Annotated in this window: 53 protein-coding genes and 1 riboswitch (1 of these 54 cut by a window edge); of the genes, 39 read left to right on the top strand and 14 right to left on the bottom strand. The window is 62.5% G+C overall.

Translation table 11 applies throughout. From position 1 onward, the window contains the following. Positions 1 to 124: the 5' end (the start) of an RHS repeat domain-containing protein gene (locus C8J47_RS18555; protein ID WP_183129179.1), read on the bottom strand. The gene continues 3,227 nt to the left of window position 1, outside the view; the window shows 124 of its 3,351 coding nt (coding positions 1-124); it begins with the start codon at positions 122 to 124; its stop codon lies beyond the left edge, outside the window. Between the two features lie 1,529 nt (positions 125 to 1,653). Then, positions 1,654 to 1,983: a TrbC/VirB2 family protein gene (locus tag C8J47_RS19845; protein WP_183129178.1), complete on the bottom strand. Its 330-nt coding sequence runs from the start codon at positions 1,981 to 1,983 to the stop codon at positions 1,654 to 1,656. Positions 1,984 to 2,152: 169 nt separating this feature from the next. Here C8J47_RS19845 and C8J47_RS18540 point away from each other — a divergent pair, with 169 nt between their 5' ends. The 14 genes from C8J47_RS18540 (at position 2,153) to C8J47_RS19025 (ending at position 16,650) form a co-directional block, all read left to right on the top strand. Next, positions 2,153 to 2,461 carry a TrbC/VirB2 family protein gene (locus C8J47_RS18540; protein WP_259467664.1) on the top strand — a complete coding sequence of 103 codons (309 nt, stop codon included), beginning with the start codon at positions 2,153 to 2,155 and terminating at the stop codon, positions 2,459 to 2,461. A gap of 9 nt (positions 2,462 to 2,470) precedes the next feature. Beyond that, positions 2,471 to 2,758 carry a type IV secretion system protein VirB3 gene (locus tag C8J47_RS18535; RefSeq protein ID WP_121886931.1) on the top strand — a complete coding sequence of 96 codons (288 nt, stop codon included), beginning with the start codon at positions 2,471 to 2,473 and terminating at the stop codon, positions 2,756 to 2,758. Further along, complete coding sequence (locus C8J47_RS18530) at positions 2,737 to 5,109, top strand: VirB4 family type IV secretion/conjugal transfer ATPase (RefSeq protein ID WP_121886977.1); 2,373 nt, start codon at positions 2,737 to 2,739, stop codon at positions 5,107 to 5,109. The genes C8J47_RS18535 and C8J47_RS18530 overlap by 22 nt, the downstream gene beginning before the upstream one ends. Before the next feature lie 36 nt (positions 5,110 to 5,145). Then, entirely contained in the window at positions 5,146 to 6,312 is a 1,167-nt protein-coding gene (locus C8J47_RS18525) for a type IV secretion system protein (protein WP_183129177.1), read from the top strand. After that, positions 6,309 to 7,088 (top strand): virB8 family protein, encoded by a 780-nt coding sequence (locus C8J47_RS18520; RefSeq protein WP_121886929.1) that lies wholly within the window; start codon positions 6,309 to 6,311, stop codon positions 7,086 to 7,088. Before C8J47_RS18525 ends, C8J47_RS18520 begins: the two co-directional genes overlap by 4 nt. Then, a complete protein-coding gene (locus tag C8J47_RS18515; RefSeq protein ID WP_121886928.1) occupies positions 7,085 to 7,777 on the top strand; it encodes a TrbG/VirB9 family P-type conjugative transfer protein in 693 nt (230 codons plus the stop codon). The genes C8J47_RS18520 and C8J47_RS18515 overlap by 4 nt, the downstream gene beginning before the upstream one ends. Positions 7,778 to 8,779: 1,002 nt before the next feature. Further along, positions 8,780 to 9,331 (top strand): TrbI/VirB10 family protein, encoded by a 552-nt coding sequence (locus C8J47_RS19685; protein WP_259467656.1) that lies wholly within the window; start codon positions 8,780 to 8,782, stop codon positions 9,329 to 9,331. Continuing rightward, a complete protein-coding gene (gene virB11, locus C8J47_RS18505) occupies positions 9,328 to 10,311 on the top strand; it encodes a P-type DNA transfer ATPase VirB11 (protein ID WP_121886927.1) in 984 nt (327 codons plus the stop codon). Before C8J47_RS19685 ends, virB11 begins: the two co-directional genes overlap by 4 nt. Before the next feature lie 420 nt (positions 10,312 to 10,731). After that, positions 10,732 to 12,162, top strand: coding sequence for a DUF4214 domain-containing protein (locus C8J47_RS18500; protein ID WP_183129176.1), 1,431 nt, complete (start codon positions 10,732 to 10,734; stop codon positions 12,160 to 12,162). 1,029 nt (positions 12,163 to 13,191) lie between these two features. Next, a protein-coding gene (locus C8J47_RS18495) for an IS5 family transposase (RefSeq protein ID WP_121886925.1) occupies positions 13,192 to 13,949 on the top strand; the annotation gives its coding sequence in 2 pieces (ribosomal slippage) (positions 13,192 to 13,516 and positions 13,516 to 13,949; 759 coding nt in all). 119 nt (positions 13,950 to 14,068) lie between these two features. Further along, on the top strand, positions 14,069 to 14,914 hold the full coding sequence (locus C8J47_RS18490) for a hypothetical protein (protein WP_147454372.1): 846 nt from the start codon (positions 14,069 to 14,071) through the stop codon (positions 14,912 to 14,914). Beyond that, on the top strand, positions 14,911 to 15,252 hold the full coding sequence (locus C8J47_RS18485) for an AlpA family phage regulatory protein (RefSeq protein WP_310886146.1): 342 nt from the start codon (positions 14,911 to 14,913) through the stop codon (positions 15,250 to 15,252). Before C8J47_RS18490 ends, C8J47_RS18485 begins: the two co-directional genes overlap by 4 nt. A 472-nt stretch (positions 15,253 to 15,724) precedes the next feature. Beyond that, complete coding sequence (locus tag C8J47_RS18475; RefSeq protein ID WP_259467655.1) at positions 15,725 to 16,159, top strand: PaaI family thioesterase; 435 nt, start codon at positions 15,725 to 15,727, stop codon at positions 16,157 to 16,159. A 152-nt stretch (positions 16,160 to 16,311) separates the two neighbouring features. Then, positions 16,312 to 16,650: a hypothetical protein gene (locus C8J47_RS19025; RefSeq protein WP_147454371.1), complete on the top strand. Its 339-nt coding sequence runs from the start codon at positions 16,312 to 16,314 to the stop codon at positions 16,648 to 16,650. Positions 16,651 to 16,818: 168 nt separating this feature from the next. Here C8J47_RS19025 and C8J47_RS18470 read toward each other — a convergent pair whose 3' ends face one another. Further along, positions 16,819 to 18,174 (bottom strand): voltage-gated chloride channel family protein, encoded by a 1,356-nt coding sequence (locus C8J47_RS18470; protein ID WP_121886921.1) that lies wholly within the window; start codon positions 18,172 to 18,174, stop codon positions 16,819 to 16,821. 23 nt (positions 18,175 to 18,197) lie between these two features. After that, positions 18,198 to 18,274: riboswitch (Fluoride riboswitch) on the bottom strand. Between the two features lie 117 nt (positions 18,275 to 18,391). Here C8J47_RS18470 and C8J47_RS18465 point away from each other — a divergent pair. Continuing rightward, positions 18,392 to 18,814: a VOC family protein gene (locus C8J47_RS18465; RefSeq protein WP_121886920.1), complete on the top strand. Its 423-nt coding sequence runs from the start codon at positions 18,392 to 18,394 to the stop codon at positions 18,812 to 18,814. Here C8J47_RS18465 and C8J47_RS18460 read toward each other — a convergent pair. From C8J47_RS18460 to C8J47_RS18445, 4 genes are read right to left on the bottom strand one after another with little or no spacing between them, the layout of a single operon-like run. Further along, positions 18,774 to 19,229, bottom strand: coding sequence for an MgtC/SapB family protein (locus C8J47_RS18460; RefSeq protein ID WP_259467653.1), 456 nt, complete (start codon positions 19,227 to 19,229; stop codon positions 18,774 to 18,776). The genes C8J47_RS18465 and C8J47_RS18460 overlap by 41 nt on opposite strands. Next, positions 19,201 to 20,685: an efflux transporter outer membrane subunit gene (locus tag C8J47_RS18455; RefSeq protein ID WP_121886919.1), complete on the bottom strand. Its 1,485-nt coding sequence runs from the start codon at positions 20,683 to 20,685 to the stop codon at positions 19,201 to 19,203. Before C8J47_RS18455 ends, C8J47_RS18460 begins: the two co-directional genes overlap by 29 nt. After that, positions 20,682 to 23,798 (bottom strand): efflux RND transporter permease subunit, encoded by a 3,117-nt coding sequence (locus C8J47_RS18450; protein WP_121886918.1) that lies wholly within the window; start codon positions 23,796 to 23,798, stop codon positions 20,682 to 20,684. Before C8J47_RS18450 ends, C8J47_RS18455 begins: the two co-directional genes overlap by 4 nt. Continuing rightward, entirely contained in the window at positions 23,791 to 24,939 is a 1,149-nt protein-coding gene (locus tag C8J47_RS18445) for an efflux RND transporter periplasmic adaptor subunit (protein ID WP_183129175.1), read from the bottom strand. The genes C8J47_RS18450 and C8J47_RS18445 overlap by 8 nt, the downstream gene beginning before the upstream one ends. Positions 24,940 to 24,962: 23 nt before the next feature. On the opposite strand from C8J47_RS18445, the gene C8J47_RS19020 reads away from it, so the two are divergent. The 4 genes from C8J47_RS19020 (at position 24,963) to C8J47_RS18430 (ending at position 29,356) form a co-directional block, all read left to right on the top strand. After that, positions 24,963 to 25,229 (top strand): hypothetical protein, encoded by a 267-nt coding sequence (locus C8J47_RS19020; protein ID WP_147454370.1) that lies wholly within the window; start codon positions 24,963 to 24,965, stop codon positions 25,227 to 25,229. A gap of 673 nt (positions 25,230 to 25,902) precedes the next feature. Then, on the top strand, positions 25,903 to 26,955 hold the full coding sequence (locus C8J47_RS18440) for a sensor histidine kinase (protein WP_121886916.1): 1,053 nt from the start codon (positions 25,903 to 25,905) through the stop codon (positions 26,953 to 26,955). Continuing rightward, positions 26,945 to 27,613 (top strand): response regulator transcription factor, encoded by a 669-nt coding sequence (locus C8J47_RS18435; protein ID WP_121886915.1) that lies wholly within the window; start codon positions 26,945 to 26,947, stop codon positions 27,611 to 27,613. Before C8J47_RS18440 ends, C8J47_RS18435 begins: the two co-directional genes overlap by 11 nt. 489 nt (positions 27,614 to 28,102) lie before the next feature. After that, positions 28,103 to 29,356 (top strand): right-handed parallel beta-helix repeat-containing protein, encoded by a 1,254-nt coding sequence (locus C8J47_RS18430; RefSeq protein ID WP_121886914.1) that lies wholly within the window; start codon positions 28,103 to 28,105, stop codon positions 29,354 to 29,356. A gap of 837 nt (positions 29,357 to 30,193) precedes the next feature. Here the strand turns inward: C8J47_RS18430 and C8J47_RS19680 are convergent. After that, a complete protein-coding gene (locus C8J47_RS19680) occupies positions 30,194 to 30,319 on the bottom strand; it encodes a hypothetical protein (RefSeq protein ID WP_259467652.1) in 126 nt (41 codons plus the stop codon). Continuing rightward, positions 30,316 to 30,900, bottom strand: coding sequence for a TetR/AcrR family transcriptional regulator (locus tag C8J47_RS18420; protein ID WP_121886912.1), 585 nt, complete (start codon positions 30,898 to 30,900; stop codon positions 30,316 to 30,318). Before C8J47_RS18420 ends, C8J47_RS19680 begins: the two co-directional genes overlap by 4 nt. Before the next feature lie 106 nt (positions 30,901 to 31,006). Between C8J47_RS18420 and C8J47_RS18415 the strand changes: the two genes are divergently transcribed. Genes C8J47_RS18415 through C8J47_RS18400 form a run of 4 tightly spaced genes read left to right on the top strand, consistent with a single transcriptional unit; the run spans position 31,007 to position 33,957 of the window. Beyond that, complete coding sequence (locus C8J47_RS18415; RefSeq protein WP_121886973.1) at positions 31,007 to 31,786, top strand: SDR family oxidoreductase; 780 nt, start codon at positions 31,007 to 31,009, stop codon at positions 31,784 to 31,786. 35 nt (positions 31,787 to 31,821) lie between these two features. Beyond that, positions 31,822 to 32,043: a hypothetical protein gene (locus C8J47_RS18410; RefSeq protein WP_121886911.1), complete on the top strand. Its 222-nt coding sequence runs from the start codon at positions 31,822 to 31,824 to the stop codon at positions 32,041 to 32,043. Beyond that, positions 32,040 to 33,044, top strand: a complete 1,005-nt coding sequence (locus C8J47_RS18405; RefSeq protein WP_121886910.1) for an NADP-dependent oxidoreductase — start codon at positions 32,040 to 32,042, stop codon at positions 33,042 to 33,044. Before C8J47_RS18410 ends, C8J47_RS18405 begins: the two co-directional genes overlap by 4 nt. Positions 33,045 to 33,102: 58 nt before the next feature. Then, positions 33,103 to 33,957 carry an alpha/beta fold hydrolase gene (locus tag C8J47_RS18400; protein ID WP_121886909.1) on the top strand — a complete coding sequence of 285 codons (855 nt, stop codon included), beginning with the start codon at positions 33,103 to 33,105 and terminating at the stop codon, positions 33,955 to 33,957. A gap of 300 nt (positions 33,958 to 34,257) precedes the next feature. Here C8J47_RS18400 and C8J47_RS18395 read toward each other — a convergent pair whose 3' ends face one another. Beyond that, positions 34,258 to 36,822 carry a PAS domain S-box protein gene (locus C8J47_RS18395; protein ID WP_220683404.1) on the bottom strand — a complete coding sequence of 855 codons (2,565 nt, stop codon included), beginning with the start codon at positions 36,820 to 36,822 and terminating at the stop codon, positions 34,258 to 34,260. A 333-nt stretch (positions 36,823 to 37,155) separates the two neighbouring features. Between C8J47_RS18395 and C8J47_RS18390 the strand changes: the two genes are divergently transcribed. From C8J47_RS18390 to C8J47_RS18370, 5 genes are all read left to right on the top strand, one after another. Then, on the top strand, positions 37,156 to 37,419 hold the full coding sequence (locus C8J47_RS18390; protein ID WP_121886908.1) for a hypothetical protein: 264 nt from the start codon (positions 37,156 to 37,158) through the stop codon (positions 37,417 to 37,419). A gap of 13 nt (positions 37,420 to 37,432) precedes the next feature. Next, positions 37,433 to 37,951 (top strand): methyltransferase domain-containing protein, encoded by a 519-nt coding sequence (locus C8J47_RS18385; RefSeq protein WP_121886971.1) that lies wholly within the window; start codon positions 37,433 to 37,435, stop codon positions 37,949 to 37,951. Next, a complete protein-coding gene (locus tag C8J47_RS18380; protein WP_121886907.1) occupies positions 37,948 to 38,211 on the top strand; it encodes a hypothetical protein in 264 nt (87 codons plus the stop codon). The genes C8J47_RS18385 and C8J47_RS18380 overlap by 4 nt, the downstream gene beginning before the upstream one ends. 70 nt (positions 38,212 to 38,281) lie before the next feature. Beyond that, positions 38,282 to 39,514 (top strand): diaminopimelate decarboxylase, encoded by a 1,233-nt coding sequence (gene lysA, locus C8J47_RS18375; protein WP_121886906.1) that lies wholly within the window; start codon positions 38,282 to 38,284, stop codon positions 39,512 to 39,514. 106 nt (positions 39,515 to 39,620) lie between these two features. Next, positions 39,621 to 40,400 carry a dienelactone hydrolase family protein gene (locus C8J47_RS18370; RefSeq protein ID WP_259467651.1) on the top strand — a complete coding sequence of 260 codons (780 nt, stop codon included), beginning with the start codon at positions 39,621 to 39,623 and terminating at the stop codon, positions 40,398 to 40,400. Positions 40,401 to 40,548: 148 nt separating this feature from the next. On the opposite strand, the gene C8J47_RS18365 is transcribed toward C8J47_RS18370, so the two are convergent. Further along, positions 40,549 to 41,064, bottom strand: a complete 516-nt coding sequence (locus tag C8J47_RS18365) for a MucR family transcriptional regulator (protein ID WP_056052510.1) — start codon at positions 41,062 to 41,064, stop codon at positions 40,549 to 40,551. Positions 41,065 to 41,440: 376 nt separating this feature from the next. Here C8J47_RS18365 and C8J47_RS18360 point away from each other — a divergent pair, with 376 nt between their 5' ends. The 5 genes from C8J47_RS18360 (at position 41,441) to C8J47_RS18340 (ending at position 50,369) form a co-directional block, all read left to right on the top strand. Next, positions 41,441 to 44,284: a pitrilysin family protein gene (locus tag C8J47_RS18360; RefSeq protein ID WP_121886905.1), complete on the top strand. Its 2,844-nt coding sequence runs from the start codon at positions 41,441 to 41,443 to the stop codon at positions 44,282 to 44,284. Between the two features lie 45 nt (positions 44,285 to 44,329). Beyond that, positions 44,330 to 44,629: a hypothetical protein gene (locus tag C8J47_RS18355; RefSeq protein ID WP_060525867.1), complete on the top strand. Its 300-nt coding sequence runs from the start codon at positions 44,330 to 44,332 to the stop codon at positions 44,627 to 44,629. A gap of 90 nt (positions 44,630 to 44,719) precedes the next feature. Further along, the gene (locus tag C8J47_RS18350; RefSeq protein WP_259467650.1) at positions 44,720 to 46,633 is read left to right on the top strand and encodes a CocE/NonD family hydrolase; all 1,914 of its coding nucleotides are present in this window, start codon (positions 44,720 to 44,722) and stop codon (positions 46,631 to 46,633) included. 137 nt (positions 46,634 to 46,770) lie between these two features. Continuing rightward, positions 46,771 to 49,281 (top strand): DegT/DnrJ/EryC1/StrS family aminotransferase, encoded by a 2,511-nt coding sequence (locus C8J47_RS18345; RefSeq protein WP_121886904.1) that lies wholly within the window; start codon positions 46,771 to 46,773, stop codon positions 49,279 to 49,281. Beyond that, positions 49,278 to 50,369, top strand: coding sequence for a glycosyltransferase (locus C8J47_RS18340; RefSeq protein WP_259467649.1), 1,092 nt, complete (start codon positions 49,278 to 49,280; stop codon positions 50,367 to 50,369). The genes C8J47_RS18345 and C8J47_RS18340 overlap by 4 nt, the downstream gene beginning before the upstream one ends. 9 nt (positions 50,370 to 50,378) lie before the next feature. On the opposite strand, the gene C8J47_RS18335 is transcribed toward C8J47_RS18340, so the two are convergent. After that, positions 50,379 to 51,083: a murein L,D-transpeptidase catalytic domain family protein gene (locus C8J47_RS18335; protein ID WP_056052493.1), complete on the bottom strand. Its 705-nt coding sequence runs from the start codon at positions 51,081 to 51,083 to the stop codon at positions 50,379 to 50,381. 200 nt (positions 51,084 to 51,283) lie between these two features. Here C8J47_RS18335 and C8J47_RS18330 point away from each other — a divergent pair, with 200 nt between their 5' ends. Next, on the top strand, positions 51,284 to 51,889 hold the full coding sequence (locus C8J47_RS18330; protein WP_259467648.1) for a L,D-transpeptidase family protein: 606 nt from the start codon (positions 51,284 to 51,286) through the stop codon (positions 51,887 to 51,889). A gap of 83 nt (positions 51,890 to 51,972) precedes the next feature. Here the strand turns inward: C8J47_RS18330 and C8J47_RS18325 are convergent, their stop codons facing one another. Next, positions 51,973 to 52,599: an HAD family phosphatase gene (locus C8J47_RS18325; RefSeq protein WP_121886966.1), complete on the bottom strand. Its 627-nt coding sequence runs from the start codon at positions 52,597 to 52,599 to the stop codon at positions 51,973 to 51,975. Between the two features lie 4 nt (positions 52,600 to 52,603). Then, positions 52,604 to 52,729: a type B 50S ribosomal protein L36 gene (gene ykgO, locus C8J47_RS18320; RefSeq protein WP_003046794.1), complete on the bottom strand. Its 126-nt coding sequence runs from the start codon at positions 52,727 to 52,729 to the stop codon at positions 52,604 to 52,606. A gap of 157 nt (positions 52,730 to 52,886) precedes the next feature. On the opposite strand from ykgO, the gene C8J47_RS18315 reads away from it, so the two are divergent. The 5 genes from C8J47_RS18315 (at position 52,887) to C8J47_RS18295 (ending at position 57,215) form a co-directional block, all read left to right on the top strand. Next, complete coding sequence (locus tag C8J47_RS18315) at positions 52,887 to 53,501, top strand: DUF4136 domain-containing protein (protein WP_060525863.1); 615 nt, start codon at positions 52,887 to 52,889, stop codon at positions 53,499 to 53,501. Then, positions 53,498 to 54,634: a M14-type cytosolic carboxypeptidase gene (locus C8J47_RS18310; RefSeq protein ID WP_121886903.1), complete on the top strand. Its 1,137-nt coding sequence runs from the start codon at positions 53,498 to 53,500 to the stop codon at positions 54,632 to 54,634. The genes C8J47_RS18315 and C8J47_RS18310 overlap by 4 nt, the downstream gene beginning before the upstream one ends. 160 nt (positions 54,635 to 54,794) lie before the next feature. After that, complete coding sequence (gpmA, locus tag C8J47_RS18305) at positions 54,795 to 55,481, top strand: 2,3-diphosphoglycerate-dependent phosphoglycerate mutase (RefSeq protein WP_121886902.1); 687 nt, start codon at positions 54,795 to 54,797, stop codon at positions 55,479 to 55,481. Positions 55,482 to 55,667: 186 nt separating this feature from the next. After that, complete coding sequence (gene purE, locus C8J47_RS18300; RefSeq protein WP_121886901.1) at positions 55,668 to 56,123, top strand: 5-(carboxyamino)imidazole ribonucleotide mutase; 456 nt, start codon at positions 55,668 to 55,670, stop codon at positions 56,121 to 56,123. Between the two features lie 24 nt (positions 56,124 to 56,147). Next, positions 56,148 to 57,215, top strand: coding sequence for a 5-(carboxyamino)imidazole ribonucleotide synthase (locus C8J47_RS18295; protein ID WP_121886900.1), 1,068 nt, complete (start codon positions 56,148 to 56,150; stop codon positions 57,213 to 57,215). Positions 57,216 to 57,475: the final 260 nt, after the last annotated feature.

Here is a 57,475-nt window from a genome sequence, read left to right as displayed (position 1 = left end):
TAGTCGATGCCTGGTTACTAGCCGCTGATAGCGCCTCGTCGTCAACGCTAAACGAGGTAGTCAATAGTGAAGGGCGCTTCGAGGTTGCTTTAAGAACCTTAAATTGTGAAACGGAGTTGTACATGTTTGAAGTCAAAGTGTAACTATATTCCGTTATGCCGGTATCATCTTCATATCTTTTAACAAGTACGGCGGGCCCATTAGAATATAAAGATTGCCGAGTAATTGTCTGGTACCGGCCGGAGGGCGTTAAACGCGTTTCTACGAAATCTTTTCCGCTCGTATTCTTTCTAACAGTGTAGTTACGGCCTGCTGAATCAGACAAAACAAGATTGTTAGGATCAGGCGCCCCTCCTCCCACGATATACCTAGCGTTCGGCAACGTGTATTGCGGACTGGCGCATGTTAGCGCCAATTTGTCACAGTAATCATATGAAAGATTTGACATTTGAAACTCAGGAAGCTGTCCTGTGACATCTTTAAAGTTAATCTGGTAACCTCGATTAGAGGTTATAGATCTAACGATGCTCCCATCGTAGTTATACGATAGGGCTGCTCCGTCTTTTTCAATAATTGAAATAAGTTTTCCGACGGTAGCTGATTGACTTGACGAGCTCGTTGTCTGATCGAGTACGTAATTGCGATCAAATATCCACCGCCGGCCCGATTTGTGGGTCAAAGTCCACGAACTAGCTCCTTCGACGATCGAGTAATCGCCGCATGATGAAGTGCAGGTGCCATCGACATAAGCGTCAAACGCGCTAGCACCTAGCCGAACGTGTACGTTAGGTTGCCAGTTACCGGCACAATATCCACCAGGACCGGAGTTGCAAACCCTATCTCTTCGGAGCGAGCCATTTCTAATGGTTGCATCTCCATCAATGTAGGATGGAAATATCTCTCGTGAAAAAACGGGAGTATCTTTAGCTCCAATGTCAACGGTGCCCATATCAGTAATTATAACGCCGTTACTTAGGTCAACGCCATTGCGGTCCTGGAAACTCACTTTTGGTATATTAACGGAGCTTATTGACTGCGTGAAAGCCGCTTTTGGCCAACAAAAGCATGAAAATCCAATAGCGCTGACAGCAACCAGCCGATAATTGCTCCGCTTTCCGCGCTTGATATCCCGCCTGGCCCCCCCCCAGAATACTTCCATTGCCTTATTTCCCGATCTTATTGTTGAGTTTAATCATTAGGATTTGTCAAAGACTGACAATTAACTATCTGTTAATGAACATGACCGAGAGCCCGTTTATAGGAACAACAATGACAAGCGTCGTCTTCACTGTAGCTCCGCTACCGATGTCGATGCCGCTGCTGTTGGTGGAATTGACGACTGTAACGTTTTTACGGTTGTCTGCGGTATCATAGTCATATGTCGTTGTGACGTTATTGCTAGGTCCACCAGAGCGTACCGAGGTGCGGACTCGGCCCTTCGCATCATAGGTGTATGTAGTTGTTTCTTGAGCGATCACCACAGTAGGCAAAAGCGACAGTCCTAGGCCAACCGTGAAAAGTCGAGATTTACGCATTGTCTTGCTTTCCCGCCCAAAAAAATCGGCACTTTTAGTGTTTCGTTTAGACCGTGCTAAACACAAAGTAACGTGAATGGATCTAACGGATTATCGCTATCGCTGGCCTGCGGCAACATCAACGAACTGGCGTCGCCGCACCGGCGTATGGGTCGTACGTTGCAGGGGGCTTCGTGATGGGTGCTATGTTTGGTGATGGGCTAACGACTTCGGGCGCCGTAACATTTCTTGCTGCACTCATGATGCCGAGTGCAATTCCTGGTGCTCCGAAAATTATAAAGCACCCGATTACTATTCGGAAGGCTGCCTCAAGCGGAACATGCCCTCTGAGCATCAGGAGCCCCGTGATTGCAACGGCGATCACAGCGAGCGACACCGCGAGCGGGCCAACGACGAGCTGATCGATCCAATTCACAGCTTGAACCAGAGCAGGCGATTCAACGCTCATCGACATGCACCTAGCCGCATAGCTAACATCCCTCCAGAGCCGGACTCAAGCTTCCCAGCGCACTTTAAGTCAAGTCCTTCACGGTTCTTCCCGCCGAAATTCTTCCCTTTGTGATCGTTGGGAGTTGTGCAAGGACAAGAAAAGTTGAAGGCCGGTAGGGGGATGTGTGATCCGGAGCGTCCTAAAAATAGTTGGTGCGGCGTCGTCCGTCGCCATTGCTACGCCAGCGTCCGCCGCGATGCCGGGTGATCCGCAGGGGTCGGGCGCTATTATAGGCGCAGTCAATTGGCTTGAAGGCACGTTGCTTGGAACGGTCGCGACAGTTGCCGCGGTTATCGCGGTAGCGGTGGTCGGCTTCATGATGCTGACGGGACGAATTGACTGGCGTCGTGGCGCTGTGGTCATTCTGGGGTGCTTCGTGCTCTTTGGCGCAACAAGCATCGTTGCCGGGATCCGAGCCACAGCGATCGGCGGGTAGGGACGGCAAATGTCATCGGTCCTACGTCGCGACATGGTCTTTGTTGCGCTCACCCGTCCCCAGATGTTCGCCGGCGTCACGTACAGTTATTTCGTAGCGAATGGCATTCTCACTACTGAGTTGTTCCTGGTTTCCAAGTCGATCTGGGTGCTCGCGACAGCGCTGATTGTTCATGTTGCCGGCGTGCTGCTGTGTTTGAGGGAGCCGCGTTTCTTTGACCTGTGGATCACACGCGTTAGTCGTTGTCCCCGTATAAGGAACCACGCCCTGTGGGGCTGCAACTCCTACCGCCCCTGAGTGGCAATCCGCGTGTCGGCGCCCGTGAGAAATCGGCTGGTTCTCACCTTCCTTATGCGCGTCACGTCGACGAGGTCACGCTTGCAACGCGCGATGGGCTGTTGCTGCAGATTCTGCACGTCGACGGCTATCTGTTCGAAACGGCAGATACCGACGACCTGAACTACCGCGCCGAGCTTCGTGATACGCTGTTGCGTTCGGTAGGTTCGTCCCGCTTTGCAATCTGGCACAACGTGCTTCGACGAAAGGTAGAGCCTGATCTCGCACCGCACTTCGATGACGCTTTTTCGAAGAATCTAGACACACGCTGGCGTGCTCGCCTTGCCTCCCGCCAGATGTACGTCAACGATCTATTTCTCACGATCGTGCACCGACCATTGCCTGGGAAAATCGGACTGCTCGACCGGTTTCGCCGGTTGGGGGACCTGGGAGCAGCTGGGCAGGCAGCCGCTTTCGCCTCCGATCGGCGCTCGTTGGACGCTGCCGCAGAAGCAGTTCTGGCGGCACTTGGTAGCTACAGCCCCCGACGTCTGTCCATACGGGAAACGCCCGAGGGAGCCAGATCCGAACCGCTGGAATTTCTTGGATCGTTGTACAACGCCGAGATGCAGCCGATGATGCTGCCACACGGTGATCTCGGCGAGCATCTGCCCGCGCGGCGAGTGAGTTTTGGCCGCAACGCATTTGAATTAGGCGCCGCTGGAGCATTGCAAAAGCGCTTCGGTGCGATTGTTTCGATCAAGGATTATCCCGATCGGACGATGCCTGGCATGTTCGATGAACTGTACCGAATGCCGTTCGAGATGACGGTTAGTCAGTCGTTCGCCTTTGTCGAGCGTGGTGCAGCGCTCGATCGGATGAACCTTGCGCTGCGACGCATGCGGTCGGCGGAGGACGAGGCCTTATCCCTTCGCGACGAGCTCGCCAGCGCTAAGGATGAGGTGGCCGCGGGACGTGCAACCTTCGGAGAACATCACACTACCATCACCATGTACGCCGAGGATCTGGGGTCGCTCGATACCAATGTAGCAGATGTCACAGCTGTGCTGGCGGATCTCGGAATTGTCGCAGTTCGGGAGGATATCGCACTCGAGCCTGCATTCTGGGCACAGTTTCCAGCGAACTTCAAATATATCTCTCGACGCGGGTTGATATCGGCGCAAAACTTTGCGGGGCTTGCCAGTCTTCATAATTTCCCGGCGGGAAAGGCCAATGGCAATCACTGGGGTGAAGCCGTAACCCTATTCGAAACGACCGCCGCGGGCCCATACTTCTTCAATTTTCACCAGAACGACCTCGGCAACTTTACCATCATCGGCCCTTCGGGGTCCGGCAAAACCGTGGTGCTGAATTTCCTACTTGCCCAGGCTCGCAAGTTTCGGCCGCGTATCATCTTCTTTGACAAGGATCGTGGAGCCGAGCTGTTCATTCGTGCGGTTGGGGGCAAATATGACCGGTTGCGGCCGGGTACGCCTTCCGATCTAAACCCCCTCCAGCTGCCAGACACAGCTGCCAACCGACAGTTTCTAATCGATTGGCTGAAGATGCTCGCCGGAAGCGTCGACACGTCAGAAGCCGATACGATCAGGGACGCGCTCGAGACTAATTTTGCGCAGCCTTCCGACCGACGTCGCCTGCGGTACCTGGTTGAGCTGTTCCGTGGTAGCGACCGCCCAAGGGCCGACGACCTCTACGCGCGTATGCGGCCTTGGTTCGGCGATGGTGAACGCGCTTGGCTGTTCGATAATGCGGAGGACCTGACCGATCTGGAGCAGGCAACGATCGGCTTCGACATGACCTCGATCCTTGATGATCCTGCCGCGAGATCTCCTGCGCTATTCTATCTGTTCCACCGCGTCGAAGAGCGCCTCGATGGCAGCCCATCGATCATCGTCGTTGATGAAGGATGGAAGGCGCTGGACGACGATGTTTTTGTGCGCCGCATCAAGGATTGGGAAAAGACAATCCGCAAGCGCAACGGCATTGTTGGGTTTGCTACACAAAGCGCGCAGGATGCGCTTGAGAGCAGGATTGCCAGTGCCATCATCGAGCAGGCTGCGACCCAAATCTTCATGATCAACCCGCGTGCGCGCGAGGAGGATTATGTCGATGGCTTTGGTCTTAGCGCACATGAACTCGAACTTGTGCGAAAGATGCCCGACAGCTCCCACGCTTTCCTGATCCGTCATGGTAACGACTCCGTGGTAGCGCGGATCGACTTGTCTGGCGAAAAGGATCTCCTGACGATCCTGTCAGGTCGGGAGTCGACGGTTAGACTGTTCGACGAGATCGTCGAGACGACTGGGCCTGATCCGCAAGCTTGGCTACCAGTGCTGCTGGAGCGCGCCTGAATGGCCTGCCCGACTATACAAACCGGTAGCCATTTTTTGGCTACGACACTCTACTCCATCGATTGCCAGGCGCGAGCGATCGGCGGATATGGTTATGGCGCGCTAGCAGATCCGGGCTCGTCCGTCGCAACTACGCTGACACTGCTTGTCACGATCTTCATAGCGCTGTTCGGGTTGCGCCTGCTGTTCGGCCCTACTCCGCAGGCGCGCGACGTCGTGGGTCATGTCGTACGGATTGGATTGGTCCTTACGATCGCGACAGCGTGGCCGGCCTGGCGTACGGTAGCATATGATCTCGTACTTGATGGACCGGTCGAAGTTGCGCGCGCAATTGGGGTTCAGTCCGGCTTGCCCGAGTCCGATGCCATGCTGAACCGCCTCCAAGATGCGGATAACGGCATCATCCTTGCGACAATATATGGTTCCGGGCGACTGACCGGCGGTGTGTCCGCAGGCGCCGACATTGGTGATGCAACATCCGGTATCGCGCTTTCTGACAGCATCGCATTTGGAATTAGCCGAACGGCGTTTCTTGCATCGACGATCGGCAGTTTTGCCGTCGTACGGCTTTGCGCCGGCATCCTGCTCGCGCTGGCGCCTTTGATGGCAGGTTTGGCGCTATTCAATTGGACGATTGGCGTATTTACCGGGTGGTTACGCGCATTGGCCTTTTGTGCCCTCGGATCGCTTATGCTGTTGATCTGTCAGGGCGCGATGATGGCGTTGTTGTTCCCCTGGCTAAACGATGTTTTGAAGCTTCGTCAGGATAATGTGCTGGCGGCCTCGGCTCCAACCGAACTCCTCGCTCTAACGATGGGCTTCGCCATCTTGACGACGAGTGCACTCATTCTGGTCGCGAGACTGACGTTTTTCAGCTCAGGTCATCAACTGGTGCGTCAGGTTCTGCAAACTGCGCGGACACCATCGCGCGAAACGGCTCAGCACCGTAGCCGGCTTGAAACACGTAACATGCCTCAACCGTCTCGAGCCGAGCTGGTCGCTAACGCGCTTGAGGTCTCGACGCGTCAAGATCGAAGCGACACGCGGATCGCGCGGTCGATCTCGAACCGATCTACCGACACCTTAACCGTCCGCAGTTCGGAGCACACGAATCGTGCAGCGCCGCCAATTCTGGGGGACAGCTTTCGAAGAAATCATCGACGCACAAGCGTCGCGGCTGGAATGAGGAACACTCTGGGATGACGGATAAGCCCGCGTCCAATCTCAAGACATATTTCCGTGAAGCGGAGACATGGAACCACGACCGCGACAAGCAGCAAGCGATGTGGCTGCGGCGCGCTTGGATGATCACGGCCGTGACCAGCCTAATCGCAATCTTCGAGGCGATCGCGCTCATTACGCTGACGCCCCTGAAAACCGTCGTCCCTTACACGCTGCTGGTCGACCGGCAGACGGGATATGTGCAGGCGTTGAAACCGCTCGACGCCGACATGATCGCGCCGGATGCTGCGCTGACACGCTCGTTTCTGGCGCAATACGTAATCGCGCGGGCGGGCTTCGATATCGACACGTTGAAGGACGATTATCGCAAAGTTGGTTTGTGGTCAGCCGGAGAGGCTCGGAACAGCTACATCGAGACAATGCGGGCAACCAACCCGGCCAGTCCACTGGCCTCCCTGCCACGAGGAGCAAGGATTGAGGTGCAAATCCGGGGGCTTTCGTCGTTGAGCCGTGATACCATGCTGGTACGCTTTACTACTGCGCGAGCAGACGCTGCGGGTCGCGCGCTTGCCCCGCAACTCTGGTCTTGCGTGATCCGCTACCGATTCAACAATGCCGCTATGAGTGCTGCTGACCGGCTGCTCAATCCACTCGGATTCCAGGTAATACGTTATCGTCAGAACGCTGATATCGCGCCCTCACCGCCGGTGGCAGAGGAAAAGACCCTAACGGAAGCCGGTTCACCATTCAGCCCTCCGTCCTTCGATCGCGCTCCTGTACGTAGTCAGCAGAGATGAAGACGTTGGTCGCGCTTTGCCTAGTCTTGTGCTGGCCCGACGACGGCATCGCACAAGTGAGTCCGGTTACCGCGGAGGGCGATCAAAATTCGTGGACACTCAATTACTCTCAAACGCAGATCATGATCTTGCCGGTCGGTCGGAACGGGGCATTGATGGTGACGCTCGCCGACGACGAAATTGTCCAATCAATCAGTTCAGGCGCACCGATGGTATGGCAGGCTACCACCGGCCGCCTGAGCAACACGTTCACTGTTCGCGCCATGGCAGGTGCAAACGAAGCACCCCTGTCGGTTCTCACGAACAAACGGTCGTACAACTTCAGGCTGTCAGCGGTCGCGCCGACCCGCGCGCCTTACAATATTCGCATGACCTACGAAGCCGCGGCGCCGGGCAATGGCAATTCGGTGGAAGAGGTGCCAGCACGCGCGCAGTATCGCATACGGGGGAACCCGGAACTCCGGCCGAGCGCGATAACGGACGACGGTTCAAAAACATATATTGAATGGGGACCCGAACAGGCTCTCCCGGCCGTGTTCGCGCTTGACCGGCTGAAACGCGAAGAGATGGTCAATGGCTACATGCGCGATGACGTCTTTACAATCGACCGAGTTTATGAACGCCTGGTTTTCCGGATTGATCGTGCGACTGCGACCGCCGTCCGAGAAATTAAAAAGCGAAGCAAATGAGCATTTCGATTTTTAATATTAGATGGCTCAAAATGAGTAATTTGCAAATCTGCGATTTAGGAAAAAGTAGTTAGACCATGTCAAGGATTTTTCAGGGTATTACATTGCTATGCTTTGCTTTATTTCCATTTGCACCGGCTTGGTGTTATGACTGGTCTGCTACTGTTAAGGTTACATCGGTCGAATTAACGGGGTTTCCCGCCTACATATTTTTTAAGGTCGACCAAAACATGGGAAGCTGTAATGCTGGTCAATTAATATCTTGGCTTCCCAATCATCATGGCGCGGATGTCGTCGCGCAAAACCTGAACGCTCAGGCGGTATTGTCTGGCTTGATCAGCGCACAATTATCTTCACGTTCGATAACGGTCTACGGAAGTAATTCCGGCTGTGAGATCAACTTTATCTACGTGAACTAAAAATGCTTCCGGCCTACTATTTTCATATAATTGGGGTTGAAGAAACGTGAGTGACAGGATGCGCTCGACTGCTGACAATGATCCCGTCCTTCCCCAAGTGGCCTTACCCGCAAGCAACCGGACTTCCTGGTTGTTCGGGATCGGACTCGCTGCGGCCGGACTGATGCTTTTCAATTCTCTGGAAACGAGACGATCCGCAACAGAGGCTAGTATCGTTCGACCCACGGCAGATACCGGTAATGCGATCGCAGCACCGCCAGCGTTGGACATTCCAATACCTGCAAGCCAACCATCCCCGGAGTTTACTGATCCACTGCGTGCGCAACGACTGTCGCTACCGCAGATTGCTTCACCGGCGCGGACGCTCAAAAATTCTGAAGCGATGCCAGTACCTGGATCACAGCTGACAGGTCCACCTCCGCAGCCCCTTATGTCCGTTACGCGATCTGACTCTGCTATCAGTCCGGCTTGGCAGACACCTGCCGCGAGGCAGTCAGGCACGAGCGCATTCGCCGGTCCGCGGCCCGATGGCGACGGTTTTGGCGATCGAACGGAGGGCAAGGACCGCGTTCAAGCGACGCGCTTGAAGGACCCTGCGACGACGGTGCCCAAGGGGGTGGTAATTCAGGCTGTGCTCGAGACAGCACTAGACTCGTCACGCGCGGGCTTTGCCCGAGCGATCGTATCGCGTGACGTCCACGCGTTCGATGGTAGTCAGGTGTTGATCCCGCGCGGCAGCCAACTGGTTGGTGAATATAAGGCAGATCTTACACTCGGGCAGAAGCGCGTCCTTGTTCAATGGCAGCGCCTCATGCGCCCGGATGGCGTTCTCATGAACTTGGACTCACCAGCTGCAGATCCACTGGGGCGCGCTGGCGTAGGCGGTAAGGTAAACAGCCACTTCTTCGAGCGCTTTGCCGGATCTATCCTGCAGTCGACTCTCAACATCGGGGCGCAACTCGCCAGCCAACGCGTGTCACGCGAAACGTACGTCGTTGCGCTACCTGGAACGACGGGCCAGGGCTTGGTTGCACCTCAAGGCGATAAAATCGCTCCAACGGTTAAGGTGCGACAGGGCAGTAGCGTTTCGGTTTTTGTCGCGCGCGACCTCGACTTTACGGTCAGCGAACAGTGAGCAGCGCAACGACTACGGACCATTATCTGGACAGCTGCCTCGCGCCGCTTGCGCCATATCTGGCACTACCCGAGCTGACCGACATATTTATCAATCGGCCGGGGGAAATCTGGATAGAGACGTTGGGAGAGCCACCCCGCCGTATTGAGACGCCCGATCTTACAGTGCCTGCGCTACAGCGCTTGGCTAAACAGATCGCCGCGGCAAGTTCTCAAGGCGTCAACCGTGAGAACCCACTGCTGGCCGCCAGCCTGCCCAGCGGCGTTCGCGTACAGGTTGTTCTACCCCCAGCGACACGCGGCGAGAGCGCCTTCGCATTCCGCAAGAATGTCGTCGCGGACTTTGGGCTCGACGATTATGCAGATCGAGGCGCATTTCGCGACACGTTGCTTGGCCCGCTTGCCGTTGATATTCGACCTGCAACCGAAGGTTTAAAGAGGCAGCCCGCCCACTTGTACCTCCGTGGCGCGGTACGGGATCGTCGGAATATCCTGATATCTGGCGGCACATCCTCTGGTAAAACGACGTTCCTGAACGCCCTTCTACACGAAATACCACGGGAGGAACGCCTCGTTCTAATCGAAGACACCCCGGAGCTTCGCTTGGTCCATGAGAACGCAGTCGGCCTTCTCACGCCACGCGGGGCATTAGGTGAGGCACGTGTGACCGCTGAGGATCTGCTGATTGCCTCGCTTCGCATGCGCCCCGATCGCATTATTCTGGGCGAGATTCGCGGATCAGAGGCTTTTACGTTTCTTCGAGCTGTAAATACCGGGCACCCTGGTTCCATTGCCACGATACATGCTGACTCCCCCATGGGCTCGATAATGCAACTTGGACTCTTGATCATGCAGGCGGGTATGAAGATGTCCTGGGAAGATATTATTAGTTACGTCAAGGTATCTCTTGATATCGTGGTCCAACTTCGCCGTGGCTCGAGCGGAAGATATGTTCATGAAATAAGTGAGGTCGTTACTTGACGAGTCTGTGTGATATTTCTCGCGGGGATAGTATCATTATAATTATAATAACCGTCGTACCGACGTAGCGATTTCAATTACGCTTGTTAACGACGCATTTGCGACGTCATAAATATTACATAAGACAAGTCGATTGAATAAGGTCAACCTCGGTTGCAAAATGGATGAGGGCGCGGAGGCAGATTTTGTCATAGTGTTTGTATGTCATTTTAAATTTACATTTAATATTATAAATTAGTCATCCATATGAAACCATGTAGGGGTAAGCTGATGATAAGATATGCAAGCGCATCTTTGGCAATAATCGCAACACTCGTATGCTCAACGTCTCAGGCAGCCGCCGCGATACCCGGGCAATATATTTCTAAGCTGTACACGGAAGCTTTGGGTCGCACGCCAGATTCCACCGGATGGAATGGCATGGTCAATTATTTTACCGCGAATGGTTGCACCGTTGCTGCCCTTAAAGCGCAAGGTGCCACCGTGCTTGGATCGCAGGAATTTGCGAGCCAGAACTATTCAAACTCTGCAAAGATATTACTTGCTTATCGAACAATTCTCGACCGTGAGCCCGACCTAGGTGGATTCAACGCGAACGTAAACGCATTGAACAGCGGTTCGACCTTCGATCAGATCGTTAACTCGTTCTATGGAAGTTCGGAGTTTGCATCGCTAACGCGGTATATATGCTCTGGAAACCCGTATTATTTCGAAATACAGTCGCAGAATGCTTATGCGATTCAACCCCCCGGTACTGCAATTATCAATCAAGCGCAGCTGCAAGCGCAGTTAAATGCCGCAGGTTCGGGCAACACCGTGTCGTTGCCGCAGATGGCCGTGATTTACCTTTCCTCCACACTATCGATTCCAAATGGAGTGAGATTGACCACAGCTGGAAACCCTACGCCGGCATCTCACGGGTTCATGGCACGGCTGATACGAGCGCCAAATTTCTCATCGAATGCTGCCGTGGTTCAGCTCCAGCCGGGCGCCGCTTTAACGTCGATTTGGGTTGATGGGCAGCGTGGCGCGGCGCCATATGCGTCCGGTGTCCCGCGACCCTTTGTTCATACCGATATCAACATTCAAACGTTATCGGGGACGGGAACAAACGTTTCGTCAAATTTCATCGCAAATACAGTTGGATGGTCCAGCCTTCAAATTTTCGGATCGGCCGAGGTTCAGAATACGCCTTGTCGCGCAAACGTCATCAACGGAAATACGATTACCGTTTACGGAAGCAGCAACAGCGATAACGCGGGATCGAGCTGGGCTGACGGCATCAGCGATTCTTGCGAAGACTCCACTGTTACAAATAACAACATCGCCGATGCCAGCGATGGAGGAATCGTTCTTTTCCGATCCCAAGTGCCCGGTGCCGGTGCTGTTCAACGATCCCAGGTTACCGACAATGTAATTCTGAATGCGGGTAATTCGGCCTTCGTCGGCATTGCGGTTGATCCTCTATATGTTTCAGGCGGCTGCCCTGCCAGCCCGAGCTTCTCCGGAAGCTACGTCGGCCGCAACAAAATGTGGACGAGTTCGAACGCGACGATCGAGATCGGTCTCGCGGTTGGTACCAGCGAATGGTTTTACAGTGCTGGAGGATGCAAAGGTACGGGCGCCAACGTCTCTGATAATACCACGGCGGGAATACGAAGCCGTTTCAACGTTGGTATTGCAGTCGAGGGCATGTTGAATGCGACGGTGCAATCCAACGATTTTCTGACCGCGCGTGTTAGGAAAGGGCGGTGCCAATCGGCGGATGTTGCTGCCGGCATATCTGCTGGTTTGGCTTCAGGGTCAATTCAGCCCTACTCCGATATCGCATTAACGGATTGCATCAATTAGATCCTATGTTTTTGATTTAAAACAATATTTATAGGGAGTATGGCTATGGGTTATGAAATTACCAAAATAAACGTGGCCTTACTCGCGATAGTTGGATGTGCATCGGCCGCAAATGCGGGATCGGCGATGGCGGGTGGGGTCGTGTCAAACGTCATAATGCAACCAAGTGGACAAATGTTTTTCGATGTTGCCACCTCTCATCTTTCGCGCCCAGCTTGCGCCACCAGCGATCGGTGGGCGATAGATACTTCAAAGGCTGGCGGGCAAGCAGCGGCGGCGGGTGTTCTTACAGCCTTTGCAAACAAGAGACCAATTGGTGTGCAGGGAACCGGTGGCTGCGAGGTGTGGCCGGATACGGAAAGCGTATCCTATTTTATATTCCCAAACTAATTTTCGGGCATTGATATCTTTCTATCAAAAATCTAATGTATAAAGTACAAGGGTATATATTATGACGAATAGTCAGGTTCCGAGGAAACTTAGCTCATTGGTTATTGCTTCCCTCGGCTTGACCTTATTGGCTCCCGCAACGGTATCTGCTCAATCCACTAATATAGAAGCTATTCCCTCCGGTTGGAGGCTCGAGAACTATCCGTCAAATACTGTGGCTAACGGCGTGACGCTGTGGTACACAGGCTCTGCTTGTGTGAACGGGCACCTTCAGCTCCCGCCTAATGCAAGTTCGGACGATGCTAATAGACTTTGGTCTACTATTATTTCTGCCAAGCTTTCCAATAGGCCCGTTGGCGTTCTGTACAGCAAAAATGGTGATACGTGCACCATCTTGTCGTTCTACCTTCCCTAGTAATTGCTTGGAGCTTAGGGTAATCTCCAGCCTGAACTCGTCCATTTTTGCGATAGAGAATGATCTTGTGCGGCCTGTTCTATGCGCTCAATGCCATGAGCCTGCGGCAGCCTACCGCGGCGATGGTCAACCATGTGCGCCTTGCCTATCGTCAAGGAGACTAGGGTCAGGACCCATTGATCTGAGCAGCTCGATCTGATTCAGGCTCCGTGAGGAGACGGAGGATGAGCGACCTGTACTGGCTGACCGACGAGCAGATGGCGCGGCTCGAACCGTATTTTCCCAAGAGCCACGGCAAGCCACGGGTTGATGACCGGCGAATGTTGAGCGGCATCGTTTTCGTCAACCGCAACGGGCTACGATGGTGCGATGCCCCTCGGGAATATGGCCTACACAAGACGCTCTACAACCGGTGGAAGCGATGGGGCGAAAGGGGTGTCTTCCTCCGCATAATGGAAGGACTGGCGGCCGCGAGCGCCACGCCGAAGACGATCATGATCGACGCGACCTATCTGAAGGCGCACCGCACGGCGTCCAGCCTGCGGGTTAAAAAGGGGGCCTTGGGCGCCTCATCGGTCGCACCAAAGGCGGTATGAATACGAAGCTGCACGCCGTCACCGATGCAGAAGGCAGACCGCTCAGCTTCTTCATGACCGCGGGCCAGGTCAGCGACTACACCGGCGCTGCCGCGCTGCTTGATGATCTACCCAAGGCGCAGTGGATGCTGGGCGACCGCGGCTATGACGCAGACTGGTATAGGGACGCCCTTCAGGCAAAGGGCATAACGCCTTGCATTCTGGGGCGAAAATCCCGGATCATCCCCGTCAAATATGACAAGCGCCGCTACCGAAGCCGGAACCGTATCGAGATTGTGTTCGGTCGTCTAAAGGACTGGCGCCGCGTCGCTACCCGCTACGATCGATGCCCGACCGTCTTCTTTTCCGCTATCGCGCTCGCCGCCACCGTCATCTTCTGGCTTTGATCAATGAGTCGTGACCCTAGCTGACGCCATCTGCCTTCCCAATAGCGCAAGGTCCGCTTTCCTTCCTACTCGGCCGTTTCGCTTGCGCCCAGTCTTGGCCATTCGCGACCGCACTGGCTATGCCTTCTAAAAACGGGTGTGCCTTTGCCATGCTTCAGGAAAAGGCGGCGGACGCCCTACTTGCTCGGAATTTTTGTCCGCCGAGGCGAAATGGCAGCGAAATAAAGAGAAAAATCCTTTTTTTTTGGAATTTGTCCTCCAATAGCGTGGTTATGGTGCTTCCTGACAACCACTACGCTCTTCAGATGACGCGTCAGCAACTCAGCGTCGCGATTGGCCTACCGGGTGATACGATCGCCTACTGGCTGAAAGAAGGGCTGATTTTCGCATTAGGTGATCAGAAGCACGGACGCGGCAACCATCGTCGCTTCGGGTACGAGGCTGTCCACATCGCTGCAATTCTTGCTGAACTAAGTCGTTATGGCATGAATACGATGGGACTGCGTAATCTTTCATCGCGACTGTGGGACGCGGTGAATTTAGGTCGCCTCCACCCCGATTTTACACCGCTTGACTTTATGTGCTGTAAGAATCTCCTCATAGGAAAAGAGCTCGCCGCAAGGGGTGAGGATGTTCCGGACATAATGAGCATTGATTCAGCACTAGCGCGTGATGATGATCATGGAGAGAAAGAAGGCACTCCAGGACCGCGCCACGTCAAGATGATGGAATGGTTTAGCATTGATGCTGCCCGGCTTCTGACTGCTTACGCAGATCTTATGAGTCGAGACATATTTTTGCACGATGTGCCAAAGTGGTTTGTGAGTGCAGGCCCGAACGGATCGATCGAGTTCATATTAGAGGACGATCCGTCTGGGGAAGATGTCGAAGGGCGAGCCAGCTATATATGCCTTGATATCAAAGAGATCGTGAACCGGGCTTGGTTTAGCTTAACTGATCAATGAATCGGGCTGACAGGGTGGTCGAAACACGCCTGTCAGCCCTCACCACGGAAAACCCGAGAGGAAACCCAATGGCTAACAGTGCTTCTAGCAGTTTTTATACAGATCTGCAGCCTTCAACATCATTCGCCGGCTTGGACGCTTCGCTGCCTGCGACGGTCATCCTTCGGCTGTGCGCCGTCAAACAGCGCAGGGGGCTGAGTCGCGCTACCATCTACCGCAAAATGCAATCACTAGAGTTTCCCGCTGCGAAACGGCTGAGCGCAAATGGCGTTGGGTGGGTTGATGCCAAAGTGGAGGCTTGGCCGACTGATCGCGCTCCCGACGGAGTACGGCCATGAAGCGGAGCATGGGGGGTACCGTAGGGGGTATCGGCGCTGATGATACGCTAAAATACCACGGCAAATCAGTAGTATGGGTGCATGAATTCGGCGGGCTCCGTCTCCGCCATTTTAGTGGCCCACAGCATCTCAAACCACCTCGGAAGCCTAGGTTCTGCCTCGCTTTTAATAGCGCGGTAGTCTCAAACGATCCCATAGTTTCCCACTCAAGCGCACGCTTGTTGGGAGTATTTTGGGGTACGTTGAAGACGTTCTGCGGGTGTCGGTGCTAACCGAATTACGCTGCCGACAGGCCGAGGCGGCGGAGAAGAGCTACAAGCTGTCGGACGCCCCGGCGCTTCACATGTTCGTGACGACCGCTGGCTTCCGTTCCTGGCGCGGTCCGGCCGACTTATATTAACAAGTGTGATCACGATGAGCCACGCGCCAGGATGACTGAGATTACTCCCGGAAGCGTCCGCGTATGAGCATCTTGACCGATCACGCCGAACTTGATGGCCATGACCAGCTCGCAGCCTTGATGGCAGCCAATGTTCACCCGCCGATCCACGAGACGCTGGATATCGTTCTGGTCGAACTCGAGCGTGGCCGTGTGGTGTTCGAGGGTTCGCCGTCGCGCAAGGTCTACAACCCGATCGGATCGGTGCATGGCGGCTATGCGGCGACGTTGCTCGACAGCGCCTGCGGCGCCGCGGTCCATTCCAGCCGGCCGGCGGGTCAGGGTTTTACGACATTGGAACTCAAGGTGTCGTATCATCGGGCGCTGAGCGAGGCGAGCGGACCCGTGCGTGCCGAGGGCAAGATGATTTCCTTAGGGCGCCGCGCTGCTTTTTCCGAAGCTAGACTGCTGGATGCACAGGGTCGACTATGTGCATCCGCGACATCGACCCTCCTGATTTCCCGATGACAGCTCCCGCTGCGTGAACCAATCGAGCATGGGCCAGTTGTGCCAGCATTCGACTTTAGCCGGCCTGTCTCATTCGAAAGCAGCCGTTCACGTTCGGGCCATCGTTCGATGACAATGATCGGCAACCATCCATTCGAGGCGTTGGAAACAGCATGACCATCAAGCCTATCACGGTCGTCTTCGCCGCAGCTCTGGCACTTTCAATTGCGGCCCCTGCAATGGCCGTGGGCGATCTTCCAGGTAAGCTCAGTCAACGACAGGCGGCAGCGATATACAAAAAAATCCGCCCCCTACTCGTGGCTGAGGGTGCGACCTGTCCGGCCGGTCAAACGGTGGAGACAGGTATCGTGACAGGCGGTTCAAGCCCTTCCGGTGGTTCTCAGACAACAACGATCATGTTCAATCGTGGCGGGAAGGTCGTTATCAGCCGCACGTGGGATTTAAACGTCGGCAAAAAGCTGACGATATCAACGAAGATTGATTGTTCATGAGCATGGAGCCGAGCAGGCGGCGTTGATGTCCCCATCCCGCGATTCGCTAGATAACCCCTCCGCCACAACCACGCTTTTCTGCGGCTTTCGGCTCGGGCCGCATCCCGATTTCGCGATGCTGGACGGTGAAACGATTGGGCATGGACAGACCTTCGATCGGTGCGGGGATCAAGAGCGCGGGCGACGCGCGGCGCGATGCGCCCGCGCCTCGCGCAGGGTCGCGTTCGGGGTAAGGCCGGTCGCCGGCACCTTCGGCACGGCGACGCGCTGCGACAAGTAGATGCCGTTGTGACCCGAGCAGAGGTAGGCGACGAAGCAGGCCACCGCGATCGGTACCGCATAGGCAGCGCCGAACAGCTCGATTCCCATGAAGGTGCAGGCGAGCGGTGTGTTGGCGGCCCCAGCGAAGAGCGCGACGAACCCGATCGCTGCGAACACGTCGGTCGGCACGCCGAACACAGGGGCAAGCGCATTGCCGAGCGCCGCGCCGATGAAGAACAGCGGCGTGACCTCGCCGCCCTTGAAGCCGGCACTGAGCGTGACGACGGTGAACAGCAGTTTGAGCGCCCAGCTCCACGGATGAGTCTCAGGGCCGAAGAAGCTGGCGAGGGTGAGGCCGTCAGGTGTCGCCGCCAGCGTGCCGAGACCGAGATAGTCGCGCGTGCCGAACAGGTGGACGAGCGCGATGACTGCGATCCCGCCAAGGACCGGGCGCAGCGGGCCATAGGGAACGACACGCCTGAGCCACCCACCCAGCGCATGATTGGTTTCCGCGAAGACGAGACCGACCAACCCGAACGCCACCCCGGCGATGCCGGCTTTGGCGACGAGCAGCGCATCGACCGGCATCAGCGTGGCGATCCGGTACACCCCGTGATGAATGCCCCATGCGAGGCACGTCCAGCCGCCGACCAGTGCCGCGACGAGGCACGGCACCAGCGCGCGATATTCGACGCGCCCGATTGCCAGCACCTCCAGCGCGAACACTGCGCCCGCGATCGGCGTGCCGAACACCGCGCCGAACCCGGCCGCGATTCCGCCCATCAGCAGGATGCGGGTGCCGTCCGCATCGAGCTTGAGCGCGCGACCAACGCCGCTGGCGAGACTACCGCCCAACTGGACGGCGGTGCCTTCGCGTCCGGCCGAACCGCCGAACAGATGCGTCACCACCGTGCCAAGGAAGATGAGTGGTGCCATCCGCAACGGCACCCCGCCGCCCGGTTCGTGGATTTGCTCGACGATGAGGTTGTTGCCGCCCTCCACCGAACGACCGGTCAGATGGTACAGCAGCCCTACCACGAAGCCGCCTGCCGGCAGCAGGTAGAGCAGCCAGGGCGATGCGAACCGCAGGCGTGTAACCGCATCGAGGCTCCATAGAAACGCAGCGCAGAGCGTACCAACGAGTGCGGCCATCGGTACCAGAATAAGCGCCCAGTGCATGACCGACACGGCATGGTCGCGACGATCGCGGACAAACGCCGCCACGTTCAGGTCGTTATAGAGATTGCGAAACGTTGCGTGCACGATTCCTCCTTGCTGCCTTGCGGCGCTTGGTAGGAATCATCGGCCCTTGCGAGGGCGGTTCGGCCGAATAGCCTGGCGGAAATCCATCGCCGTTCCGGCGCCTATGTCGTCTGAGGGTAATCTCGTCAACGGCCGGTTTCGGTCAGATTTGCCGTTTCGCCATCCTGGGTGGGAGCGGGCGTTGGCGCGACGTCGGATATTGGAGCAGGTTCACTGGATGCCCCAGCGCATGAACCTGACCGCCCTCCTCGTCGTCGACTATGAGACCGCTCTCGCCTTCTTTGTCGGGAAGCTTGGCTTCGAGTTGCGGGAAGATACCGCGCTGACCGATGACAAACGATGGGTGGTGGTCGCACCGTATGGCGCGGCGAGCGGACTGCTACTGGCGAGGGCCGTCGGCGACCGGCAACGTAGAGCAATCGGCGATCAAAGCGGCGGTCGCGTGTTCCTGTTTCTCGAAACAGACGACTTCACCCGGGACTACCTCGCCTACACGGAGCAGGGTATCCGCTTCGTCGAGGTGCCTCGCCATGAGCCATACGGCACCGTGGCCGTCTTCGAAGACCTCTACGGCAACCGATGGGATCTGATCGAACCTTTCACCCGGCAAGCGATGATCCCCGCGCGCCTACCCAGATGAGCGACAATTGACGTCCAGTTCGGTAACCTGCGCGCTGGTCGGCAGGAGGATCGCACCGAGTTCGACGGACGCTTCGCCATCGTCTCGATCTCGCGCGTCGGATAGTGTTGCAACTCGATCTCGTCGTAGAGAATGTCGCGTGCCATCGCGACCTGCTCGACGGGACATACGACGTGGACGCGGTACAGCGCTTTTCTTGCGCCTGTCCCGCCGTCCGGAGGCCGAGATCGGCGAAGGCCGCCGCCCCTACGGCGACCAGGACGTTGATACGAAGCCCCGCGGTTCGCGGACGCCCTTGCTGCTCCAATCCAATCAGCGTGCCTAGTACGAAGACCGTCGCGAGCGATGCGAAGGTGATCGTCAGGGCGGGACATCCCAGTTGAGCATCACGGGTTCCGTGGGATGACAGATTCACCAGCAGCGGGACGTTGCCAATCGCCCCCCATCGCTTGGAACAGCGCGACGGTATTGCTTAGCCGCCCGGTCTGCGCCTGGATGACGCCCAGCCGGGCCTGAAGATACGTCGCCTGCGCCTGGATCAGGTAGGTGTTGTCGACGTCGCCGAGCGCCGCCCGGCTCTTTGCGATCGTCAGGCTGCCGGCCGCGGAGGTCTCGGCACGCGTCTGCGCCGCCAGAAGATCGCCGTTCGCGCGGATCGCCTCGAGTGTGTCGGCAACGTTCTGGAACGCCGTCAGCACCGCGCTCCTGTATTGCGCGGCGGCCTGATCGCGCAAAGCACGCGCCGCCCGAGCACGTCTCGCCAGCGTGCCGCCATCGAAGATCGGCTGGAGCAGCCCAGCCGTCAGGTTGTAGAAGAAACCGCCGGGTCCGGTCAGCGCGGAGAACGTTTCGCCGGCCAGGCCCGAATCCGCGCTGAGGGTGAGGCTGGGCAGGCGAGCGGCGATCGCGACGCCGTATTGTGCGTTGAGCGCGCGTATATTTGCCTCGGCGAGCCCGATATCGGGGCGCTGCTCGAGCAACTGCGCGGGCAGGCTTACAGGCAACTCGGTTGGCAAGGCGAACGACGCCAGCGTGAAGATGGCCTCTGGCTGATCCCGGGGTGGACGCCCAAGCAGCACGGCAAGCGCATTGCGCTGCTGTGCGAGTTGCCGACGCAGATCGGGCAACAACGCCTCGGTCTGTGCCAGTGCCGCATCCTGGGCGACGACGTCGCCGCGCGGAATGGATCCGAGTTCGAACTGGCGCTGGATCAGCGCGCACAGACGGCGTTGCTGGTCCGCCAGATCGAGCGTTACCGCCAGCTGTCCGCGTAATTGCGCCTCCTGAAGCGCCGCGTTTACGACGTTGGCGGCAAGCGTGAGATAGGTCGCTTCCACCGTGAAGCGTTGCGCGTCGCGTTGCGCCGCAGCGGATTCGATCGTCCGTCGGACGCCCCCGAACAGGTCGGGGGTGTAGCCGACGCTCAACTGCCCGGTGTAGACATTGAAGATCGACGCGCCGGAGCTTTGCGGCGACGCGATCTCGGATGCCACGCGCTGGCGGTTCGCGGTTGCCCCCGCCGTCACGGTCGGCAGCAGCGCACCGCGTTCGGCGCGATAGGACTCCTGCGCCGCTCGCAAGGCCGCTTGGGCTGCCTCGACGTCCGGGTTGGCCGCGAAGGCCTGCGCGACGAGCCGATCGAGGTCCGGCGAACCAAATGCGGTCCACCATTTTGCCTGCGCGCGCGCGCCGATCAGAAAGTGTTGCGCGTCGCCGATCGGGACTGCCGTGGCGGTCGTCTGAACGGGGAGCGGGGCAGACGTATAACGGTCCGTCCGCGGCAGTTCGGGCCGCATGTAGCGCGGGCCGACGGCACAGCCCGAGAGAGTGGCCAGCAGCATGACGGGCAGGGGGAGGGATCGGAGTGTCATAGCGAAGGCTCCAGCACGGGATCGGCGGAAGGACGTGGCGCGGTGGAGGCCTTCGCCTCGACGCGCCGCTCGATCAGGAAATAGAGCGCCGGGATCAGGAACAGCGTCAGGAACGTCGTCAGGACCAGCCCTCCGACCACGACCGTACCGATCCCGCGCTGCACGTCGCTGCCGACGCCGGTGGCGAGCGCAGCCGGCAGCATCCCGACGGTTGCCACGGTCGCGGTGGTCAGCACGGGGCGAAGCCGCTCGGCCGCGCCCTCGATCACCGCGTCGATCAGCGCCAGACCGCGGCTTCGCGCCGCGTTCAGGTTCGACACCATGATGATCCCGTTCTGCACCGCGACGCCGAACAGCGCGATAAAGCCGACCGCCGATGCGACATTCAGCGTCACCCCTGTCAGATGCAGCGCGATCAGTCCTCCCAGTGCCGCAAGCGGCACGAGACCCAGTACGAGCAGCGCGTAGCGGAACACGCCGAACAGCGAATAGAGCAGGATCAGCATCAGCGCCGCGACGATGCCGAAGATGATGCGCAACCGCGCCTCGGCCCGACGCTGGTTCTCGAACTGGCCACCGAAGGTCAGCTCGAACCTGCTGTGATCGTATTTTACCTGCGAGGCGATCTTGGACTGGGCCTCGGCAAGGAAGCTGGTCAGGTCACGATCGCGATAGTCCAGCTTCACGGTGAGATGGCGGCGCGTCAGTTCGCGCGTGATCGTGCTTTCGCCCGCCTGATAGCCGATCGTGGCGACCGAGGAGAGCGGGACATGCGCCCCGCCGGTCGTGGTCAGTACGAGGTCGCCCAGATGCTCCACCGTATCCCGTGCGGCAGCCGGAAAGCGCACGGCCAGGTCGTACACCCGCTCGCCGACGAAGATCTGCGAGAAGCCCTGTCCACCGACCGCAGTCGCCAGCAGGTCGTTCACGTCGGCGATGCTGATGCCGTAGCGGGCTAGGGCGCTGCGATCGACCTTGACGACGACCTGGGGCAGGGGCGGCTCCTGATCAATCGCCACGCCGTAGGAACCGCGCACCGACTGCAGCACGCTGACGATGTCTTGCGCGATCCGCCGACCTTCCTTCAGGTCCTCGCCGAAGACCTTGACGACGAGTGCGCTGTGCGCACCGGAGATCTTGTCGTTGACGCCATCGATCATCGGTTGGCTGAAACCGATCTGATAGCCGGGCAACCGCGATAGCCGCGCGTTCATCCGTCGAACGAGTTCGGCCTTGCTCTCATGGTCGGGCCAGGTGTCGTATGGTTTCAGGCCGACGCTCGACTCGATATGCGACGGCGTGAAGGGATCCGTGCCGTCGTCGTTACGTCCGGTCTGCGTGACCATGTACGACACTTCGGGGAAGCTCAGCACCTCGGCACGCAGGTCGCCCGCCATCCGCTTTGCGGTATCGAGTGAAATCCCCGCGGGCATCGAGACTTGGAGCCAGAGCGACCCTTCGTCGAGTTCGGGCAGATATTCCCGACCGACCGTCGCGCCGAGCCCGACCACCGCAACCGCGGCGACCAATACGGTCGCAACCGCGATCCGCGGACGCGCTATGAGCGCGGCGAGCGAACGGCGATAGCCCGTCTCGGCGCGCATGAGGACCGGGTTGTGGACGATCCGCCGGGGCTTGCGCAGCATCATATAGGCCAGCGCCGGCACCAGGGTCAGCGACAGGACGAGCGCGCCGAGCAACGAATAGCCGACCGCATAGGCCATCGGCGAGAACAGCTTGGCCTCGACGCGCTGGAACGCGAACAGCGGGAGATACGCCGCGATGATGATGAGCGTCGCGAAGAAGATCGGCCGCGCGACGGATACTGCGGCCTGGCGGACGTCCTGTTCGCTCAGCACCGCGTCGGGGTCCGCCTCGCGACGGCGCAGGATTGCTTCGGTCATCACGATCGCGCCGTCCACGAGGATGCCGAAATCGATCGCGCCGAGTGACAGCAGGTTCGCGGACACGCCGGTCAGGTACATCAGTGCGAACGCGACGAGCATGGCGAACGGTATGACCACCGCGACGATCAGCGCGGCGCGTGCACTTCCGAGGAACAGGATCAGCACGAAGACGACGAGGCCGATGCCCAGGAAGACGGTGTGCGAGACCTTGTGGATCGTCGCGTCGATCAGGTTGCTGCGATCGATATAGGGCACGATCCGCACGTCCTGCGCCTTCAGCGAGGCATTGAGCTGATCGACCTTGGCGTGGAGCGCATCCAGCACAGGCCCGGCATTGGCGCCCTTCAGCAGAAGCGCGATTCCCTCGATCGAGTCGTTGTTGTAGTCCTTGCCGAGGATGCCGTGACGTTCCTGGTTGCCGAGTTTCAGAGTGCCCAGATCGGCGACATGGACGGGCGTACCGTCCTTCGTCTTGACGGTGATCGCGCCGATATCGTCGAGCGTCCGGAGCCGGCCGATACCGCGCACGACATAGCCGAGCTCTCCGCGGTTCACGACGCTGCCGCCCGCGTTCCCGTTGTTGGCACCGATCGCATCGGTGACGTCCTTCAAGGCGATCCCGTAGCGCGACAGCGCGGCTGGATCGATCTCGAGCTGATACTGTGTGGTGATACCGCCGAAATTGTTGACGTTGGCGATGCCGTCGATGCCGCGTAGCGCGGGAATGACCGTCCAGCGCTGGATCTCGGACAGCTCGCGCAGCGACTTCGTGTCGCTTTCCAGCGTGTAGCGATAGACCTCGCCGATCGGCGACGTGAAATCATCGAGTCCGGCCTCGACGCCCTCGGGCAGATCGGCCGCGGCGATCCGCTCCTGCAGCCGCTGACGCGCCCAATAGCCTTCGACGCCGTCCTTGAAGACCACCGTGATGAGCGTCAGGCCGAAGGCGGTGCGGGAGCGCATCATCGCGAGGCCGGGCGTGCCGTTCAACGCGCGCTCCAGCGGCACGGTGACCTGCTGCTCCATCTCCTCCGCGGCGAGCCCGGGAGACTGAGCGATCACCTGTGAACTGGTATCCGCGATGTCGGGATAGGCCTCGACCGCGAGCTGGGACCAGGAATAATAGCCGAAGATGGCGATCAGGATCGCCAGCAGCGCCATGATGAAGCGCTTCGCGAGCGCGAAGCCGACGAGCCGATCAATCATTGATCAGCACTCCGCCGCGTACGATCACGCGCTCGCCGGCCTTCAGGCCCTTCGATATCGTCGTCCTCGCGCCGAGACTGTACCCCGCCTCGACCGTGCGGGGCACGAAGGTCCAGGGTGCGACCTCGACATAGACCTGGCTGCCCTCGTCCTTCAGGAACAGCGCGCCGGTCGGAACGGAGACCGCCGGTACCGCTGCTGCCTGGAACGAGACGGTCGCAAACATGCCGGGCTTCAATCGACGACCGCCATCGGGGAATGCGAGGCGCACTTTCATGCGCCGTGTCTCGGGATCTAGAACATCGCTGACCGAGGCTACGCGGCTCTGTACCGGCGCGTCGGGATATGCGGCAAAGCGCACGCTCGCCGGCTGGCCGACATGAACTGATGCGAGATCCTTCTCGGGGACTTCGACCGTGACGAAGACACGGTTGAGATCGGTGATCGTCATCAGCGATTGGGTCGCGTCGTTCCACACCGCCCCGCGTGCTGCTGCAAGATCGGTGACGCTGCCGCTGCTCGGCGCGACGATGGTCAGGACCTGCGCACCGCCTCGCTGGCGCAACGGCGCGCCGACGATCCGCAGCTTCGCGGTGGCGCTCCGCAGATCGGCCTGCGCGGTGGCATAGTCGTTCTCGGCCTGGAGCACGTCCTTTTGCGCTCCACCACCCGCTTCGAACAACGCGCTTGCTCGCGCCTTGCTGCGGGTCGCGAGCGCCATTGCGGCGGTCGCACGCGCCTGGTCCGCATAGGCCTGCGCCAGATCGGAGGACACCATGGTCGCAAGCGGTTGTCCCGCCCGGACATGGTCGCCGAGCCCGACGCGCAGCGACACGATCCGGCCCGTCAGTGCAGGCGCGACCTTCGACTGAAGCGCAGGATCCGCCTCGACCGACGCCGGCAGGTCGAGCGTGCGGCCTTCGGTCGAAGTGCCCACCGCGGCGACTGCGATCCGTGTGCGAAGCGGCGATCCCGCCGGCACGAAAATCCGGTCGCCCTTGCGTTCGACGATCGGCGCCTGGCGGGCAGGCTCGTGCGACTGCGAGCCGCCACACGCCGACACGGTCAGGATCAGGCAGCCCAGAAGCATCGAGCGCAACACCGGCGCGCCCGCCGGGAGCTGGGAAATGAATACAGGCATCTGAACAACTCCGGAGAGGCGTGGTGCTATCGGCGGCATGGGGCGCGCGATGCGGATCGGGTGAGGAGCGGGCGGGCGACCAGAAGTCGGCGCGTTCGCTCGTCAGCGGAGGACTGCGGCTCGCGCAGGGTGGCGATTGCCCCGGCGACGGTCGCGGCGTTCGAAAAGCGGCGACCGATTGCGCAAAGCCTGCGCGCGATACCGGTGGCGAGCTGCACACGCCGGGTCACAACCATGCCTCGAACCGGGCGATGTACCAGCGCTTCACCCCTTGCGTGAGCACGAGGTAGCCGAGACGCACCGGCGTTGACGCCGCGGGGGGATTACCACCGACGTGCGGCAGTGGTTCGAGGCACGCGCGGCGCCAAGGATATTCAAGACGGCCATGACGACCTCCTTCGTTCCGGACATGATTGATCGGGTCCGGAACGAAGCGTTTCAGGACGGTGTCACCGTTCCCGGAAGCCTCTTCCGTACCCGATGCCGGTCGACGTGATCAGAGGAGCACCAGCCCGCCTGTCTCCGTCGCCGGCAATGGGAGTAGATCGTGGTTCGATACGTCACCTGTTGCGGTGTTAATCCAGCAAACCTCGGTCATCCTAAAGCAGGAGGGGCAGGATGTGCTTTGTAAGTTTTACCGCTATGTTCTGAAAACGGCGTTTGCAAGCATATAATCGTTAGGTCTGTTATGGGCCGCTGTAACGATATCGAACCCATATACTTTGGTATATGCAATATATAGCTAAGTATACGATCAAGGTATCGGCGTATACTTGTGAAGATAGGATTTGGGAGGAGGGGGCCGATGTGGCAATTGCGTTTCATGGAGAACGGTAATCATCAGGGGCGGCGATCCGACATTCGTGAAGCGGTTTCCGTGATTGCTCGCGAAAACGAACGGGTGGTGGGTCTCGGTGGAGCCGCCCACGCCCGTCCGGTCGCGACTGCCGGGGGATCGTCGTGATGCAGCCGCATCGCACCGGGCCGCGGGCCTGGCCGAAAGCCATCATCGCCGCGACGATCCTGACCGTCTTCGTAAGCGATACGGTGACCGATCTCGAGATCGCGGCAGCGGTCTTCTACGTCGTCCCGATCCTGATGTCGGTCCGTCTGCTGAACCGTCGAGATGTGATCCTGCTGGCGGCGACGTGCGTCGCGCTGACGATCTTGAGTTCGGTGCTCACCGCGTCGGGCTCGCGTGAAGCGGGGTTGATCAACCTGGCGATCAGTACGGCTGCGATAATCGTCACGACCTACCTCGGCCTGCGGATGATCGCCTCCGAGGCGGCTTATCACGAAGCGCGCGCCCAACTCCTTCGTCTGTCCAGGATCAGCAACCTGGGCGAACTGGTCACGTCGATCGCCCACGAGGTCAACCAGCCCCTCGCGGCCGTCACGGCCAGTGCCGGCGCGTGTCGTCGCTGGCTCGATGCCGATCCGCCGAACATCGCCAAAGCCCATGAATCCGCGGGGCGTGTAGTCGACGCCGCGAACCTGGCCAGCGAGGTAATAGCGCGCGTCCGTCGCCTGTCCCGCCGTCACGCGCCATTACGTGAGCCGATCGCGATAAATACCGTGATCACGGAGTGCGCGGCGTTGGCGCAGGGCGAGGTGGAACGGAGCGGGACGACTCTGGTACTGGATCTGAAATCGAACCTGCCGGTCATCGTTGGGGACCGGGTGCAGATCCAGCAGGTCGTCAGCAACCTCCTGCTCAACGCGCTGGAGGCCTTGGAGACGGTCGATCCGGCAACGAGAACGATCGAGGTGTCGTCGAGATTGCAGGTGGACGGCATGATTGTGATCGCCTGCGCCGACAATGGAAACGGACTTGGCAAAGAGGCCAGGGAGCGCCTGTGGGAGCCGTTCTGGACAAGCAAGGAAGGTGGCACCGGTCTCGGTCTTACCATCAGCCAGACGATCGTGGAAGACCACAACGGGCAACTCGACTATCTTGACACGCCGGGTGGCGGCACGACGTTCAGAGTGTTGTTACCCGGTTCGAATGGAGAGTGACCTGACTTCCGCTCCGCCTGGCCTCGATGATGTCGAGCCCACCGCAGTCCGCCCGCTGGTTCGGATCGTGGACGACCATGCGCCGATCCGGGCGGCCGTCGACGACTTGCTGACGTCGGTCGGCTTCGAATCCGTGTCCTATGCGTCGGCGCGCGATTTCCTGCGCGACGATCCGGTAGAGCGCCCTGGTTGTCTGATCCTCGATGTGCGGATGCCCGAACTCGGCGGGTTTGATCTGCAGGCCGAGCTCGGACGGCGCGGCATCAGGCTGCCGATCATATTCGTGACCGGGCACGGCGATATCCGTATGTCCGTTCGTGCGTTGAAGGCGGGAGCCGTCGATTTCCTCGCGAAGCCGTTCGATGATCAGATGCTGATCGATGCTGTGAACGCAGCGATTGTAGACGATATCGAACATCGTCGCACACGCAACCGTGTCGCGGCGGTGCGCGCGCGCGCGGATCTCCTCGCTCCCGGAGAACGCCTGGTCATGGATATGGTCGCGCAAGGCCGTACCAACCGGGAGATTTCTACGGCCCTGAATGTCGCGGAAATTACGGTTAAGGTCCGGCGCGCTACGGTCATGCGAAAGATGCAAGCCGAGACATTGCCTGACCTCGTACGAATGTCTGACGAGCTCCGGGAGGCAGCCGTTTGACAATCTGACGTGAGCGAGGCGGCCGGTGTGTTCTCGATTAGGACCCGGAAACGGGAAAGCGCATGCTCCTTGCCCGGCAGCAGCGGCGCGATCCGCGTCCGCTGCGCCGCGTTCGACTCGTATCGCCTGATACCCATCGCTCGCTCCGCGCCGCACGAGGTGCATCATGAGCCAGACGTCATTCGCTTTGGGACTCTTCAATGTCGATCCGTCCTGATCGGGTTTCGAGAACGCTGGCGTTTTCCAAGCTCGATCCCCGCCTAGACGGCACCGGTCGCGCCGATCGCCGATCGCCAATCGATTTCGCGATCGCCAACGCCTTCTTGCCCGCCATTCGATTTGTCGGAACGTCTGGGTGCGAGAGGGCGCAGACCTAACGGGCTCGGTGACTGGCTTGTCATTTGCCGACGCTTCGACATGACCTTAGCCTCGAAAGGGAAAATTCTAAGGCTGCAACGGGTCGGCAGCGACCGCTGAAGGGACTGTGACGTGATCAGAATTTTGCCGGCTATTCTGCTCGTTGCTTCCTTCCCTGCGCACGCGGCGGTCTTCTATGTTGCCCCCGATGGCAACGACCGGGCCTCCGGGGTTTCGCCGGGAACACCGTGGCAGACCGTCCAGCGCGCGCAGCAAAGTGTGCAAGCCGGCGATACGGTCTACTTTCGTGGAGGACGCTATGTGCTCACGTCAGGCGTCAACCGCTGCGCCACGCGCACGGACACCGTGAATGCCGTGATACTGGACAAAAGTGGCGGCGAAGGAAAGCCGATCCGCTACTGGGCCTATCCCGGCGAGACACCCGTATTCGATTTCTCTGCGATGAAGGACGACTGCCGCGTCAAGGGGTTCGACGTCACCGGGAGTTGGCTTCACCTGAAGGGGCTGGAGGTCACGGGCGTCCCGCAGCAGCCGGACAATCACCTGAACCACGAGTCATGGGGCGTCTGGAACAGCGGCAGCCACAATATCTACGAACGGCTCGACCTCCACCACAATATGGGACCAGGACTTTTCATTCAGGATGGGGGCTATAACCTGGTGCTGAACACCGACTCGCACCACAATTATGATCCCTACACCTCCAACGGTGCCGGGCAGAGCGCCGACGGCTTTGGCGCCCATATCAAGGCCGGCCACCCGGGCAACGTCTTCCGCGGTGACCGCGCATGGGCCAATTCGGACGACGGCTTCGACCTGATCAACGCCTTTTCACCGGTGACGATCGAGCAGTGCTGGGCGTGGCAGCAAGGCTATCTCCCCGGCACGCGCAGTCCTCTAGCGGCAGGCAATGGCAACGGTATCAAGGCGGGCGGTTATGGCGGACGCTATACCCCGAATGCCGTCAAGCACCTCGTCCGCTTCTCGGTCGCCTTCGACAACAAGGCGGCGGGATTCTACGCCAACCATCACCCGCTGGCGTTGGACTTCATCAACAACACGGCCTTTTCCAACGGTGTCCAATACGACATGCTGGGTATATCAGCCGACGGCTCTCCCATTGCGCTCGGCAATCTGCGTAACAACATTGCCTATGGCACCGTCCTGACCTCACATACCGACGGGCTGAAGATGATGCACAATTCTTGGACCTTGCCGACTCGCGTGACGCGCGCAGATTTCCAGGATGTTTCGGACCGTCATTGGGACGCGCCACGGCAGGCCGATGGCAGCCTCCCGATACTCCATAGCTTCCACCTGCGCGCCGAAAGCCCGCTGAGGGGTTTGGGCGCGTTCAACGACTAATAGCCGGCCGTGCCTGCGAGTATCGTACGCACTCGAAGCGCGGCGGCATAGTGAAGGGCTTTGCCATTCGTTCCGCGATGCAACGGCGCCCATTTGCTCCAAATAGTTCGGCAGAAACGTGTTTCCACCAGTTTGCCGCGGACCCGTAGTCCGTCCCGGAAGCCTCCGCCTCGTTAAGCGCTCCATTCAAAATGGCGGGCGAAATCGCGGTGCAGGTAACAAGCTGCCGACGGATAAAGGGTTGGAGATCGTACCAGTTTTCGCTTCTACTCGGCTGGGGATCGTATCCAACGAGCGGCCCCCGACTAAGGCAGAGTGTCCGACCGTCTGCGCTTTTGGCCTCGGCTTTGAATCGAACACTTTCGCCGTTATCGACAAATGAGAACCCGATAGCCCCCGAACTGTCATGCCATTCGAGTTTGGCCTCTTTCGTCAGCCAACAGCCAAAATCAAGCATAGGAACGTCGCGACAGTCCTCGACAGATCGCACCACGGTAAATCGGCCAAAATGGTCTTCGCTCTTTTCGTAATGCGTTTCGCCATCGTGGTAGCTCGGAGGCTCATACCCACGGCTGGAAGCCTGGCCGTATCCCATCTGCGCGCTCAGTAACGCGCTTAGGACAGCAGCACGGGCGGACAGTCGGCCGACTGCCGATAGCGATAGTCTTTCCGGCATTTGTCTCTCCCCGCCCGCTTTACTGCATTAGTGCCGGAAGGTTGATCCCATCCTAACGCTCGAGCGCAGAGCCGCGTCGTTCATCTGGATCTGACCGCAATCCAGACGCCAGATCGCGACGTCCGCCTTGGGCGCAGCAGCTTGAGCCGCGGTGCCCAGGGTTAGCGATATGCACCCCGCGAGCAGGCGGGGCCATAGTCACCGATCGGCGGATTGCGGTTGGTCGCCAGCAATGCCGCCAACTGGTCATGGCCATCGAGGTCCGCATGATCGTTCGACACATTCACGTGCGCGCGTCCTGTTCGTGATCGGCATGGACGGGGGGCTGCGTCGCCGCGATCCATGCCCGGGTTTCGCGCAACACCTCATCCGACAACGCGGTGTCGTCGACGGCGCGTGACAGCACGACGGCGCCGACCATCGCCGCCCACCGGCCGATCGCGGCCTGGCGGCGTTCGGCATCGCCGTCGCCCGGCAGACCGCGTGCGAAGCGGTCGATGTGCGCGTTCAGCCCGTGCGTCATGGCCGCACGCGCCTCGGGCGTCTGGTGGCGCATCAAGCCGGCGAGACTGGCCATCGGGCATCCCTGGTCGGGGTTCTCCCGGTGCAACGGCGACAAATAGGCGTCGGTCCACGCATCGATATCGGCCATGCCGGCGCTCTCGCCCGCCAGTGTATCCGCGATCGTCGCGGCGATCAGGTCGTCCTTCGAAGCGAAGTGACCATAGAAGCCACCATGAGTCTGCCCAGCCGCCTTCATGACATCGGCAACCGTCACCGCCGCAAAGCCGCGATCGCGGAACAGCCGGCTGGCCTCCTGCAGGATGCGGCGACGGTTCTCGACCATCTGCTCGCGACTGACCTTCATCGAAATAATCTCCGGCTCTCTGTTGACGTTTCATGATGGCTATCACATTTGGCCATTCATGACGCCTGTCATTAATATAGCGATCCGTTTCGAAAAGGGCAATCCGATGACCAAGCCAGCCATTCTCATTACCGGCGCCTCCACCGGCATCGGGGCGACCTATGCCGATCGTTTCGCCCGCCGCGGCCATAACCTCGTTCTGGTCGCCCGCGATGCCGCCCGCCTCGATGCCCTGGCCGCAAAGTTGAGCAGCGAGACCGGCGTCGCGGTGGACGTGCTGCCAGCCGACCTGACGAACCCCGACCAGATGACCGTCGTGGAGACGCGGCTGCGCGACGACGACCGCATCGGCATCCTCATCAACAATGCCGGCGCGGGGCTGGGGGGCAGGTTCGTCGATCAGCCTACCGAGGCCGTCGATCGCCTGATCGCGCTGAACACCACCTCTGTTGCGCGGCTCGCGAGCGCAGTGGCACCGCGGCTTGCGGCACGCGGCGATGGCGCGATCATCAACATCGGTTCGGCGGTAGGGCTGGCACCCGAATATGGCATGACCATCTACGGCGCGACCAAGGCGTTCGTGCTGTTCCTGTCGCAGGGACTGGCGCTCGAACTGGGGCCGAAGGGCGTCTACGTCCAGGCGGTGCTGCCAGCGGCGACGCGCACCGAGCTTTGGGGCCGCGCCGGTGCCGACGAGGCATCACTGCCGCCGATGATGGAGGTGGGCGAAATGGTCGACGCGGCGCTTGCCGGCTACGATGCGCGTGAAGCCGTGACGATCCCGCCGCTGCACGATGGCGATCTGTGGGACGCGTTCCAGGGAGCGCGACGGGCGATGTTGCCGGGCTTCGGGGAGATCCATCCCGCACCGCGCTACGCCGCCTGATCGCCGCGAACGCCTCCACACGAAAGATCCGCACCATGTCGGAATTCAGCCTCTTCTCGTCTTATGATCCGGAATGCGTCAGGCTCGCCAATCGCTCCGTCCTGGCGCCGCCGATCCGCAATCGGCCGGGTGTCAGTCAGGTGTCTACCGACCTAGCACCTCTTGCGCAGATCGATCCGCAGACGCTCTATGGCCGCGGCGCCAAGGGCTATGTCGATCATCCCGTCGCGGCGGCCAACCGGGAGTGCGCAGCATGAAGGCATATCAGCTCGAACGGTACGGCAAGGGGCAACGGCTGATCCTGGTCGAACGGCCCGATCCGGTACCCGCATCCGACGAAGTGCTGGTCGAGATCCACGCCACCGCGATCAACCAGCTCGACGGCAAGATCCGCGACGGCGCGTTCAAGCCGATCCTGCCCTACAAGCCGCCCATCGTCCTCGGGCATGATCTCGCCGGCATCGTCACGGCGGTCGGGGCGGGCGTGCATCGCTTCAAGGTCGGCGATGCGGTCTATGCCCGCCCGCGCGACGGGCAGATCGGCACCTTTGCCGAGCGCATCGCGATCCACGAAGCCGATCTGGCCACCAAGCCCGCCGGCCTGTCGATGGCGGAGGCGGCGTCCATCCCGCTCGTCGGCTTGACCGCATGGCAGGTGCTGGTCGAGCGCGGGGATCTGAAACGCGGCCAGAAGATTTTGATCCACGCGGGCTCGGGTGGCGTCGGCACGATCGCGATCCAGCTCGCCAAGCATCTCGGCGCGACGGTCGCGACGACCGCGAGTGCTGCCAATGCCGATCTGGTCAGGCGCCTCGGCGCGGACATCGTCATCGACTACAAGACGCAGGACTTTTCCGAGCTGCTGTCCGGCTACGACGTCGTCCTCAACAGCCTGAACGCGAAGACGCTCGAAAAGTCGCTCAAGGTATTGAAACTGGGCGGCAAGCTGATCTCGATATCGGGACCGCCGGACCCGGCATTCGCCAAGGCGCAGGGATTGAACCCGGTCATACGGCTCGTCCTGCGCCTGATGAGTGCGGGGATCCGGCGCAAGGCGAAGCGGCAAGGCGTCGCCTATTCGTTCCTGTTCATGCACGCCGATGGCGAGCAGTTGGGCAAGCTTGGCGCGCTGATCGACCATGGGGCGATCCAGGCCGTCGTCGATCGCATTTTCCCGTTCGAAAGCCTCAACGACGCGGTGGACTATGTCGATTCCGGCCGCGCCAAGGGCAAGGTCGTCGTGACGGTCCGCCCGTGACGGGACGTTGATCCGCACCCAGCCCATGCTCCCGACTAAAAAAACCAAGGACTCCACGATGACCAAGACGCAATCGTCCCGGGGGGCGTGGGCCAGCGTCGCCACGCGAGCGGTAGTGGCTGCGGCGACCCGTTTTGCCTATCGGCAGCTTGGCGGGGGACGCGGCGTTCCCCTCGTGCTGCTCAACCATTGGGGCGCCAACCTCGACAATTTCGATCCTTCGATCGTCGAGGCGCTGGCCGCCGACCGGCCGGTATTCGCGTTCGATTACCGCGGTGTCGGCGCGTCGGGCGGCGAGGCACCGCTCACGGTCTCGGCCATGGCGGACGACATGCTCGCGGCGATCGACGCGCTCGGGCTCGATACGATCGACCTCATGGGCTTTTCACTGGGCGGCTTCGTCGCGCAGGATATGGTGCTGAAGCGCCCGGCGCTTGTCCGCCGGCTGATCCTCACCGGCACCGGGCCGGCGGGTGGTACCGGCATCGATAAGGTCGGCTCGGTATCCTGGCCGCTGATCGTCAAGGGCATGCTGACGTTCCGCGATCCGAAGATGTTCCTGTTCTTCACCGCGAGCAAGCCCAGCCGTCGCGCGGCGCAGGCGTTCCTTGCGCGTCTGAAAGCCCGCAAGGCCGACCGCGATGCCGCCGTCACGCCGAAAGTCTTCCTGCGCCAGCTGAAGGCGATCACGGCGTGGGGAGCGCAGTCCGTGCAGGATCTGGGCGTCATCCGCCAGCCGGTGCTCGTCGCCAATGGAGACCACGATATCATGGTCCCGAGCGAGAATTCGCGGGATCTCGCGCGCCGCATCCCGGGTGCCGAACTCGTCCTTTACCCTGACGCCGGGCACGGCGGGATCTTCCAGTATCACGAACTTTTCGCCGATCGGGCGATCGCGTTCCTCGATACTTGAGCTTTCTTCGCGACGATCGAGGAGGGCGGAAGCTGCGCAGCTGACCTTCCCAATTCATCATCTTTTGTCGTTTGAAGTATTGTGCAGCTACATCGCCGAGAGCGACGAGAAATTACGAAGGATGAATACGATGCGATCGTGGAACTATCAGAAAATGAGGGATTTTTGATCCATCAGGAAATATTAAAGTCGCTGAAAAACCAGGTTGCTATCAATTAACTGTTACCCGCGTCGTATGGCGGTGCATCCTTACCGTGCCAGTATACGAGCGTCACATTTCAGTCCCGCCCCCCGCGCCAGTCAGTCGGTCCCGATCATGCTCCGGATCCGCTTTTCGAAGTCGGCGATGCTGAACGGTTTGGTGAGGACCTCCATGCCCTCGACCAGATGGCCTGCGCCGACGGCGGCGTTGGCGGCATAGCCGGTGACGAAGAGGATCTTGAGGTCTGGCCGGACCGCGCGACCCGCATCGGCGACCTGGCGACCGTTCAGTCCGCCCGGCAGGCCGACGTCGGTGACCAGCAGGTCGATCCGTTCATCGGAGCGAAGCAGCTTCACCCCCGCGGGGCCGGTCGGGGCTTGCAGGACTCGGTAACCGGCTTCGGACAGGACCTCGGTGACCAGATCCCGGATCGCGGTCTCGTCCTCGACGACGAGAACCGTCTCACCCGGCAATGCCCGGATGACGCCGCTCTCGTCGGGCGCTCGGTCGGCGACCGCCGCCTCGCCGTCGTGGCGGGGGAGATAGAGACACATGATCGTGCCACGCCCGACCTCCGAGCAGATCCGCACCTGGCCGCCCGACTGGCGGACGAAGCCATAGATCATCGAGAGGCCGAGACCGGTACCTTCGCCGATCGGCTTGGTCGTGAAGAACGGCTCGAAGACGCGTTCGATGGTCTCCGGCGTCATCCCGGTGCCGGTGTCCGTGACGTACAGCGCGACATAGTCGCCTTCGTGGAGCTCCTGATCCGCCGCCGCCTGTGCGTCGAGCCACGTGTTCTGCGTCGCGATCGTCAACCGCCCGCCATGCGGCATCGCGTCGCGCGCATTGATGCACAGGTTTAGCAGCGCGTTCTCCAGCTGCGGCGCGTCGACCAGAACCGGCCAGAGACCGGCGGTCGAGACGATCTTCACCTCGATCTCGGGGCCCAGCGTGCGATCGATGATCTCCGCCATCCCGGCGATCAGGCGATCGGCATCGGTCGGCGTCGGTGCCAGAGTCTGCCGGCGCGAAAAGGCGAGCAGCCGCTGGGTCAGCGCCGCGGCCCGACTCGCACCGGTCTGCGCCATCGCGACGTAGCGATCGAGCTTGTCGTATTCGCCCTTCGCGACGCGTAGCGCGAGCAGTTCCAACCCCCCGGTCACCGCCGTCAGCAGGTTGTTGAAGTCGTGCGCCAAGCCGCCGGTCAACTGGCCGACCGCCTCCATCTTCTGGCTCTGGCGCAGCGCTTCCTCGGCGCGCATCAGATCGGCGGTACGCTCGGAGACGCGCTGTTCCAACGTCTCGTTCAAGCGGCGCAGTTCGTTCAGCGCACGGTCTCGCTCCGCGGCGACCTTGCGGCGTTCCTCGACGTCGATGAGGACCCCGGGGAAGCTCGTCGGCGTGCCGTCCGGTGCGTGATCGACGCGCCCATTCGCCTCCAGCCAGTGATATTCGCCGTTGGCGCGCCGCGTGCGATATTGATGCGCGTACCCGCCGCCGCGGGCGATCGCGTCGCTGATCGCCTCGGCCAGACCGGCCTGATCCTCGGGATGAACGGTGGCGACGATCTGCGTGAGGCTCAGGCCCTCGCGGCCCATCGCCGGATCCAGGCCGAACGCGCGCGCGAAGGGTTCGTCGACGGTGAAGCGGTCGCTCGGCAGGTCCCATACCCAGGTTCCGATGATCGCGCCCGCCGCGAGCGCAAGCTGCACCCGCTGCGCATCGACCAGCGCCGCCGCCTCGCTGTCCCGCAACGCCTGTTCCGCGCGCCGGCGTTCGGTTTCGTCGCGGGCGATCTTGATGAAGCCGCGCGGCTTTCCCTGTGCGTCGTAGGGCAGGGGATGGACCGATCCCGTGAGGAACACGCGCGATCCGTCGCGCCGGACGTGCCAGCGTTCGTCGTGCGCCGAATTCTGGCGAGCGGCGCTGCCCAATGCGGGGAGCTTCGGGCCGCTGACGTCGTCCTCGTCCGCCAGGATCATCGCGGACGGCTGGCCGATCGCCTCGTCGGCCGACCAGCCGAGCACGACCTCGGCGCCTGCCGACCAGGTGGTGATGATGCCGACCGGATCGGTGGTGAAGATCACGTGATCCTTGGCCCCTTCGATCACCAGTCTGAGCCGCTCTTCGCTCTGTCGCAGCGCCGCGTCGGCAAGGACGCGCTCGGTGGTCTCGTTGGTGAACACGAACAGGCCCGCGATCGCGCCTCGCGCGTCCAGGATGCGCGAGTAGGAGAAACTGAACCAGGTGTCGGCACGCCCGCGATCGGTATCCAGCTTCCACGGCAGATCGACAAACCGCTGGCTCCGCCCCGCGAACGCTTCGTCGATGATCGGCTTGGCCTGCTCCCAGGCATCGGGCCAGACGGTTTTGAACGGCGATCCCATGGCCCAGTCGAGACGCGGCCCCAGCAGCGGAAAATAGGCGTCGTTGAAGAAGAAGATCAGGTCGTCCTCGCCCCATGCCAGAATCATCGATTCCGGCGAGTTGAGGATCGTGCTGAGATTGGACTTCAGAATGTCCGACCAGCCTTCCGGCGGTCCGAGTGGATGACTCGTCCAGTCGCGACCGAGGATCAGGCGGGCCGCCTCGCCGCCCCCGGCGAGAAACGCCAGTTGGGGCGGTAAGGTATTGGCAGCAGGGCTTACTTCGGCATTCATCGCCGCAATCCGTAGCGATCGTCCCGCCGTTTGGAAATCGGCATTACGGCATTCGACGACACCGCTGATTATCGGGTCGACGGTCGTTTCGGACGAACGCGACGCGTTCGGGGCGGGGGCAAGGGGCATGGCGGACTCTCGTCGTCGAGCGCCCCGCTGCTCGAACCGGATCGCGCGCGTGATGCGGCGAGGACAACCGAAACCGCGACCGACCGAGCGGACACTATGCCTGCACTATGCGATCGGCGCGGATCGATCTCGAATCCCTATGCCGGGCCCCGTAGATGTTGGGGGCGGGCACGACGCTCGCGTCACGAAAGGCAGCAGGGCGACATGTCGTCTGAACCCATATCGGAGCCCGATCCAACCGGGCTCGTCATCTTCGTCGGTCAGGATCGCGCCGGACACTGGCTCGTCCAGGACAGCAGGCGAACGCTCGAAGGCCGCTTCATCTCCTACGCCGCCGCGATGCACTATGCGCAGGCCGAGCGGGATATCTACCATGCGAGCGTCGAGGTCGCCGCGATGCCGCTCACGCCACTCGTGTCGTTCGCCCCGGTCGGTTGCGACGAGCGCGCGCTGCCCCGTGCGGCATGACGGAGAGATGGCGATGAACGTTCATGCTCTGCCGGTCCGGTCGCGCACCGCGATCACGACGGTGAAGGGGACCACGGTCTCGCATCCCGCGGCGAAGTCGACGCACCACGATCCACGCTGGCCGCAGGTCGCCGCCGCATTGTCGGCATTGCGCGCCGCCGGGCGACATGCGGTCCGTATCGTCGATGCCGAGTGCGGCGCCGGCACGCTGCTGCTGTCCGCGGCGCATCATGCGCGGATGCTCGGCTTTACCGCGATCGAGGTGCGCGGGATCGATCGATCAGCCAGCGCGATCGGTCGCGCGCGGGCCGCCGCGAACCGCGCCCCGGACGCTGCGATCGGCGCGTCTTTCGAGGTGGCGGACATCGTGACCGCGTTGCAGGCCGAGCACGACCTGCCCGCGGACATCGTCCTGTGCCACGGCGGTGCCGCGCACGATCGCCGGCCTCAGGCGGTTGCCGCGCTGCGGGGAGCAGGGTGGGTCGTCATCGACGACCGGGCGGCGTCCTGCGCGCGGAGTGTCGCGGCATGACAAGGCGCGATATCCTCTGGCGTGCGATCGGCGTCGTGCTGACCGTCGGCGCCTGCAGCGTGGCGGCAGCGACGAACGGCGCGGCGCTGGCGATGCTGGTGTTTCCGATCGCGCTGCTCGGACTGACGCTGGCGATCAACGGCAAGCGCGTCGTCGTCGCCCTCCGCGCCGAACGGCATGGCCATTGTCATACCGCCGAAGCGATCCACGCCGTCCGCCTGCGTCGCACGCGCCGGCGGCGCGATCCGCCGCGTGCCTGACCGCGGCGATCCGCCGCATTCCTGACGACGGCGATCCGCCGTATTCCCGACCGCCGAACTGCGAGAAATCATGGGCTATTTCGAACCACGGGACGGCGTGCTGTGCGCCGAAGACGTACCGCTGCCGGCGATCGCCGAGGCGGTCGGCACGCCCGTCCACGTCTATTCCGCCGCCGCCCTGCGTGATGCAGCAGGGCGCTTCAGAACGGCACTGTCGATCCTCCCCCGCGTGCGCGTCGCGTTTGCGGTCAAGGCAAACCCGAACGGCGCGGTGCTGCAGTTGCTGTCCGGGTGCGGCTTCGGCGCCGACATCGTCTCGGGCGGCGAGATGCGGCGGGCGCTGGATGCCGGGATCGCGGCGGCGGACATCGTCTTTTCGGGCGTCGGCAAGACCGATCGCGAGCTTGCCGATTCGCTCGCGGCGGGCGTCGGCCAGTTCAACCTCGAGCTGGAGGAGGAGGGCCAGGTGCTCGGGGCGCTGGCCCATGCCGGGGGCAGGCGGGCGACAGCGGTGCTCCGGGTCAATCCCGATGTCGACGGCGGCACGCATGCCAAGATCTCGACCGGGCGGCGCGGGAACAAGTTCGGCGTCGCGATCGCCGACGTGCCGGCGATCTACGACCGGCTGTCGCGCATCGACGGTCTCGACCTCGTCGGGGTCGCGCTCCACATCGGCAGCCAGCTTCGCGATCTCGCCCCGCTCGAAGTCGCGTACGCCCGCATCGGTGCGCTGGTGGCGGACCTGCGCGCACGGGGGCACGCGATCGGCCGCGTCGATCTCGGCGGTGGTCTCGGCATCCCCTACCGCGCCGACGACATCGTCCCGACGCTCGACGACTATGCGGCCATGGTGGCCCGCGTCACGCGCGACTGGGACGTCGAGCTGACGTTCGAGCCGGGCCGGGTCGTCGCCGGGCTCGCCGGGGTGCTCATGACGCGCGTGATCTGGGTGAAGCCGGGCGCGGACGAGCCCTTCGTCATCGTCGACGCGGCGATGAACGACCTCGCGCGACCGGCGCTGTACGATGCCTTCCACCGGTTCGAGGCGGTCGTCCCCGATGGCGCGCGGATGGTCGCGACCATCGCCGGCCCGGTCTGCGAAAGCGGCGACGTGTTCGCGGTCGCCCGCGACATCGATCGCGTCGGTCGCGGCGATCTCGCCGTGCTGCACGCCACCGGCGCCTATGGTGCGGCGATGGCGTCGACCTATAATTGCCGCGCGCTGAGCCCCCAGGTGCTGGTCGACGGCGATCGCTACGAGATCGTCGCCGATCGGTATCTGCCCGACGAATTCGCGGCTTAGCGGATCCCGGCGAGCATCGGGCGGCTGTATTGCCGGTTCGAACGGTATCGGGCTACGGACGCGGGGGATTCGACCGGCATTTCGGGTGCGTGGTCGGATCGCGACCATGGCGTTTACCCGGCGCCGATATGAGGAAGAACGGATGATCCTGCACGGCGACGAGATCCAGGATGTCGCGATGCCCGGCGGCGGTTCGATGCGGATGCACCTGTTCCGGCCCGCGGGCGAGCGACGCTTTCCCGGCATTCTTCTGTATTCGGAGATCTATCAGGTCACCGCGCCGATCCGCCGGCTGGCGGCGATGATCGCTGGCAACGGCTATGTCGTGGCGGTGCCCGAGGTCTATCACGAGTATGAGCCGGCGGGCACGGTGTTGCGCTACGATCCGGCGGGCACCGATCGCGGCAATGCGCTGAAGATCGCCAAGCCGGTTGCCGCGTTCGACGCCGATGCGGCGGCGGGCGTCACCGCGCTGCTGGCGAACCCGGCGTGCAACGGCAGGATCGGCACGTTCGGGGTCTGCCTCGGCGGGCATCTCGCCTATCGCGCCGCGCTAGATCCCCGCGTGTCGGCGGCGGCGTGCTTCTATCCGACCGACATCCATTCGGGAACGCTGGGCGTCGGGCGGTCGGATGACAGCTTGGCGCGCATGGCCGAGCTGAAGGCGCAGGCAATGTTCGTGTGGGGGCGGCAGGATCCGCATGTGCCCTTTGCCGGTCGCGAACGGATCCGCGCGCGGCTCGAAGAGGTCGGTGCGACCTATGCGTGGCACGAGTTGAACGCACAGCACGCATTCCTGCGGGACGAGGGGCCGCGCTACGATCCCGCGCTGTTCCTTCAGGCGATGACGCTGACGCTGGACTTCTACCGCGGCGCCCTAGCGTGATGCGGTGACCTGGCGATAGCGGCCTGCCGACAGGGCAGGCCGCTATCGGACCAAGCGCGCGCGGCGTTTAAAATGTCGACCCGCGTGGCTGCGCAGCCATCGCCGCGGACCGACAGACGGGGGAAGACGAGCTTCCCCCGACCGTGCTTCAGCCCTCGTTGCCGAGCGTCTTCTTGGCGGCATCGAGTGCAGCCTTGCCGGTCTTGCGCACCGTCGTTGCCGCCGAACCGGCAGCCTTTTCGACGGTCGAACCCGCCTTGCGGCCGAGACCGATCGACTTCGCCATCGCGCGACGCGCTTCCGAATAGGTTGCGGCGACCATCGGATAATCGGGCTTCAGGTTGAAGCGCTCGCGATACTGTTCCGGCGTCAGGCCGTTGGTCGAAAGGTGACGACGCAGCGTCTTGTACTTCTTGCCGTCGAGCATCGAGATGATGTGGTCGGGCGAGGCAAGCGACTTGCGCGCCGATACTGCGGGCTCTGCGGTCGAAACCGGCGCGGCCTCAGGCTCTGCGTCACCCGCATCGACGAGCTTCGCGACAGCGGCATGCATCGCAAGCAGAAAAGCCGGAACGTCGTCTGCTGCGGTCCGCGTGTTCGGGTTCGCGAGCCATGCCGCGGTCAGTTCGGCGGCGAGTTCGACGGTATTGAGTGTATCGGTCACGAGATATCCTTGAAGTGATAATGGCCCCTGTGCGGCGCGCCTACAATGTTCATCTATAAATTGGCAATCCTTACAATGCGCAAATGTTGGATAAAGTTTCGATCAGCATGATCGAGTGCTAATCGTCCTGATTTCGGACGGTCGACCGAAGAATGGCTCGGATCATCGAAAAGCGGTGCCGGCGGTAAGATGAAAAATCTATCATGCAGTCTTTAAGTCGAACGGCGTAATACCGGAGGGCGTAGATTCTGTTATGCAGAATGCGGCGATCCCGTCGCGGCGAATTTCGACGTATCGCCGGCCTGTCATTTCTGTTGCTCAAACTCGCGGGGCACTTATGGTGAGGAGACAATTAAGGCGAGGATCACTGACGCATATGGTTTCGAAAAAGACGGTTCTTGCCGGTGTCGCCGCAACAGCGTTTCTGTCGGCCGCGCCGGGTTGGGCACAAGCTCCCGCAGCCCGTGATCTTCGTGCTGCAAAGCCTGCGCCGGTCGCCGATCTCGTCAAGTCGGTCGATATCCCCTACCAGCAGTTCACGCTGAAGAACGGCCTGCGCGTCGTCGTCCACACCGACCGCAAGGCGCCGGTGGTGGCGGTCTCGGTCTGGTACAATGTCGGGTCGAAGTTCGAGCCCAAGGGCAAGACCGGGTTCGCGCATCTGTTCGAGCATCTGATGTTCAACGGCTCCGAGAACGCGCCCGGCGACTTCTTCGAACCGCTGAAACAGGTCGGCGCGACCGACTTCAACGGCACCACCTATTACGATCGCACCAATTACTTCGAGACGGTGCCGACCGCCGCCCTCGATCGTGCGCTGTTCCTCGAATCCGACCGCATGGGCTATCTGACCGGCGCGATCACGCAAGGCGTGCTCGACGAGCAGCGCGGCGTCGTCCAGAACGAGAAGCGCCAGGGCGACAACCAGCCCTACGGCCTGACCCAGTATAAGACCACCGAGGGGCTGTTCCCCGCGGATCACCCATATGGCCACACCACGATCGGTTCGATGGCGGATCTCGATGCGGCGTCGCTGCAGACCGTGAAGGACTGGTTCAAGGATCATTACGGCCCGAACAACGCGGTGCTGGTGCTGGCCGGCGACGTCGATGCCGCCACCGGGAAGCGTCTCGCGGAGAAGTATTTCGGCGGCATCCCGAAGGGGCCCCAGAGCATCGTTCCGCCTGCACCGATCCCGACCTTGCCTGCGCCGGTCAGCGAGACGATCAAGGACCGCGTCGCGGCGGTGATGATCAGCCGCAACTGGGTGGTGCCCGGCCTGAACGACAAGGACGGCACCGCGCTGGAGGTTGCGGCGGGCGTGCTCGGTGGCCTCGCCAGCAGCCGGTTCGATACCGCGCTGGTCAAGAAGGAGAAGCTGGTCACGCGGATTTCGGCGAGCAACAGCAGCTTCAGCCAACTCGGCATGTTCGAGATCGAGGCGATCGTCCGGCAGGGCGTCGACCCTGCGCTGGTGTCGAAGCGGATCGACGAGATTCTCGCCGATTTCCTGAAGAACGGCCCGACCGCGGACGAGGTCAGCCGCGTCGCGACGACGACCGCGGCCCGGACGATGGAAGGGCTGGAATCGGTCGGCGGGTTCGGCGGCAAGGCGGTGACGCTGGCCGAGGGCGCGCTGTATTCGAACGATCCCGGCTATTACAAGAAACAGCTGTTGCAGCTGGCGGCCGAGACGCCGGCCAGCGTAAAGGCTGCGGCGGCGAAGTGGCTGTCGCGCCCCGCCTATTCGCTGACCGTCGTGCCGGGGCCGCGCGATGCCTATGCCAACGCGGTCGTGCCGCCCAAGGCCAACGTCGTCCCTGCACCCGAGGCGCCGCCGAAGGGGACGCGGGGGCCGTTGCCGGGCGTCGGCACGGTCGCCGGCCTGAGCTTCCCGACCGTCGAGCGGACCCGGCTCGCGAACGGTATCGAGGTGGTCTACGCGCAGCGCACCGCGGTGCCGGTGACGCAGGCGGTGTTGAGCTTCGATGCGGGCACCGCAGCGGACGTCGCGGGCAAGCTCGGCACGCAGCAACTGACGCTGGCGATGATGGACGAGGGTACGCCGACGCGCGATTCGGTCGCGCTGGCCGAGGCCAAGGAGCGGCTGGGCGCGGATATCGGTTCGGGCGCATCGAGCGATCGGACCTTCCTGTCGTTGCAGGTGCCGAGTGCGAACCTCGCGCCGGCGATCGACCTGTTCGCGGACATCGCGCAGAACCCGGCGTTCGCTGATGCCGAGGTCGCGCGCGTCAAGAACCAGCAACTCGCGCAGATCGCACAGGAGCTGACCAGCCCGGGCGGGATCTACGCCCGCGTCATGCCGCCGCTGATCCAGGGGCCGACATCGCCCTATGCCAAGGCGATCGGCAGCGGCGATCCGAAGGCGGTCGCGGCGCTGACCCGATCGGACCTGATCGCGTTCCAGCAAGCATGGCTGCGGCCCGACAAGGCGAAGATCTTCGTCGTCAGCGATCGTCCGCTCGCCGAGGTGAAGGCGGCGCTCGACGGTCGGTTCGGCACGTGGAGGCCGACCGGCGCAGCGGGCACCAAGGTCTTTCCGGCGACCGTCACGCCGTCGGGGCCGAAGATCGTGCTGGTCGATCGGCCGGACAGCCCGCAATCGGCGATCTTCGCCGGCATCCCGACCGGCCTGAAGGGCACGCAGGACCTGTTGCCGATCGTGACCGCCAACGATGCGCTCGGCGGCAGCTTCCTCGGTCGCGTCAACATGGATCTGCGCGAGAGCAAGCATTGGTCCTACGGCGTGTCGGGGCGGTTCCAGCAGGTCGAGCACGCCGCGCCCTACATCCTGTCGGCACCGGTGCAGGCGGACCAGACCGGCCCGTCGATCGCTGCGCTGCGCAGCGATATCGGCGCGTTCCTCGGCAAGGAGCCGATGACGCAGGCCGAGTTCGATCGTGCGATCAACGGTGCGATCCGTTCGCTGTCGGGCAATTTCGAGACGTCCGACGCGGTGCTCGGCGCGATGCAGCAGAACGACCTGCTTAAGCGGCCCGACGATTACTACGCGACGATCACGCAGCGCTATCAGGGACTTAACCTGCCGCAACTCAACACCGCGATCCAGCAGGCGATCGATCCGAAGAAGACGATCTGGGTTGTGGTCGGCGATGCGAAGACGGTGCGACCGCAGCTTGACAGCATCGGCCTGCCGGTCGAGGTCATCTCCGCGGCGTCGGTTGCCGGCGCCAATTAATTGCAGAGCCCAGGCGTTCTGGGTGGTGCTTCAGGAGAGAGTGCAATGGCAAACGTCGATGGCAGCTGGGATTGCGTGGTCAAATCGCCGCTGGGCGATCAGAAGATGACGCTGACCGTCAACAGCGCCGGCAGCACCTTCACGGGTGCGGTGTCGGGCGCGATGGGTGGCATGGACGTCACCGGTGACGTCGATGGCGACACGATCACCTGGAAGCAGAGCATGACCGTGCCGATGCCGATGACGCTCGACTGCAAGGCGACCGTCGAGGACGACGTCCTCAAGGGCAGCGTCGCAGCCGGCGCGTTCGGCAGCTTCCCGCTGACCGGTACGCGGACGGCCTGATCGTTTAGAGTATTACGAGAGGAGGCTCGTCTTTCCATAACGGGGAGGCGGGCCTTTTTCTTTTTCGGTCCGGGAGGGAAGGAAGAAGACATGATATCGATGCCCCGTCTGCTTACCGCGTGCGCGCTGGCTGCGCTCGCCGTCGCTACGACCGCCCCCGCGACCGCGCAGAATTACGACGAACGCCCCGCCAAGATGGCGCCGCGCGACGTCGGCTACGACTATGTGCGCAAGGTCGTCGAGATCCCGATGCGCGACGGGGTCAAGCTGCACACCGTCATCATCGTGCCCAAGGGCGCGAAGGACGCGGGCATCCTGATGACGCGCACGCCCTATGACGCTGACGCGCAGACCAAGGTCGACAGCGGCACCTATGCGGGCATCCTCGAGCATGGCGACGGCGCGGGCGACGTGATCGCCGCGGCGCGCTATATCCGCGTGATCCAGGACGTCCGCGGGATGCACGGGTCGCAGGGCATCTACATGATGAACCCCGCGCGTGCCGGGACTGCACAGAACCCGACCAAGACCGACGATTCGACCGACACCTACGACACGATCGACTGGCTGGTGAAGCACGTCCCCGAATCGAACGGGCGCGTCGGGATCAGCGGGATCAGCTATGACGGCTTCCTGCCGCTGATGGCGCTGATCAATCCGCATCCGGCATTGAAGGTGTCGGTACCGATGAATCCGATGGTCGATGGCTGGCGCGGCGACGACTGGTTCCACAACGGCGCCTTCCGCGAGGGCATGATGCCCTACGTCCTCGGCCAGGAGGCGACCAAGGATGCCGGCACGCCGTGGATCACCGACACCGCCGACGACTATGACTATTACCTCAAGGGCGGCTCGGCGGGGGCGATCGGCAAGGCGCAGGGGCTCGAACAGCTCGGCTTCTGGCGCAAGATCACGCAGCATCCGGCGTATGATTCGTTCTGGTCGAGCCAGGCGATGGACACCGTGCTCGCCGGCCAGCCGCTCAAGGTGCCGACGCTGATCGTCGGCGGGCTGTGGGATCAGGAGGATATCTACGGGGCGCCTGCGGTCTACCGCGCGCTGGAGCCCAAGGACACCGCCAACGACATGGTCTATCTGTCGATGGGCCCGTGGTATCACGGGCAGGAGGTGCGCGACGGCACTGCGCTGGGCGCGATCAAATGGGATGCCGACACCGCCAAATGGTGGCGCTGGCACGTGCTCGCGCCGTTCCTCGCGCACTACCTGAAGAGCGACCAGCCGGCGATGGACGTCGCGCCGGTGACGATGTTCCAGTCGGGGCGCAACGAGTGGCAGCGGCTCGACAAATGGCCGACCGCGCAAACCGCTGGCACGCCGCTCTATCTCAAGCCCGGTGGCACGCTCGGGTTCCAGGCGGCTGGCGGCGCGGCGACGACCGCGGACTATATCTCCGACCCGGCGACACCGGTCAGCTACCGCGTGCGCCCGACCGTCCCGACCTATGCGACCGGATCGACGTGGAAACAGTGGCTGGTCGACGATCAGCGCGCGGTCTCGGGGCGGCCCGACGTGCTGACCTTCACGACCGACGCGTTGACCACGCCGACGACGATCGCGGGCGTGCCGGAGGTGAACCTGACCGCTTCGACGAGCGGCACCGACAGCGACTGGGTGGTGAAGCTGATCGACGTGTATCCCGACGTGACTCCGGGTGACAAGGCGATGGCGGGGTATCAATTGTCGGTGGCGATGGACATTTTCCGCGGGCGCTATCGTGAGGATTTGGCGGTGGCCAAGCCGATCGCCGCGAACGTACCGCTAAAATACAAGTTCGCGCTGCCGACCACCAATCACGTGTTCCTGCCGGGGCACAAGATCATGGTGCAGGTCCAGTCGAGCTGGTTCCCGCTCTACGATCGCAACCCGCAGACGTTCGTCCCGAACATCTTCTTCGCGCAACCAAAGGATTACGTGAAGGCGACGCAGAAGATCACCGTCTCGGGTGCCGACGAAAGCTATATCAGCCTGCCGCTGGTCCGCTGAAACTGCTGCACCACCCCGGACGCTATCCGGGGTGGTGTAAGGAAAGAACTGTCTTGCCTCTCTTGGCGTTTGCCCGCGTAACTGGTTCTTAGGAGGCGATGGGGCATAGACCTGTCGCACAACAGACCGGACCGCCGATGAAACGCCTCCCCCTGATCGCGCCCAATCCGCCGCGGCTGAGTGACCATCTCGATGCGCTGCGCCGCGTCGAGGCGTCGGGCGTGTTCAGCAACAACGGTCCCGAGGTGCGCGCGTTCGAGGCCGGGGTGACCGACACGCTGTTCGGCGGCCACGGCGCGTGCCTGGCGGTCGGCAATGCCACGCTGGGGCTCATGCTGGCGATCCGCCACGCATCGGGGATGCGGACGGGCGGGCTGAACCCCAAACAGGGTACGCTGGCGCTGATGCCGGCGCTCACCTTTGCCGCGACCGCGCAGGCGGCGGCATGGGCGGGGCTGACTCCGCTGATCTGCGATATCGATCCCGACGATTGGGGCGCCTGCGCGATCGAGGAGGAGCGGTTGCTCCAGCGACACGGCGAGCGGATCGGCGTGATGGTGCCCTATGCGACGTTCGGAAACGCGATCGACCTCGACCGCTACGTCCATTTCCAGCGGCGCTACGGCGTCGGGGTGGTGATCGATGCGGCGTCCTCGCTGGGGACGCTCGACGAGGCCGGGCTCGGCTTCGGCGCGCGCGCGCCGTTCGCGGTGGTGCATTCGATGCACGCGACCAAGACGTTCGCGGTGGGCGAGGGCGGCCTGATCCACAGCGGCGACGTCGACCTGATCGCGACGTTGCGATCGATGGGGAATTTTGGGTTCGAGGGCAGCCGCAGCGCGACGCTGCCGGGGATCAACGCCAAGCTGCCCGAGATCACCGCGATCATCGCGCAGGCCAAGCTCGCCGAGATCGATGCGATCGCCGACCACCGTGCGGTGCTCGACGAGACCTACCGCGCGACGCTGCCCGATTTCCAGTTCCAGGCGGTGACGGGCCGGCGTCGGTCGATGCAGTTCATGCCGGTGCTGCTTCCCGAGCATATCGCGCATCACCGCGACGCGATCGTCGAGGCGATCGAGGCGGACGGGGTCGGCTGTGGCCGCTATTTCAGCCCGCATCTCGGCGAGCAGCCCTGGTTCCAGGCGACCGCGATGATCGAGCCCACCCCGGTCGCGGACAGGATCGCGGGGCGGATGCTGTCGCTGCCGATCACCGACGCGATGTCGGTTGCAGGCGCGCGACGCGCCGGCGAAGCGCTTGCGAACGCCTGCGCCGCGATCGTCCGCCCGCGCGATCGGCGGGCGTCGGTGCGCGGCGCGACCGGCGCGATCGCCTCGGTGATCGTGATCGGCGGCGGCCCCGCGGGGACGGCGATGCTGACCTCTGCAACCAAGCGCGGCCTGCTCCCCGATCTCTCGGCCTCCGGGCTGATGGTGATCGAACGCGGCAATGCGATCGGCGGCGGGCGGCTCGGGCGCTATGCGATCACCTCGGATTCGACCGCGCAGACGTTCCTGACCGCGGTGCGCGACAATGTGCATCCCGAACTCGCGCGGCTGGTCGATCATCCCGCCGGCCGCGCGGTCGCGGCGCACGGGGGTGCGCTCGGCGTGCCGCTGACCGAGGTCGGGCCGCTGTTGCGCGCGACCGGCGACCGGCTCACCGATATCGTCCGCGCGCACGGCGGCACGGTTCTGACCGGGCACGAGGCGCTGGGCGCGAAACGGGTCGGCGATGGCCTGTGGAGCGTCGAGCTTCGCCGACTGGCCGACGGCCACGTTTTCGAACAGTTGGCGCACAATGTCGTCGTCGCGACCGGCGGTCACCAGCCGCTCGAACGGCTCGCCGCGCAGAGCGTGGCAGGCGCGCCGTTGATCGAACTCGCGGCCGGGCGGTTGCTCCAGTCCGACGACGTCCTGACGATCGGCGGGTTCGAGAAGGTCGCCGACCTGCTGACCGGACGACGTGCGCCGAAGATCGCGGTGATCGGCGGCTCGACCAGCGCGCTGACGACGATCGCGCTGCTGCTGAAAAGCCAGCCGGCGCTGCCGTTCGGCGCGGAGGCGATCACGCTGCTGCACCGTCGGCCGCTGCGGCCCTTCTATCATTCGGTCAAGGCCGCGCATGCCGAGGGCTTCACCGATTTCGGCCCGGACGACATCTGCCCGGTATCGGGGTTCGTCTACCGGCTGGCGGGCTTCCGGCTCGAAGCGCGCGATCTGGTCCTGCGGATGCTCGAGATCGATGGTCGCAAACCCGATCCGCGCGTCGCGCTGCACCGGATCACGGGCGACGACGACGCGGCGGCGCGCGCGCATATCGAAGACGCGGATCTGGTGATCGCGGCGCTCGGCTATCGCCCCATCGGCATGCCGATCGTCGGACAGGACGGCGCGGCGATCGCGTTGGCGGCGGACGACGGCAGGCCGATGGTCGATCGCCATTGCCGGATCGTCGATGCGGAGGGCGTGCCGGTCGCCGGTCTCTACGGGCTCGGGCTGGCCGCGGGTTTCGTGCCGTGGGGCCCGCTCGGCGGCGAATCGAGCTTTTCGGGACAGGCGAACGGGCTCTGGCTCTGGCAGAACGATGTCGGACTGATGATCGTCGAGCAGGTCCTGCCGTCCAGGGTCCGGGCGGCGGCGTGACCGCGGCCGATGCCGCTCCGCTGGTGAGCGTGGTCGTGGCGGCCTATAACGGCGCCGCGCTGATCGAGGAGACGCTGGCCAGCGTCACGGCGCAGACCCTGACCGATTTCGAGCTGATCGTGGTCGACGATTGCTCGACCGACGATACGCGCGCAGTGGTGAGCGCATGGCCCGATCCGCGCGTGCGGCTGGTGACGATGGCGAAGAACGGCGGCCCGGTGAGGACCCGCAACCGCGGTTTCGCCGAGGCCCGCGGACGCTACATCGCCGCACTCGACCATGACGACATCTGCCGCCCCGATCGCTTCGCGCGGCAGGTCGCCTATTTCGAAGCGCATCCCGATACCGTGTTGCTGGGAACGTCCGCCGAGATCCTGTGCGAGGGGAAGGTCACGCCGTCGCGCTATGCACCGACGACCACGCCGGCATTGGTCGCGTGGCTGACCTGTATCGAGAACCCGCTGGTCTGGTCGTCGACGATGATGCGGACCGATGTCGCGCGGCGGCTCGATCCGATCACCCGGCCCGATCTGCTGTTTGCCGAGGATTTCGACCTGTACCAGCGGATCCGCCATTTCGGCGCGATCGCCCGGCTCGATGCGCCGCTGGTGCTGTACCGGGTCCATCCGGGCGGCGTATCGAAGCGGTTCGAGGATACCATGGAGGCGTCCGCGGTCCGCGTGCTGACCGAGCGTTATGCGCGGTTGTTCGACGATCGTGCCGAGACGATCGCGCGGCTGATGGTGTCGCACAACATGGCCAAGCGCCCGGTGGCGGATCGCGCGACGCTCGCGATCCTGGGCAGCGCGCTGAGCGTGATCCAGGCCGACTTCCTGGCGACGCATCGGTGCGATTCGCACGACATCAGCCTGATCCGCTGGGAAACCGCGCGGCGGTGGGGCGATATCGGTCGGGTGGGGCTGCGCGCGGGGACGATCCGGCTGGCCGATGTGCTCGCGGTGCGGCCTGATCATCTCGGCCTCGGCTATGCCAGCCTGGAGGCGTTGCTGTGGTCGGGGCTGATCGGCGGCGCGCGTCGTGCGCGTCACCGGATGGAGCAGAGCCGGATGGTCCAGACCGCCGTCTAGCGCCCGGTATCAGACCTTGGCGGCGTAGATCATCCGACCGGCACCGAGGCGCGCGAACACCTGGTCGAGATCGCGCTCGCCGACCGCGAAGCAGCCCTGGCTGCGACCGAGCATGCCGTGCGTCTCGATCATGTCCTTGTTCGCGTACCATGCCGAATGCACGACGATCGCACGATCGAGCGCATTGTCGTTGGTCGGGTCGAGCCCGATCAGGCGCTGCGAGCGGCCATGCTTGCCGACGTAATAGTCGTCGGTGACGAACGCGCCCTCGGACGAGGCATTCGAGCCGAACCGGTTCGAGAAACGCTCGAGATAGCCGGTATGCGCAGGATCCGACCCGCTGCCGTGCGCGACCAGCAACGACGTGCTGCGCCCGCTGGCGAGATCGATGAAGTGGAACCGCGGCTTGCCCGACGGTGCCGCGAAGTCGGCGATCGCGATCCGGTCGTGATGCTGGATGCGGCTGCCGTGACGGCTGAGCGACGCCATCGCCTGGCGCAGCAGATCGGGACGGACCACCTTCGGCGAGGTCAGCGCGACCGTGGTGCGTGGCAGCGGTGGCTGCATCATCGGCTTCAGATCGCGCGCGGTGAGCGGGCGTCCGAGACGTGTCGTTGCGGACACGGCACCCGGCACCGCCAGAGCCCCCGCCAATACCAGACCATTCTTCAGAAGCGCGCGTCGCTCGCGCACAGGACCTTGCTCGTCGTGCATCGATTTTCCCGAAATTGCCCCGTTTCTTGGACCATCGTATAGCCGATTTTCAGTGAATATTCTGCAACCATTTCCACTGGTTGTGGGTCCGTTCCCTCTGACTACCCCGGCTTGGGGTCGGTTCGTCGACTCCCTCGTCTCGCGGCACGATTCGAAGAATCGCGCGTTGAGCGGGATATCGGGATTCGAGAACGGGTGTGATGATGATCGGGATGATGCGGCCAGTGACGGCAATCGGGCTGGCCGTCGCGCTGTTCGCGGGCGCGAGTCCTGCGCTGGCGGCGTCGGCCGGCGCACTCGCCGCGATGCCGATCGAGCAGGCCGCGACCGAACTCTCGCCCAACCAGTTCGTCTGGAAGGACAATGGCGCGAGCGAGCCGGTCAGCATCGTCATCAGCCTGCTGGAGCAACGTGCGTTCGTCTATCGCGGGGCGTCGATGATCGCGGCGACGACCATCTCCAGCGGCAAGGACGGCAAGGATACCCCGCTCGGGACCTACCCGATCCTGCAGAAGAACGCGGTCCACAAATCGAGCCTGTACGACGATGCGTCGATGCCGTTCATGCAGCGGCTGACCTGGGATGGCATCGCGATCCATGCGGGCCGCAACCCGGGCTTCCCCGCGTCGCACGGCTGCATCCGCGTGCCGCTCGGTTTCGCGAAACAGCTGTTCGGGGTGACGACGCTGGGGACGACCGTGACGGTGACGGACGATTTCGAAGGGGGCGCGATGCCGGAGGCACCCGTCGTGGATCAGGAGACCGCCGTAGCAAACCTGCGTCAGTCGGTCTCGCTGGATCGGTAAGCTACGCCACCCCGTCATCCTGACGAAAGTCAGGATCCAGAGTAACGGACGCTGGCACTAATGGCTCTAGATCCTGACTTTCGTCAGGATGACGGGTGCTGGGCGATCGGGAGCCCAAGCTCGACCAACCGCGCGCGAAAATCCGCCGCATCCGTGAACAGCACCGATTCGATCCCCAGCGCCTGCGCGCCCGCCACGTTCGCCGCATTGTCGTCGACGAACACGGCCTCCTCCGCCACCAACCCGAATCGGTCGAGCGACAGCCGATAGATCGCCGCATCCGGCTTCACCATCTTCTCCTCGCCCGACACGACGATATCGCGGAACCGGTCGAACAGCTGCGCTTCGCGCGCGCGGAAGGGTGGCCAGAACTCGCGGCTGAAGTTCGTGATCGCGAACAGCGGTACGCCGGCCGCGTCCAGCTCCTCGACGATCTCGTGCATGCCCGCGATTCGCGCACCGATGCTCTCGATGAATCGCGGCCCCCAGGCGGCGATCAGGTCGGCATGCTGCGGATGCAACGCGGCAAGCTCCGCCGAGGTGTCGGCGAAGTCGCGGCCAGCATCGTGCTGGAAATGCCAGTCGATCGTCACGACGTCGCGCAGGAACACGTCGAGCGCCCGATCGTCATCGATCAGGCGCTCGTACAGGATCCGCGGATCCCAGTCGTAAAGAACGCGACCGACGTCGAAAATGACGGCGGTCTTCAGGGGTTTAGCCCTGGCGTGCCTTGAAGCGACGGTTGGTCTTGTTGATGACGTAGGTACGGCCACGACGACGGATCACGCGGTTATCGCGGTGACGATCCTTGAGCGACTTCAGGGAATTGCGGATCTTCATGATCGATTCGCTTCTTTTCAATTCTAGGTGTGCGGAAAGACGGGATCGCCTAATGGCGGGGTGTGTCCAAGTCAAGCAACGGACACACTCCTACCATCCGGGAACCCACTCGGCTGGTCGGAGCGTTACTACAGCGCAACATTCTAAGGAAGTCCCGATGGCGGTTCGTTCGATCCTGGTCCTGGCGCTGGCAAGCGCATCCCTCACCGCATGCGCGACCGGCCCGTCGTTGCCGCCGACCGAGGTGTTGCGCTATCATCTCGGCGAGCCGATCGACCGCGGGACGATCGCGGTTCAGCCGCTCACCGGCGGCGGTCCCGCCAGCCTCGAGTTCAAGACCTACGCGGCGGCCGTACAGGGCGAACTGCTGAAGGCCGGCTATAGTGTGCCGGCACCGGGCGCGAAGCCGTTGCTGGTCGCGACCGTCGGCTTCACCCGTACCACGCAGGCCGGGCCGCCCAAGCCGGCGCCGTTCAGCATCGGTCTCGGCGGCGGCGGCTTCAGCGGCGGTCGTGGCGGTGGCGGCGTCGGGCTCGGCGGCGGCGTCGGCTTCCCGATCGGTGGCGGCGGTCGTACCGCGATCCTGGTCTCCGAACTGTCGGTGACGATCAAGCGCAGCGCCGACCAGTCGCCGGTCTGGGAAGGCCGCGCGCAGACCTTCGCCGATGCCCGCAAGGCCGACGCGACGACCGATATCCAGGCCGGGAAGCTCGCCCGCGCGCTGTTCATGGGGTTCCCCGGTGAGTCCGGTCGCACTATTCAGGTGAAATGACCGTACAGACCATGAGCCCCGTCACCATCAACGCAGCCTTCGATGGCGGCAACATTCGCGTTGTCGCGATCGAGGGAGACCGAATCGACCTGGAGATCGTTACCGATTTCCAGTCCGATTTCTTCCAGTGGTTCTACTTCCGCGTGGCGGGGGCGGCCGGCCGCACGCTGACCTACCGCATCCTGAATGCGGGCAATTCGGCCTATCCGTTCGGCTGGCCGGGCTACAAGACGCGCGCCAGCACCGATCGGCAGGCGTGGCGGATGATCGAGACGCGCTATGACAATGGCGTGCTCGAATTTCAGTTCACCGCGGACACCGATCTCGCCTGGTTCGCCTATTTCGCGCCGTACACGATGGAAATGCACGAGGCTCTGGTGGCGCGCACCGCGCTGTTGCCGGCCGTCGCGCACCGCGAACTCGGCCAGTCGCTCGATGGTCAGGCGATCGATTGCTTCACGATCGGCTCCGGCCCGAAGCAGGTCTGGATCTATGGCCGCCAGCATCCCGGCGAATCGATGACGGAGTGGTGGATGGAAGGCGCGCTGGAGCGTCTCACCGATTCGGCGGACCCGATCACGGCGGACCTGCTGGCGAAGGCGACCTTCAACGTCGTCCCCAACATGAACCCGGACGGCACGCGCCGCGGTCATCTGCGCACCAATGCAGTCGGCGTGAACCTCAACCGCGAATGGCACACGCCCAGCCCTGAGAAGAGCCCAGAAGTCCTGTGCGTGCGCAACGCGATGGACCTGACCGGCGTCGACGTCGCGATGGACATCCACGGCGACGAGGCGATCCCCGCGAACTTCATCGCCGGTTTCGAAGGCATCCCGTCCTGGACCGACGCGCATGGCGACAAGTTCTACGAATACGGCCGGCGGCTCGCGGCGCACACGCCCGATTTCCAGACCGAGAAGGGCTATCCCAAGTCCGCACCGGGCTCGGCGAACCTGTCGATGTCGACCAACCAGCTCGCCGAGCGCTTCGGTGCGGTGTCGATGACGCTGGAGATGCCGTTCAAGGATCACGACGCCAACGCCGATCCCGCGTTCGGCTGGTCGCCCGAGCGGTCGAAACAGCTCGCGCACGCGATGCTGGAGACGCTCGCCGACATGATCGACGAAATCTGACCGCCCGCATCGCCCTCGCCCTGCCGTCATCCTGACGAAAGTCAGGATCCAGGGTAACAGGCCGCCGTCCTTCTTGGCTCTGGATCCTGACTTTCGTCAGGATGACGTATAGGGGGGGCACCGCACTTTTCCGTTCAGTCCCGCCATCGCAGGAGCCCGAATGCCGACCCTAGTCCTGATCCGCCACGGCCAGTCCACCTGGAACCTCGAGAACCGCTTCACCGGCTGGTGGGACGTCGACATGACCGCCAAGGGCGAGGCCGAGGCCAAGGCCGCCGGCGAGCTGATGGCCGCCAAGGGCCTCGACTTCGACCAGACCTTCGTCAGCCTCCAGACGCGGGCGATCAAGACGCTCAACATCGCGCTCGAAGCAATGGGCCGGCTCTGGCTCCCGGTCGAGAAGGACTGGCGCCTGAACGAGCGGCATTACGGTGGCCTCACTGGCCTCGACAAGGCCGAGACCGCCGCAAAGCACGGCGACGCACAGGTCCATATCTGGCGCCGCAGCTTCGACGTCCCGCCGCCCGTGCTCGACGACGGCAGCGAGTTCGACCTGTCGAAGGACCGGCGCTACGACGGCATCGCGATCCCCAAGACCGAGAGCCTCAAGGACACCATCGCGCGCGTCCTCCCCTATTGGGACGAGCGCATCGCCCCCGCGCTCAAGGACGGCCAGCGCATCCTGATCTCCGCCCACGGCAATTCGCTTCGCGCGTTGGTGAAGCACCTCTCCAACATCCCCGACGACGAGATTACCAGCCTCGAGATCCCGACCGGCCAGCCGATCGTCTACGAACTCGACGCCAACCTGAACGCGACGGATCGGTACTACCTCAGCGAGCGCTGAGCTACGCGCGCCGTCATCCTGACGAAAGTCAGGATCCAGAGCCAAGGACGTCGAGGTTCGTGGCTCTGGATCCTGGGTCGAGCCCAGGATGACGGAGTCGGGCGACGGTTGCCCTAGCCCCCCCACGTCGCTAGGCACGGCGCTCCTTGAATCAGGGGGGCGATCGTGGCTCTAGTCGGCATCATCATGGGCAGCACCTCCGACTGGGAGACGATGCGCCACGCAGCCGAGACGCTCGACGCGCTCGACGTCGCCTACGAGACCAAGGTAGTCTCCGCGCACCGCACCCCGCAACGCCTCTACGACTATGCGACCACCGCCGCAGATCGCGGCCTCAAGGTGGTGATCGCAGGCGCGGGCGGCGCAGCGCATCTCCCCGGCATGGCGGCCGCGATGACTCACCTCCCCGTGCTCGGCGTCCCCGTCGAATCAAAGGCTTTGAAGGGCATGGATAGCCTGCTCTCGATCGTCCAGATGCCCGGCGGCATCCCCGTCGGCACGCTCGCGATCGGCAAGCCCGGCGCGATTAACGCCGGCCTGCTCGCCGCAGCGATCCTCGCGACCTCCGACGACGCACTCGCCGAGCGCCTGAAAACATGGCGCGCCGCACAGACCGACTCCGTCGCTACCGACCCCGCCTGAAGCCCGCCTCAAGGACGCCAAGACATGACGCCGCTTCCCCCCGGATCGACCATCGGCATCCTCGGCGGAGGCCAGCTCGGCCGCATGCTCGCCACCGCCGCGGCACAGCTCGGCTATCACACGCACGTCCTGGCGCCCGACCAGGAGAGCGTCGCCGCGCAGTCCGCCTCGACCATGACGCGCGCCGACTATCACAACCGCATCGTGCTGGCCGACTTCGCCGACGCCTGCGACGTGATCACGTACGAGTTCGAGAACATCGCAGTCGAGCCCGTGGAATGGCTCGCCGACCGCGTCCCCGTCCACCCGAGCCCCCGCGCGCTCCGCGTCGCCCAGGAGCGGATCGGCGAAAAACGCTTCGTGGAGAGCGTCGGCGGCCGTCCGGCACCGTGGGCCGCCGTCGACAGCCTCGATAGCCTGCAAGCGGGCCTGAAAGCGATCGGCACCCCCGCCATCCTCAAGACCGCCCGCTTCGGCTATGACGGCAAGGGGCAGGTCAAGATCGACGCTCCGGACGGCGCGCAAGCCGCCTGGGATACGATCGACGGTCCCGCAGTGCTCGAGGCCTTCGTACCGTTCGAGCACGAGTTCTCGATCCTGATCGCCCGCGGCCTCGACGGCAGCATCGCGCGCTACGATTCGCCGCTCAACGTCCACCGCGATGCGATCCTCCGCCACTCGACCGTCCCCGCACCCGCCGCGGTGCTGGCCCAGGCCGACGAAGCCGCCACATTGGCCGAACGGATCGCGGACGAACTCGACTATGTCGGCGTGCTGGCGTGCGAGTTCTTCGTTGGCGCCGATGGCCCGGTCTTCAACGAGATGGCCCCCCGCGTGCACAATTCCGGCCACTGGACGATCGAAGGCGCCGAATGCTCGCAATTCGAAAACCACATCCGCGCGATCTGTGGGTTGCCGCTGGGTGCGACCACGCTGACCGGGCGTGAAGCGACGATGGAAAATTTGATCGGCGACGACGCGGATCGCTGGAAGGAGTTGCTGGCCGAGCCCGGCGCGCACCTGCACCTGTACGGCAAGGGCACCGCGCGGCCGGGGCGCAAGATGGGCCATGTCACGCGGATCGTCCGCTAACGCTGAGTTCGCTCTAGAACCTGTCCCTTTCGTTCGCCCTGAGCGAAGTCGAAGGGTGTGCCCAAAACAAAGGTGCTTCGACTTCGCTCAGCACGAACGGAACTGGGGTCCGAACTCACGGCTTTGCGGGTGAACCCGCAGCTTACATCACTAGGTGACCAGACCTGACGTGACCCCCGTTTTTTCCTCCAGTTGGAGTTAGAGTCCGACCCCGGAAAGGGACGGACAGATGAAGCGGAAGCAGTTTTCGGAAGAGCAGA

The organism is Sphingomonas sp. PP-F2F-G114-C0414 (assembly GCF_003688595.1).
In the GTDB taxonomy this organism is placed as follows: Bacteria; Pseudomonadota; Alphaproteobacteria; order Sphingomonadales; family Sphingomonadaceae; genus Sphingomonas.
This window is presented reverse-complemented; position numbering and strand designations above follow the sequence as displayed.

What these genes read in the sequence shown, in the direction of transcription:
- C8J47_RS19845 (WP_183129178.1), bottom strand. Translation starts at nt 1,983, where the DNA reads ATGAGCGTTGAATCGCCTGCTCTGGTTCAAGCTGTGAATTGGATCGAT.
- C8J47_RS18535 (WP_121886931.1), top strand. Translation starts at nt 2,471, where the DNA reads ATGTCATCGGTCCTACGTCGCGACATGGTCTTTGTTGCGCTCACCCGT.
- C8J47_RS18520 (WP_121886929.1), top strand. Translation starts at nt 6,309, where the DNA reads ATGACGGATAAGCCCGCGTCCAATCTCAAGACATATTTCCGTGAAGCG.
- C8J47_RS18515 (WP_121886928.1), top strand. Translation starts at nt 7,085, where the DNA reads ATGAAGACGTTGGTCGCGCTTTGCCTAGTCTTGTGCTGGCCCGACGAC.
- C8J47_RS18500 (WP_183129176.1), top strand. Translation starts at nt 10,732, where the DNA reads ATGGTCAATTATTTTACCGCGAATGGTTGCACCGTTGCTGCCCTTAAA.
- C8J47_RS18490 (WP_147454372.1), top strand. Translation starts at nt 14,069, where the DNA reads ATGCCTTCTAAAAACGGGTGTGCCTTTGCCATGCTTCAGGAAAAGGCG.
- C8J47_RS18485 (WP_310886146.1), top strand. Translation starts at nt 14,911, where the DNA reads ATGAATCGGGCTGACAGGGTGGTCGAAACACGCCTGTCAGCCCTCACC.
- C8J47_RS19025 (WP_147454371.1), top strand. Translation starts at nt 16,312, where the DNA reads ATGACCATCAAGCCTATCACGGTCGTCTTCGCCGCAGCTCTGGCACTT.
- C8J47_RS18465 (WP_121886920.1), top strand. Translation starts at nt 18,392, where the DNA reads ATGCCCCAGCGCATGAACCTGACCGCCCTCCTCGTCGTCGACTATGAG.
- C8J47_RS18455 (WP_121886919.1), bottom strand. Translation starts at nt 20,685, where the DNA reads ATGACACTCCGATCCCTCCCCCTGCCCGTCATGCTGCTGGCCACTCTC.
- C8J47_RS18450 (WP_121886918.1), bottom strand. Translation starts at nt 23,798, where the DNA reads ATGATTGATCGGCTCGTCGGCTTCGCGCTCGCGAAGCGCTTCATCATG.
- C8J47_RS18445 (WP_183129175.1), bottom strand. Translation starts at nt 24,939, where the DNA reads ATGCCTGTATTCATTTCCCAGCTCCCGGCGGGCGCGCCGGTGTTGCGC.
- C8J47_RS18440 (WP_121886916.1), top strand. Translation starts at nt 25,903, where the DNA reads ATGCAGCCGCATCGCACCGGGCCGCGGGCCTGGCCGAAAGCCATCATC.
- C8J47_RS18435 (WP_121886915.1), top strand. Translation starts at nt 26,945, where the DNA reads ATGGAGAGTGACCTGACTTCCGCTCCGCCTGGCCTCGATGATGTCGAG.
- C8J47_RS18420 (WP_121886912.1), bottom strand. Translation starts at nt 30,900, where the DNA reads ATGAAGGTCAGTCGCGAGCAGATGGTCGAGAACCGTCGCCGCATCCTG.
- C8J47_RS18415 (WP_121886973.1), top strand. Translation starts at nt 31,007, where the DNA reads ATGACCAAGCCAGCCATTCTCATTACCGGCGCCTCCACCGGCATCGGG.
- C8J47_RS18410 (WP_121886911.1), top strand. Translation starts at nt 31,822, where the DNA reads ATGTCGGAATTCAGCCTCTTCTCGTCTTATGATCCGGAATGCGTCAGG.
- C8J47_RS18405 (WP_121886910.1), top strand. Translation starts at nt 32,040, where the DNA reads ATGAAGGCATATCAGCTCGAACGGTACGGCAAGGGGCAACGGCTGATC.
- C8J47_RS18400 (WP_121886909.1), top strand. Translation starts at nt 33,103, where the DNA reads ATGACCAAGACGCAATCGTCCCGGGGGGCGTGGGCCAGCGTCGCCACG.
- C8J47_RS18395 (WP_220683404.1), bottom strand. Translation starts at nt 36,822, where the DNA reads ATGAATGCCGAAGTAAGCCCTGCTGCCAATACCTTACCGCCCCAACTG.
- C8J47_RS18390 (WP_121886908.1), top strand. Translation starts at nt 37,156, where the DNA reads ATGTCGTCTGAACCCATATCGGAGCCCGATCCAACCGGGCTCGTCATC.
- C8J47_RS18385 (WP_121886971.1), top strand. Translation starts at nt 37,433, where the DNA reads ATGAACGTTCATGCTCTGCCGGTCCGGTCGCGCACCGCGATCACGACG.
- C8J47_RS18380 (WP_121886907.1), top strand. Translation starts at nt 37,948, where the DNA reads ATGACAAGGCGCGATATCCTCTGGCGTGCGATCGGCGTCGTGCTGACC.
- lysA (WP_121886906.1), top strand. Translation starts at nt 38,282, where the DNA reads ATGGGCTATTTCGAACCACGGGACGGCGTGCTGTGCGCCGAAGACGTA.
- C8J47_RS18370 (WP_259467651.1), top strand. Translation starts at nt 39,621, where the DNA reads ATGGCGTTTACCCGGCGCCGATATGAGGAAGAACGGATGATCCTGCAC.
- C8J47_RS18360 (WP_121886905.1), top strand. Translation starts at nt 41,441, where the DNA reads ATGGTTTCGAAAAAGACGGTTCTTGCCGGTGTCGCCGCAACAGCGTTT.
- C8J47_RS18355 (WP_060525867.1), top strand. Translation starts at nt 44,330, where the DNA reads ATGGCAAACGTCGATGGCAGCTGGGATTGCGTGGTCAAATCGCCGCTG.
- C8J47_RS18350 (WP_259467650.1), top strand. Translation starts at nt 44,720, where the DNA reads ATGATATCGATGCCCCGTCTGCTTACCGCGTGCGCGCTGGCTGCGCTC.
- C8J47_RS18345 (WP_121886904.1), top strand. Translation starts at nt 46,771, where the DNA reads ATGAAACGCCTCCCCCTGATCGCGCCCAATCCGCCGCGGCTGAGTGAC.
- C8J47_RS18335 (WP_056052493.1), bottom strand. Translation starts at nt 51,083, where the DNA reads ATGCACGACGAGCAAGGTCCTGTGCGCGAGCGACGCGCGCTTCTGAAG.
- C8J47_RS18330 (WP_259467648.1), top strand. Translation starts at nt 51,284, where the DNA reads ATGATGATCGGGATGATGCGGCCAGTGACGGCAATCGGGCTGGCCGTC.
- ykgO (WP_003046794.1), bottom strand. Translation starts at nt 52,729, where the DNA reads ATGAAGATCCGCAATTCCCTGAAGTCGCTCAAGGATCGTCACCGCGAT.
- C8J47_RS18315 (WP_060525863.1), top strand. Translation starts at nt 52,887, where the DNA reads ATGGCGGTTCGTTCGATCCTGGTCCTGGCGCTGGCAAGCGCATCCCTC.
- C8J47_RS18310 (WP_121886903.1), top strand. Translation starts at nt 53,498, where the DNA reads ATGACCGTACAGACCATGAGCCCCGTCACCATCAACGCAGCCTTCGAT.
- gpmA (WP_121886902.1), top strand. Translation starts at nt 54,795, where the DNA reads ATGCCGACCCTAGTCCTGATCCGCCACGGCCAGTCCACCTGGAACCTC.
- purE (WP_121886901.1), top strand. Translation starts at nt 55,668, where the DNA reads ATGGGCAGCACCTCCGACTGGGAGACGATGCGCCACGCAGCCGAGACG.
- C8J47_RS18295 (WP_121886900.1), top strand. Translation starts at nt 56,148, where the DNA reads ATGACGCCGCTTCCCCCCGGATCGACCATCGGCATCCTCGGCGGAGGC.